Origin of the sequence: Streptomyces sp. CB09001 (genome assembly GCF_003369795.1) — a bacterium.
Lineage (GTDB): Bacteria > Actinomycetota > Actinomycetes > Streptomycetales > Streptomycetaceae > Streptomyces.
Window position 1 is genome coordinate 6,508,586 of the sequence record NZ_CP026730.1, and the last position, 57,671, is coordinate 6,566,256.

General features: G+C 70.9%; 45 protein-coding genes and 1 pseudogene (2 of these 46 running past the window's edge). 23 read left to right on the forward strand and 23 right to left on the reverse strand.

The annotated features are described in order from the left end of the window. Positions 1–1,031 carry the 3' portion of a GH1 family beta-glucosidase gene (locus C4J65_RS30060; RefSeq protein ID WP_115746698.1) on the forward strand. The gene continues 328 nt to the left of window position 1, outside the view, so 1,031 of the gene's 1,359 nt are visible here — the last part of the coding sequence; its start codon lies off the left edge, out of view; its stop codon occupies positions 1,029–1,031. A gap of 130 nt (positions 1,032–1,161) precedes the next feature. Next, positions 1,162–3,051 (forward strand): discoidin domain-containing protein, encoded by a 1,890-nt coding sequence (locus C4J65_RS30065; RefSeq protein WP_115745241.1) that lies wholly within the window; start codon positions 1,162–1,164, stop codon positions 3,049–3,051. Positions 3,052–3,093: 42 nt separating this feature from the next. On the opposite strand, the gene C4J65_RS30070 is transcribed toward C4J65_RS30065, so the two are convergent. Continuing rightward, positions 3,094–3,912 carry an SAM-dependent methyltransferase gene (locus C4J65_RS30070; RefSeq protein WP_162833414.1) on the reverse strand — a complete coding sequence of 273 codons (819 nt, stop codon included), beginning with the start codon at positions 3,910–3,912 and terminating at the stop codon, positions 3,094–3,096. A gap of 133 nt (positions 3,913–4,045) precedes the next feature. Here C4J65_RS30070 and C4J65_RS30075 point away from each other — a divergent pair, with 133 nt between their 5' ends. The 3 genes from C4J65_RS30075 (at position 4,046) to C4J65_RS30085 (ending at position 7,829) form a co-directional block, all read left to right on the forward strand. Continuing rightward, positions 4,046–4,831: an SAM-dependent methyltransferase gene (locus C4J65_RS30075; RefSeq protein WP_115745243.1), complete on the forward strand. Its 786-nt coding sequence runs from the start codon at positions 4,046–4,048 to the stop codon at positions 4,829–4,831. 129 nt (positions 4,832–4,960) lie between these two features. Next, positions 4,961–6,613 (forward strand): phosphodiester glycosidase family protein, encoded by a 1,653-nt coding sequence (locus C4J65_RS30080; protein WP_115745244.1) that lies wholly within the window; start codon positions 4,961–4,963, stop codon positions 6,611–6,613. 187 nt (positions 6,614–6,800) lie between these two features. Then, positions 6,801–7,829, forward strand: a complete 1,029-nt coding sequence (locus C4J65_RS30085; RefSeq protein WP_115745245.1) for an alpha/beta hydrolase family protein — start codon at positions 6,801–6,803, stop codon at positions 7,827–7,829. A gap of 67 nt (positions 7,830–7,896) precedes the next feature. Here C4J65_RS30085 and C4J65_RS30090 read toward each other — a convergent pair whose 3' ends face one another. Together C4J65_RS30090 and C4J65_RS30095 are read right to left on the reverse strand one after the other, a co-directional pair. Continuing rightward, positions 7,897–8,457 carry a pyridoxamine 5'-phosphate oxidase family protein gene (locus C4J65_RS30090; RefSeq protein WP_115745246.1) on the reverse strand — a complete coding sequence of 187 codons (561 nt, stop codon included), beginning with the start codon at positions 8,455–8,457 and terminating at the stop codon, positions 7,897–7,899. 50 nt (positions 8,458–8,507) lie between these two features. After that, the gene (locus C4J65_RS30095; RefSeq protein WP_115745247.1) at positions 8,508–8,891 is read right to left on the reverse strand and encodes a helix-turn-helix domain-containing protein; all 384 of its coding nucleotides are present in this window, start codon (positions 8,889–8,891) and stop codon (positions 8,508–8,510) included. 83 nt (positions 8,892–8,974) lie between these two features. On the opposite strand from C4J65_RS30095, the gene C4J65_RS30100 reads away from it, so the two are divergent. The 3 genes from C4J65_RS30100 (at position 8,975) to C4J65_RS30110 (ending at position 12,397) form a co-directional block, all read left to right on the forward strand. Then, the gene (locus tag C4J65_RS30100) at positions 8,975–9,883 is read left to right on the forward strand and encodes an NAD(P)-binding domain-containing protein (protein WP_115745248.1); all 909 of its coding nucleotides are present in this window, start codon (positions 8,975–8,977) and stop codon (positions 9,881–9,883) included. 187 nt (positions 9,884–10,070) lie between these two features. Next, a complete protein-coding gene (locus C4J65_RS30105; RefSeq protein WP_115745249.1) occupies positions 10,071–11,180 on the forward strand; it encodes a hypothetical protein in 1,110 nt (369 codons plus the stop codon). Then, positions 11,165–12,397, forward strand: a complete 1,233-nt coding sequence (locus C4J65_RS30110) for a hypothetical protein (protein WP_240330551.1) — start codon at positions 11,165–11,167, stop codon at positions 12,395–12,397. Before C4J65_RS30105 ends, C4J65_RS30110 begins: the two co-directional genes overlap by 16 nt. A gap of 50 nt (positions 12,398–12,447) precedes the next feature. Here the strand turns inward: C4J65_RS30110 and C4J65_RS30115 are convergent, their stop codons facing one another. From C4J65_RS30115 to C4J65_RS30135, 5 genes are all read right to left on the reverse strand, one after another. Further along, on the reverse strand, positions 12,448–13,914 hold the full coding sequence (locus C4J65_RS30115) for an FAD-dependent monooxygenase (protein WP_115745250.1): 1,467 nt from the start codon (positions 13,912–13,914) through the stop codon (positions 12,448–12,450). Next, positions 13,907–15,097, reverse strand: coding sequence for an MAB_1171c family putative transporter (locus tag C4J65_RS36215; RefSeq protein WP_162833415.1), 1,191 nt, complete (start codon positions 15,095–15,097; stop codon positions 13,907–13,909). Before C4J65_RS36215 ends, C4J65_RS30115 begins: the two co-directional genes overlap by 8 nt. Continuing rightward, complete coding sequence (locus C4J65_RS30125) at positions 15,094–15,705, reverse strand: toxin (protein WP_115745251.1); 612 nt, start codon at positions 15,703–15,705, stop codon at positions 15,094–15,096. Before C4J65_RS30125 ends, C4J65_RS36215 begins: the two co-directional genes overlap by 4 nt. Continuing rightward, positions 15,702–16,280 (reverse strand): hypothetical protein, encoded by a 579-nt coding sequence (locus C4J65_RS30130; RefSeq protein ID WP_240330552.1) that lies wholly within the window; start codon positions 16,278–16,280, stop codon positions 15,702–15,704. The genes C4J65_RS30125 and C4J65_RS30130 overlap by 4 nt, the downstream gene beginning before the upstream one ends. 122 nt (positions 16,281–16,402) lie before the next feature. Then, on the reverse strand, positions 16,403–17,386 hold the full coding sequence (locus C4J65_RS30135; RefSeq protein WP_240330553.1) for an alpha/beta hydrolase: 984 nt from the start codon (positions 17,384–17,386) through the stop codon (positions 16,403–16,405). A gap of 100 nt (positions 17,387–17,486) precedes the next feature. Here C4J65_RS30135 and C4J65_RS30140 point away from each other — a divergent pair, with 100 nt between their 5' ends. Next, on the forward strand, positions 17,487–17,891 hold the full coding sequence (locus tag C4J65_RS30140) for a helix-turn-helix domain-containing protein (RefSeq protein WP_115745253.1): 405 nt from the start codon (positions 17,487–17,489) through the stop codon (positions 17,889–17,891). Positions 17,892–17,938: 47 nt separating this feature from the next. Here the strand turns inward: C4J65_RS30140 and C4J65_RS30145 are convergent, their stop codons facing one another. Next, entirely contained in the window at positions 17,939–18,769 is an 831-nt protein-coding gene (locus C4J65_RS30145) for an SDR family oxidoreductase (protein WP_115745254.1), read from the reverse strand. Between the two features lie 146 nt (positions 18,770–18,915). Between C4J65_RS30145 and C4J65_RS30150 the strand changes: the two genes are divergently transcribed. The 3 genes from C4J65_RS30150 (at position 18,916) to C4J65_RS30160 (ending at position 22,817) form a co-directional block, all read left to right on the forward strand. Further along, complete coding sequence (locus tag C4J65_RS30150; RefSeq protein WP_115745255.1) at positions 18,916–19,347, forward strand: MarR family winged helix-turn-helix transcriptional regulator; 432 nt, start codon at positions 18,916–18,918, stop codon at positions 19,345–19,347. 255 nt (positions 19,348–19,602) lie between these two features. Continuing rightward, a complete protein-coding gene (locus C4J65_RS30155) occupies positions 19,603–20,904 on the forward strand; it encodes a PQQ-binding-like beta-propeller repeat protein (protein WP_115745256.1) in 1,302 nt (433 codons plus the stop codon). Between the two features lie 254 nt (positions 20,905–21,158). Then, entirely contained in the window at positions 21,159–22,817 is a 1,659-nt protein-coding gene (locus tag C4J65_RS30160) for an N-6 DNA methylase (RefSeq protein ID WP_240330554.1), read from the forward strand. A 7-nt stretch (positions 22,818–22,824) separates the two neighbouring features. On the opposite strand, the gene C4J65_RS30165 is transcribed toward C4J65_RS30160, so the two are convergent. From C4J65_RS30165 to C4J65_RS30210, 9 genes are all read right to left on the reverse strand, one after another. After that, on the reverse strand, positions 22,825–24,960 hold the full coding sequence (locus C4J65_RS30165; protein WP_115745258.1) for a UvrD-helicase domain-containing protein: 2,136 nt from the start codon (positions 24,958–24,960) through the stop codon (positions 22,825–22,827). A gap of 84 nt (positions 24,961–25,044) precedes the next feature. Continuing rightward, positions 25,045–26,301 carry a restriction endonuclease gene (locus tag C4J65_RS30170; RefSeq protein WP_115745259.1) on the reverse strand — a complete coding sequence of 419 codons (1,257 nt, stop codon included), beginning with the start codon at positions 26,299–26,301 and terminating at the stop codon, positions 25,045–25,047. Next, positions 26,298–28,115 carry a DUF4357 domain-containing protein gene (locus C4J65_RS30175; protein ID WP_115745260.1) on the reverse strand — a complete coding sequence of 606 codons (1,818 nt, stop codon included), beginning with the start codon at positions 28,113–28,115 and terminating at the stop codon, positions 26,298–26,300. The genes C4J65_RS30170 and C4J65_RS30175 overlap by 4 nt, the downstream gene beginning before the upstream one ends. A 219-nt stretch (positions 28,116–28,334) precedes the next feature. Beyond that, positions 28,335–28,712, reverse strand: coding sequence for a hypothetical protein (locus C4J65_RS30185; protein ID WP_115745261.1), 378 nt, complete (start codon positions 28,710–28,712; stop codon positions 28,335–28,337). After that, positions 28,709–31,126 carry an ATP-binding protein gene (locus tag C4J65_RS30190; RefSeq protein WP_115745262.1) on the reverse strand — a complete coding sequence of 806 codons (2,418 nt, stop codon included), beginning with the start codon at positions 31,124–31,126 and terminating at the stop codon, positions 28,709–28,711. The genes C4J65_RS30185 and C4J65_RS30190 overlap by 4 nt, the downstream gene beginning before the upstream one ends. A gap of 215 nt (positions 31,127–31,341) precedes the next feature. After that, a complete protein-coding gene (locus C4J65_RS30195; protein WP_115746701.1) occupies positions 31,342–31,749 on the reverse strand; it encodes an ATP-binding protein in 408 nt (135 codons plus the stop codon). 470 nt (positions 31,750–32,219) lie between these two features. Beyond that, positions 32,220–33,986, reverse strand: coding sequence for a GTPase (locus C4J65_RS30200; RefSeq protein WP_115745263.1), 1,767 nt, complete (start codon positions 33,984–33,986; stop codon positions 32,220–32,222). Further along, positions 33,910–36,930, reverse strand: a complete 3,021-nt coding sequence (locus C4J65_RS30205) for a GTPase (protein ID WP_115745264.1) — start codon at positions 36,928–36,930, stop codon at positions 33,910–33,912. The genes C4J65_RS30200 and C4J65_RS30205 overlap by 77 nt, the downstream gene beginning before the upstream one ends. Then, positions 36,927–37,160 carry a hypothetical protein gene (locus tag C4J65_RS30210; protein ID WP_115745265.1) on the reverse strand — a complete coding sequence of 78 codons (234 nt, stop codon included), beginning with the start codon at positions 37,158–37,160 and terminating at the stop codon, positions 36,927–36,929. The genes C4J65_RS30205 and C4J65_RS30210 overlap by 4 nt, the downstream gene beginning before the upstream one ends. A gap of 510 nt (positions 37,161–37,670) precedes the next feature. On the opposite strand from C4J65_RS30210, the gene C4J65_RS30215 reads away from it, so the two are divergent. Together C4J65_RS30215 and C4J65_RS30220 are read left to right on the forward strand one after the other, a co-directional pair. Further along, positions 37,671–38,222, forward strand: coding sequence for an RICIN domain-containing protein (locus tag C4J65_RS30215; RefSeq protein ID WP_162833417.1), 552 nt, complete (start codon positions 37,671–37,673; stop codon positions 38,220–38,222). A gap of 20 nt (positions 38,223–38,242) precedes the next feature. Beyond that, positions 38,243–38,504: pseudogene (locus C4J65_RS30220) on the forward strand (helix-turn-helix transcriptional regulator); the annotation flags it as partial. Positions 38,505–38,621: 117 nt separating this feature from the next. Here C4J65_RS30220 and C4J65_RS30225 read toward each other — a convergent pair. From C4J65_RS30225 to C4J65_RS30240, 4 genes are read right to left on the reverse strand one after another with little or no spacing between them, the layout of a single operon-like run. After that, on the reverse strand, positions 38,622–39,179 hold the full coding sequence (locus C4J65_RS30225) for a hypothetical protein (protein WP_115745267.1): 558 nt from the start codon (positions 39,177–39,179) through the stop codon (positions 38,622–38,624). Between the two features lie 55 nt (positions 39,180–39,234). Beyond that, entirely contained in the window at positions 39,235–40,677 is a 1,443-nt protein-coding gene (locus C4J65_RS30230) for a hypothetical protein (RefSeq protein ID WP_115745268.1), read from the reverse strand. Positions 40,678–40,687: 10 nt separating this feature from the next. Continuing rightward, positions 40,688–40,981, reverse strand: a complete 294-nt coding sequence (locus C4J65_RS30235; protein WP_346265887.1) for a hypothetical protein — start codon at positions 40,979–40,981, stop codon at positions 40,688–40,690. Between the two features lie 16 nt (positions 40,982–40,997). Next, entirely contained in the window at positions 40,998–41,345 is a 348-nt protein-coding gene (locus C4J65_RS30240; RefSeq protein WP_115745269.1) for a protein kinase, read from the reverse strand. Between the two features lie 217 nt (positions 41,346–41,562). Here C4J65_RS30240 and C4J65_RS36220 point away from each other — a divergent pair, with 217 nt between their 5' ends. From C4J65_RS36220 to C4J65_RS30280, 9 genes are all read left to right on the forward strand, one after another. Then, complete coding sequence (locus tag C4J65_RS36220; RefSeq protein WP_162833418.1) at positions 41,563–42,051, forward strand: hypothetical protein; 489 nt, start codon at positions 41,563–41,565, stop codon at positions 42,049–42,051. Positions 42,052–42,092: 41 nt separating this feature from the next. Next, on the forward strand, positions 42,093–45,239 hold the full coding sequence (locus C4J65_RS30245; RefSeq protein ID WP_162833419.1) for a sigma-70 family RNA polymerase sigma factor: 3,147 nt from the start codon (positions 42,093–42,095) through the stop codon (positions 45,237–45,239). A gap of 99 nt (positions 45,240–45,338) precedes the next feature. Then, positions 45,339–48,476, forward strand: a complete 3,138-nt coding sequence (locus tag C4J65_RS30250) for a helicase-related protein (protein WP_115745271.1) — start codon at positions 45,339–45,341, stop codon at positions 48,474–48,476. Further along, on the forward strand, positions 48,473–50,344 hold the full coding sequence (locus tag C4J65_RS30255; RefSeq protein WP_115745272.1) for a DUF1998 domain-containing protein: 1,872 nt from the start codon (positions 48,473–48,475) through the stop codon (positions 50,342–50,344). The genes C4J65_RS30250 and C4J65_RS30255 overlap by 4 nt, the downstream gene beginning before the upstream one ends. Further along, a complete protein-coding gene (locus C4J65_RS30260; protein WP_115745273.1) occupies positions 50,341–51,426 on the forward strand; it encodes a DNA helicase in 1,086 nt (361 codons plus the stop codon). The genes C4J65_RS30255 and C4J65_RS30260 overlap by 4 nt, the downstream gene beginning before the upstream one ends. Positions 51,427–51,485: 59 nt before the next feature. Further along, the gene (locus tag C4J65_RS30265) at positions 51,486–52,058 is read left to right on the forward strand and encodes a GNAT family N-acetyltransferase (protein ID WP_115746702.1); all 573 of its coding nucleotides are present in this window, start codon (positions 51,486–51,488) and stop codon (positions 52,056–52,058) included. Positions 52,059–52,137: 79 nt separating this feature from the next. Next, complete coding sequence (locus C4J65_RS30270) at positions 52,138–53,652, forward strand: ABC transporter substrate-binding protein (protein ID WP_115745274.1); 1,515 nt, start codon at positions 52,138–52,140, stop codon at positions 53,650–53,652. 3 nt (positions 53,653–53,655) lie between these two features. Further along, entirely contained in the window at positions 53,656–55,461 is a 1,806-nt protein-coding gene (locus C4J65_RS30275) for an ABC transporter permease subunit (RefSeq protein ID WP_115745275.1), read from the forward strand. A gap of 1 nt (position 55,462) precedes the next feature. Continuing rightward, complete coding sequence (locus C4J65_RS30280; protein ID WP_115745276.1) at positions 55,463–56,782, forward strand: MFS transporter; 1,320 nt, start codon at positions 55,463–55,465, stop codon at positions 56,780–56,782. Positions 56,783–57,016: 234 nt separating this feature from the next. Here the strand turns inward: C4J65_RS30280 and C4J65_RS30285 are convergent, their stop codons facing one another. Beyond that, on the reverse strand, positions 57,017–57,671 hold the 3' portion of the coding sequence (locus tag C4J65_RS30285) for a CDP-alcohol phosphatidyltransferase family protein (protein WP_162833643.1). Its footprint extends 122 nt past the window's final position; only the last 655 of its 777 coding nucleotides appear in the window; its start codon lies beyond the right edge, outside the window; it ends in the stop codon at positions 57,017–57,019.

Genomic DNA, 57,671 nt, shown 5'->3' on the forward strand with positions numbered 1-57,671 from the left:
TGCTGGCGGCCGGCATCACCCCGTCCGTCACCCTCTACCACTGGGACCTGCCCCAGGTGCTCCAGGACCGGGGAGGCTGGCCGGAGCGGGCGACCGCCGAACACTTCGCCGCGTACGCCGCCGTCGTCGCCGAACGCCTCGGGGACCGCGTCGGCCACTGGGCCACCCTCAACGAGCCGCTGTGCTCGGCCTGGATCGGCCACCTGGAGGGCAAGATGGCCCCCGGCTGGACCGACCTGACGGCGGCCGTCCGCGCCTCCTACCACCTGCTCCTCGGCCACGGCCTGGCGATGCAGGCCATCCGTGCGGCGGCCCCCGGCGCCCAGGTGGGCATCGTCAACAACCTCTCCACCATCCACGCCGCCACCGACCGGGACGAGGATCTGGCGGCCGCCCGGCGCATGGACGGCCACACCAACCGCTGGTGGCTGGACCCGATCCACGGCCGAGGCTTCCCGGAGGACATGCGCGAGGTCTACGGCGTCGAACTCCCCGAGCAGCCCGGTGACATGAGGCTCATCGGCGCCGAACTGGACTGGCTGGGCCTGAACTACTACTTCCCCCAGACCGTCGCCGCCGACCCCACCGGACCCGCCCCGCAGGTGCGCACCGTCCGCCGCGCCGGCGTCCCGCGCACCGGCATGGACTGGGAGATCGACGCCGGCGGCATCGAGGACCTGCTGCTGCGCCTGACCGAGGAGTACGGACCGCGCAAGCTGTACGTCACCGAGAACGGCTCCTCCTTCCCCGACCTGGTCCGCCCCGACGGCACCGTCGACGACCCCGAGCGCCAGGAGTACCTGACCGCCCACCTCGCCGCCTGCGCCTCCGCCGCCCGCAGGGGAGCCCCGCTGGCCGGCTACTTCGCGTGGTCGCTGCTGGACAACTTCGAGTGGGCGTACGGCTACGACAAGCGCTTCGGCCTGGTCCACGTCGACTACGCGACCCAGGCCCGCACCATCAAGGGCAGCGGACACCACTACGCGGACATCATCGGCCGGGCGCGGGGGAGGGAGCGCAACGCCGCCTGAGACCCCGTGGTGGGTGCGGATGCGGGAGTCCGTGCCCACCACGGTCCGCGCGCACGAACTGTTCTGTTGGCCTGTCAGGTACATGACCATGTTCGAGGCATTGTCCAGTCTTCCCGAGGAGAGGAACCGCATGCCGTCCCCTGCCCCCCGCACCCTTCTCACCGCCCTGACCGCGCTCGCCCTGCTGGCCGCGGTCCCGTCCCTCACCACCGCCACCCCGGCCGCCGCCGAGCCCTCCACCACCGCCGCGGCGGCCTGGGACACCGACCGCGCGGCCACCGCCTACGCCGCCGACCCGGCCGCGGTCACCGCCTCGGCGAGCGAGAACGCCGGAACCGCGCCCGGCCTCGCCTTCGACGGCGACGGCGGCACCCGCTGGTCCAGCGACTTCACCGACGGCGCCTGGATCCGCGTCGACCTCGGCGCGACGATCCGCGTCGACCGGGTGACCCTGGACTGGGAGGCGGCCTACGGCAAGAGATACGTACTGGAGGCCTCCACCAACGGCACCGACTGGACGCCCTTCTACACGGAGACCGCCGGCACCGGCGGATCGGTCACCGCGCACACCTACCCGCAGGAAGTGCGGGCCCGCTACGTCCGCATGCGCGGCGTCGAACGCGCCACCCCCTACGGCTACTCCCTCTACACCTTCAAGGTCTACGGCGGCGAACCGGCCCCCGCCTCCACCACGCGCACCAACCTCGCCCTCAACCACCCCGCGTACTCGAACGTCTACCAGCACGCCGGCAACTCACCGGCGTTCGTCACCGACGGCGGCCGCCCGGCCGACCTCAAGGCCGACGCCACCCGCTGGGCCAGCGACTGGAACGCCGACCGCTGGGTCTCCGTCGACCTCGGTGCCACCTCCACCGTCGACACGGTCGACCTGTACTGGGAGGCGGCCTACGCCGTCGACTACGAACTCCAGGTCTCCGACGACAACCGCACCTGGCGCACCGTGTACCGCCCCTCCGCCGCCGAGGTCGCCGCCCGCCGGGCAGACGTCAGGTCCCCCGGCGAGGCCACCGGCCGCCACGACACCGTGCGCCTGCCCCAGCCCGCCACCGGCCGCTACGTCCGCATGCTCGGCAAGGAACGCCGCTCCTTCTACAACCCGGCGCCAGCCACCGCCCAGTTCGGCTACTCCCTCTACGAGTTCGAGGTCTGGGGCACCGGAGGCAGCGCGGCCGCCGCCTACCCGGCGCTGCCCGGTGAACAGTCCGGCACCTACCGGACCACGTTCTTCGACGACTTCACCTCGGCCGCCCTGGACCGCGGCAAGTGGCGCGTCGTCCGCACCGGCACGGAGATGGGCTCCGTCAACGGCGAGTCGCAGGCCTACGTCGACTCGGCCGACACCATCCGCCTGGAGAACGGCGCCCTGGTCCTGCGTGCCAAGCACTGCAAGGGCTGCACGAAGGCAGGCGGCGGCACCTACGACTTCACGTCCGGCCGCATCGACACCAACACGAAGTTCGACTTCACCTACGGCCGGGTCAGCGCCCGCATGAAACTCCCCGTCGGCGACGGCTTCTGGCCCGCCTTCTGGCTGCTCGGCAGTAACGTCGACGACCCCTCCGTGTCCTGGCCCGCCTCCGGCGAGACCGACATCATGGAGAACATCGGCTACGGCGACTGGACCAGCAGCGCCCTGCACGGCCCGGGCTACTCGGCCGACGGCAACGTCGGCGCGCGCCAGGTGTACCCCGGTGGCGGCCGGGCCGACCAGTGGCACACCTACGCGGTGGAGTGGACGCCGACGGGCATGAAGTTCTCCGTCGACGACCGCGTGGTCCAGGAGACGACCCGCAACAAGCTGGAGTCGACGCGCGGCGCCTGGGTCTTCGACCACGACCAGTACGTCATCCTCAACCTCGCGCTCGGCGGCGCCTACCCGGCGGGCTGGAACCAGGTCACCAGTCCCTACTGGGGCCTGCCGCAGTCCAGCGTGGACCGGATCGCGGCCGGGGGAGTGCAGGCGGAAGTGGACTGGGTGCGGGTCGAACAGAAGGGGTAGCCGCCGGGCCGGGCCGCCGCAGCGCCGGGCCGCCGCCGGGCCTCAGGCGCCCTTCCGCGCCACTCCGCCGTAGATGCCGATGGGCGGGGCGTCGGGGCGCCGTGCCTCCTCGGGGCGCCAGTCGGTGACCCGGACCAGCCCCGGCCCGACCATCGCGAAGTCCCCGAACAGATCGAGGATCTGCGCGTGTGAACGCAGGTTGAGGGACGCGGTGGCCTTGTTGTAGACGGCCGCCGCGTCCTCACGCCGGTCCTCGTGGACGTCGCCCGTCGCGTGCGACAGGACGAGGTAGGACCCGGCGGGCAGCGCGTCGCGCAGCGTGGCGACGATGCCCGCCGGGTCCTGCGCGTCGGCCACGAAGTGCACGACGGCGACCAGCAGCAGCGCCACCGGCAGGTCGAAGTCGATGACCGCGCGCACCTCGGGATGGTCGAGGATCGCGCGGGGGTCGCGCAGGTCGGCCAGGACGACGGCGGTGTCCGGGTCGTCCGCCAGGGCCCTCGAGTGGGTGGCGACGATGGGGTCGTTGTCGACGTACGCGACCCGGGTCCCGGGCGCGACGGACCGCGCGATCTGGTGCACGTTGGGTTCGGTGGGCAGGCCCGTGCCCACGTCGAGTATCTGGCGGACGCCGCCCTCGGCCACCACGTGGCGCACCGCCCGGTGCATGAAGTGCCGGTTGGCGAGGACCCCCTCACGCACCTCGGGCGCCGCCTTCATGAACTGCTCGGCGGCCCTCTGGTCAACCTCGTAGTTGTCCTTGCCGCCGAGGAAGTAGTCGTACATCCGCGCCGGATGGGGCCTGCTCGTGTCGATCCGGTCGGGGTGGGCGGCGCTCTCGCCACTGCTCAGGGACGTCATGCGGCCTGACTCCGTCCTCAACTCGTGGGCCACCCAAGGACGTCGAGCGATGGGCACCTGGGTGAGCGCCGGTCGGAACGTCATCTTAGGCTGACGACCCGACGATGCCGTTCCGCGTACGGAGGAGTGTTCTGTGACCGCCGGTACACCCAGACCCCACATCGACACGAGCAAGCCGCACCCGGCCCGCGTCTACGACTGGCTGCTGGGCGGCAAGGACAACTACCCCGTCGACCAGCGGGTCGGCGAGACCCTCCCCGAGGAGGCGCGCGGCAACGCGGCCCGGAACCGGGCGTTCATGCACCGAGCGGCGGCCTGGCTGGCGAAGAACGGCGTCGACCAGTTCCTGGACATCGGCACCGGCATCCCCACCGAACCCAACCTGCACCAGATCGTGCAGGCGATCAGCCCGGCCGCCCGGGTGGTCTACGCGGACAACGACCCGATCGTCCTCAGGCACGCCCAGGCGCTGCTGACCAGCACCCCGGAGGGGGCAACGGACTTCCTCCACGCGGACGTACGACAGCCCGCGGCGATCCTCGAACGCGTCCGTGAGGTACTGGACTTCGACCGTCCCATCGCCCTCTCCCTGATCGCGCTCCTGCACTTCCTGCCGGACGACGAGGACCCGTACCGTGTCGTGCGCACCCTCGTGGACTCCCTTCCCTCCGGCAGCTACCTGCTCCTCTCGCACGGCACCGCCGACCAGCACCCGGAGCTGAAGCAGGAGACCGAGTCGGCGTACAAGAAGGGCGCCATCCCGCTGCGGATGCGCACCCGGAGCGAGGTCGAACCCTTCTTCTCCGGTCTTGAACTCGTCGCGCCCGGGCTGGTGTTCGCCACCGAGTGGTACCAGGAGGAACCGGCACCGGTGCGGGAACGCAGCGGCTTCCATGTGGGCGTGGCCCGGGTTCCCTGAGCCGGACCGCGTGCGGCCCGGGCGAACCTCCGCCGCCGGAGGCCGCCTTGACGTCGGCGGGAACCGGCCGATACTTGTGCGCAGCATGGGTCGGTCGGTGTCCGTGGTCGGTGCGAGGCGGGACGGCAGATGAAGCAGAGGAAGAAGCGGCTGTGCGCCGCCACGGGTGTCGTCCTCGGTGCCCTCACCGCGCTGGCCGCGCTCCCACCGGCCGCCGTCGCGTCCCCGCACCCCGGTGGGGACCCGCCGTCCGCCCGTCACGCCCTTCCCCTGGGCCCCGCCGACCTCCCCGAGCGCCGCACCACGACCACCCTCCAGCCGGGCGTCACCCTGACCCGCATCGTGCGCGGGAACGCCGACGACCCGGCACTCCACTGGACCGTCGAGGTGTCGATCCCGGGCGGCGACTCCTCCCCGGACCCCGACGCACCGCCGACGGCCCTCAAGGACCGGGCGAGCGCCGACGAACTGGCCGCCGCACTGCGCCGGGACGGCTTCGAGGCGAGGGTGGAGGAGGTGACGACACCCGCGACGGCCGACTACCGGGGCGGCACCCTCGGCTGGCGGGTCCGCATCGGCACCTTCGACGCGCAGACCGCCGCGACGGCCGAACGCACCCGCCTGAGAGCGGCCGGCTACTCGGGCTCCGCCGTCTACACCGGCTGGGACGGCGAGGCGACGGACCGGGGCCCGTGGCACGTCGACGTCCTCACCATCGACCCGCGCACATTCCGCGGCACTCTCGACGCGTCGTACGGCCCCGACCTGGAGAACCGCGAGACGGCCAGCGCGCTCTCGGCCTCGGCCGCCGCGACGGCCGCGGTCAACGCCGGCTTCTTCGTCCTCGACCCCAAGGCGGGCGCCCCGGGCGATCCCGCCGGAGTGGGCGTGTACGACGGCCGCCTGCTGAGCGAACCGGTGGCCGGACGCCCGGCCCTGGTCGTCCACGACAACGGCCGCCGCACCGAGATCGCCCGCCTCACCTGGCGGGGCACGATCGCCACCCGCGCCGCCTCCCTCCCCCTCAACGGTGTCAACCGCGTGCCCGGCCTGATCAGGAACTGCGGCGGCAGCGCGGGCGACACCCCGACGTCGCTCCCGCTCCACGACGTCACCTGCACCAACCCCGACGAGCTGGTCACCTTCACCCCGGACTACGGCGCCCGCACCCCCGAGGGAGCAGGTGCGGAAGCCGTGCTGGACGCCCACGACCGGGTCGTGGAACTGCGCTCACCACGCGGTGGAACGATCCCCCGGGGCGGCAGCTCGGTCCAGGCGACGGGCGAACGCGTCGCCGACCTGACGGCCCTGGCCCACGTGGGCGAACGCCTGCGCGTGAGCACGACCCTGCTGGACGGCCGCGGTCGCCGGATGTCCCCCTCGTCCCGTACCGACATCGTGAACGCGGGTCCCGAGCTGGTCCGCGACGGCCGTATCCACATCACCCCCGCCACCGACGGCATGGTGCACCCCGGCGACCCGAGCTGGTACTACGGCTGGGTGCACAAACGCAACCCGCGCACCCTGGCCGGGGTGGACGCCGCGGGCCGCACCGTCCTCGTCACCGCCGACGGACGCAGCACGGACTCCCTCGGACTCAGCATCGGCGAGGGCGCGGAGGTCGCGAGGTCACTCGGCCTGCGCGCCGCCGTCAACCTGGACGGCGGCGGCTCGACGACGATGGTGGCCGAGGGCTCCGTACTCAACTCCCCTTCGGACGCCGCAGGCGAACGCCCGGTCGGGGAAGCGCTGTTGATCCTGCCGCACCGGCACGACACCTGACCCTGCCCCGGTCCGCCACGACCGCCCGTCGGACGCACCAGGCGCCACGCACCAGGCGCCACGCACCAGGCACCAGGCACCAGGCACCAGGCATCAGGCACCAGGCACCAGGTACGACGCATCAGGCACCACGCACCAGGTACGACGCACCAGGCACCACGCACAGCAACCCACCCAGGGAGCCGCCGTGTTCGCGAACGTGCCCACTGTCCTCACCCCGCTGCGAGCGAGACTCCTCCTGGTCCTCGCCGTCCTGCTGGCCGTCCTGACGCCGACCGCCCCAGGGGCCCTGGCCGCCGGGAGACCGGAGACCGGCGCCACCCGCCCCGGCGCGGAGGTCGTCGCCGTCACCCGGGTCGCGGACCGGCAGGTCGACCTGTCGGTACGGTCGGCGGCCCTGGGCGGCCGCACGGTCGACGTCCGTCTCCTCACCCCCGACGGCTGGAACCCGCACGACCGACGCCACCGGCAGCACTGGCCCACCCTCTGGCTCCTGCACGGCTGCTGCGGCGACTACACGTCGTGGACGAGCATGACGGACGTGGCGGAGACGGACAGTCTGCGCGACGTCCTGGTCGTGATGCCCGAGGCGGGCTGGAACGGCTGGTACAGCGACTGGTGGAACCACGGGCAGGGCGGCGACCCGGCATGGGAGACGTTCCACACCAAGGAACTGCGCCACCTCCTGGAACGCGACTGGGGCGCGGGCAGCGACCGCGTGGTCGCCGGCCTGTCCATGGGCGGCCAGGGCGCCCTGCTGTACGCCGCCCGGCACCCGGGCATGTTCAGGGCGACGGCGGCCTTCTCCGGCTCCGCCCACCCCCTCCTGAACGACGAGTCCGTCGACCGCATCATGGGCTTCTTCGCCGGCCAGGACAACGACCCCCTCCGCGTCTGGGGCGACCCGGTCGCCCAACGCGCCATCTGGCAGGCCCACGACCCCTTCCACCTCGCCAAGCGACTGAGGTCGATCCCGGTCTACCTCTCCTGCGGCGACGGCACCACCGGCCCCCTGGACGCACCGGGCGCCACGAGCGCCCTGGAGGCCGACTTCAACCGGCAGAACCACGCGCTCGCGGCCGAGCTGAAGCGCGTCGGCGCGCGGCACGTGACGACCAACTTCTACGGCCCGGGGACCCACGGCTGGGCCTACTGGGAGCGTGAACTGCACGCCTCCCTGCCGATGCTGCTGGGAGCGCTGGGGGTCGGCGGCTGACCGTCACGACGTCGTGGAACTCCCGCATTCCACGCATCCCTTGCCGGCAGCTCTGGCCCGGCGCCGCTCAGAACCCCCACCGCGTATGGCTGTAGACCCCGTCGTCCCGGCCGAACCCGTACGCGGTGACCGGGGCCACCGCGAACAGCACCGCGTCTCCGCGCCGCATGGCGTCCCCGATGCCGTGGAAGGTGCCTTCGGCCGACGTGATGTGCGATCCGTACTTCGCCTCGTACGCCGCGATCACCTCCTCCAGCAACGCCGGGTCACCGACCGGCTCCGCCTCGCCCTCGACCACGAGGTCGAACCCCTCGGTCAGCGAGTTTCCGCCCGTGATCAGCGCGCAGTGCGCGTCGTGCGCCAGGTTCCGGGCCTTCTGCTCACCCGGCCCGGTGGAGAAATACAGCACACCGGCGTGCCACGCCGCGATCACCGGCGTGACGTGCGGCCCGCCACCGGGCCGCACCGTGGCCACCCAGAAGATCTCGGCGGCCTCCAGACGGCGCCGGGCCTCGTCCCACTCGGTGGCGGTGACGTCCGCGGCGCCGGGCCGAGGATTGAGTGCGGAGCTGTAGCGGGCGTCGAGCCCGGTTGTGGGCTGCTCGGCCCTGGGTCGTTGCACGGACATGGCGGACTCCTTGCTCTCTTGTCCGTAACGACTGCCGGCCGGCCAGGAAATCATCGGTGCTCCCGATGGAGTACGGACGGCTGCGCACCTCGCACCTCGCACCCCTCGCGCCGTATCCGCTCGGTACCCCAGGCGCCCAGGGAACCGAGTGCCCGGTTGAGCGTGCGCCCGTGGTCCGTCAGGGAGTACTCCACTCGCGGCGGTACCTCCGCGAACACCTTCCGGTGGACGAGACCGTCCTCCTCCATCTCCCGCAGGTGCTGCGTCAGCATCTTCTCGCTCACCCCCGGCAGGGCGCGGCGCAGCTCGGCGAAGCGACGTACGCGATGGGCGTCCAGCTCCCAGAGGATCAGCCCCTTCCACTTGCCGCTCACCACGTCGAGCGCGGCATCGATGCCGCAGACGTAGGGTCCGGACCTCGGTGCCCTGGCCATCGCTGATCCCCTTACAAAAAGGTAAGTACCGCAGAAAATAGTGGGTACTTCCGAGGCTACCCGCGCTCTTCGAGGATGGCGGAGTGAACGCATACCGGAACCGCACCAGCAGTCAGGACACCGCCGTCACCGTGATCGGACTGGGCCCCATGGGCCAGGCGATCGCCAACACCCTGCTCACCGCCGGCCACGCGGTCACCGTATGGAACCGCACCGCCGGCCGGGCCGACGGCGTGGTCGCCGCGGGTGCGAAGCGCGCGAAGACACCCCGCGAGGCCGTCGGAGTGAGCGGCCTCGTCCTCCTCAGCCTCACGGACTACGAGGCGATGTACGACATCCTCGACGGCACGGCGGACGCCCTCGCCGGCCGCACACTGGTCAACCTCAGCTCCGACACCCCCGAACGCACACGCGAGGCCGCGGCATGGGCCACGCGCCACGGCGCCACCTTCCTCACCGGAGGTGTCATGACCCCCGCGCCGATGGTCGGGACCGAGGCGGCGTACGTCTACTACAGCGGCCCCGGCGAGGTGCTGAAACGCCACCTGCCGACACTGACACTGCTCGGCACACCCAAGCACCTGGGGGAGGACCCGGGCCTGGCCCAACTCATGTACCAGGCCCAGCTGGTCGTGTTCCTCAGCACCCTGTCCGCCTTGATGCACGCCACCGCGATGCTGGGCACCGCGGGCATGAGAGCCGAGCAGGCGCTCCCCGAACTCCTCTCCGCCGCCGACTCCATCGGCGACATCTTCAGGGCGGGCGAAGAGCGCCCCGGCGCAGCGCTCGACGCCGGAGAGCATCCCGGCCACCTCAGCACCGTGACCATGATGGGCGCGACGTCGGACCACATCGTCGACACCAGCACAGCACTCGGCCTCGACCTCGGGCTCCCCTTGGCCGTTCAGGCCCACTATCGGCACGCGATCGAGAACGGCCACGGCAGGGACAACTGGACACGCATCATCGACGGCATCCGGGCACCGCGCTGACGAGACGCGGACCGGAGCCCCGATGGTGACCGGTGTGTCACCAAGGGTGAGGCTGGTGCGGCAGACTGCTGTACATGACGGGCGAACCGGTACGTGACAAGGGATCAGGGCGGCTTCGAGCGGCCCGGTCGACGCGGGCGTCGTCGGCCGCCGGAGACGGGATGCGACGCGTCGCAGGGGGGCGAGCATGACGACGACCGCTTCACCGGACGGGACTCCGGAGCCGCAGCCGGACGACGACGGCGCCCCCGCCGAGCCCACCCGGCAGCATGCGGGCGCGGACGGGGACACGCCAACACCGCCCGCCGACCCCGCGTCGGCCTCTCCGCAGCCGTCCGCCAACGGGGGAGCCCGCCCCGACGAGAGCTTCGAGACGCTCGTCTCCGACGTGCTCGGCGTGGACCCCGAGGCGTCCCGGCGCAAGAAGCTGCGCTGGCTGTTGGTGAAGGCGACCGTCGGTCTCCTGGGCGTCGTGGGCGCGCTGTTGGTGGCTTACCTCATGATCAAGCCGAGCGCGATCAGGGAGAACGACACCAACACCGGCATCGACGCCGCCAAGACCCCGTTCACGGTGTCGGTGCGGCCGGAGGAGGGCGAACCCCCGACGTGGGCGATGGTCCTCGACCGGGAGCTGACCGCCGACGAGGCGCGGCAACTGACGACCGGCGACCCCGGTTCCGCCTTCTCCTACCTGAGGGAACTGGGCGGCCGCCCGCTCGTCTACGCGTCCGTGATGGAACACGCCCCCGAGCGGTACACGCGGTACAGACGGGACGGCCGCCTCGAACTCACCGACTCCTTCAAGATGACCGTGCTGAGCACCCGGTCCTCCGCCGTGGTCATCGACGGCTGGAAAACCACCGACATCACGTGCCGGAAGAGCACCACGCAGACCGTCGTCGCCATGCCACCCCAGGGCGGAGCCACCTATCAGGGCATCCGGCTCCACCTTCCGCCGCGCGCCGACGAGCCCGTGCTCACCGACGACGCCGAGGGGCAGGGCGAGTCCTACTTCGGCACCCACTACATCGAGGTCGGAGGCGGCCAGCCCTCGGGCGGCCTCAGGGTGGAGGCGATCGCGCCACGGGGACAGGTGTGCGAGTGGGGCATCAAGGTCCACTACAACGACTCCTACCAGAAGGGCGAGTGGCTCCAGCTGAAGGACGCCAAGGGCAAGCCGCTGCGCATCCGCACGGAGTCCGTCCCGGCGGACCTCCAGCAGAAGTGGGTCTTCGGTTCCGTCGCCTGGACGCCGTGCCACAAGAATCCCAAGGGGCCGCTGTGCGATCTGGTCTGACCGTCAAGGCCGCGGTGGTCCCCCTCGCCCTGGCCGTCCTGTCCGTCCAGGGGTGCAGCGCGCAGCCCGGTGAGGAGGAGCCTGCCGCGAAATCCTCGGGTCCCGCGGCGCCCTTCCTGGGCAACCGGGGCTACGCACTCCCGGACACTCCTTTCACCCGCGACGACTCGGTCGTCACCGCCACGTGCGGCATGGGCGCGCGCTACGCCGCGGTCACCGTCCGGGCCTGGGACCCCGAGACGTGGCAACCGCGCGCGGAACGGACCTTCCCCATTCCCGGCGACGCCGCGTTCACGAACCACGCGGGCGCGAAGAAGGTCAACAGCCCCCTCGTGGACCTCTGCGGTATGAACGCGGACAACCCGTCCCCCTACAAGGTGGCCACCCTGGAGTACATGGCACCCCGGGTTCGTGCACTCTTCGACCTGGCGTTCACGCGCATGGCCGTGGTCCTCCGCGATCCCGGCAACACGGCGGACTCCCGAGTCGGTTACGTGGTGAGCGGCGCCGACCTCGACGAGGTCGAGCGGTTGAGCGGGGCGCCGGGTGCCGACGAACAGAACGCGGTGATGTCGCCGGACGGGCGCAGCGTGTGGTTCACGTACGCGGCAAAGGACGGCGGGCAGCGGATCGGCTCCCGGTCCACCGAGGGCTCCCACGACCTGTCCGACGAGGGCCCGGCCGCAGGGCACGACCTGCCCCTGACCGTCATGGGCAAGCCCCCACGCGCCGTCCAGGCGGACACGGTCCACCTCGCACCTGGCGGCCGACGGCTCACCGCCAAGGCACCGAAGGTCTTCGGGAACGTCTTCGACACCTGGAAATCCTCAGGAGCGCTCACCTCTCGTTCGGCGCACCGGGCGACCCTGCTCAGCGGGTGTGTGGGTGTCGTCGGCTGGACCGGCGACGACCGGGTGCTGTGCCGCACCTCGACCGGTACCTTTCGGGTCATGGACGCGCGCACCGGCCGGGCCTCGGGCGCCCCGATCAGCGTGGTGGGCCCGCACGACGGGAGGGTCGCGGAGGGGATGCTGGTGTCGCCGGACGGGAAGCGGTTCCTCGTCGCCGTCCACGAGCCCAACGCCCGGCGGAGCGACGACGCCTACGCGTATCGCAAGCCCGACTTCAGGGTGGTGCCAACCACAGGGAGCGGGGAGACGACCGGCGTGGTCAACGACCTCCTGGACACCTACACGGTTTTCCTGACCTGGTCGTAGGGACGGGCGCCGCAACACCCGCCGGGCGGCGCCCGCCAGGAAGCACGGCACTACGGCATGGCGGCCTTTCGCTCCGCATCGGTGAGGGGTGGTCCTTGCAGGTGCGGTCTCCTGGGACCGATGAACATGGGGATGAGCATGTCGGGCGAGAACAGCCGGGTCGCTGGTCGCTCCAGGCTCATGACGTCCAGCAGGGCAGCCATGGCGCGCGGATTGCGTGCGCCGGTCTCCACGGCTCTGTCCACGAAGCGGGCGAGGAGACGTTCGACGCCGTTGGGCCGGGTGTCGGTGGCTCCGGGATACAGGGCGTCCTGGCCGACGGCCAAGTCCCAGGCGGCGGCCACCGGTCGGGCGGCGGCACGCTGAAGGCGCCGCGCGAGGCCCGGATGTCCCGGCCCGGCCGCGCCGAGCGTGTCGCGGACGGCGAGGGCACACTGGGCGGCGACGGTCAGACCATGCCCGTAGACGGGGTTGTAGCCGGCGATGGCGTCGCCGAGGACGAGGAAGCCGTCCGGCCAGTGTCTGACCTGCTCGTAGTAGCGACGGCGGTTGGCCGTTGCTCGGGTGGTGATGACGTCCCCGAGTGGCTCGAGGCCCTTGACGAGTTCGCCGATGACGGGATCGTCGAGACTGAGTGCGAACTCGACGAAGGCGTCGGGATCGTCGGTGGGTTCACCGCCGCGGGTGCCGGCCAGCGTGACGATCCAGCGGTTTCCCTCGATGGGCAGGATGATGCCTCCCCGCCCGGGTGCCTTGGCCGGGTTGGCCTGCACGTTCACGAGGGGGAAGTCGATGTGCCGGGCCGCCTCGGGGGCGCGGTAGAGACGGGTGGCGTAGGCGACGCCGGCGTTGACCTCTCGCTCCGTGACGCTCGGCGCTCCCAGCTCGGTGAGCCATCGCGGAGCGCGGGACCCGCGGCCCGACGCGTCGACGACCAGGTCCGCGCGCAGGGTGCTTTCCTCGGCTCCGGCACCGGCACTGGCACCGGTATCCGCACTGGCACTGGCGTCGGCGTCGGCGTCGGCGTCTGAGCCTGCGCGTATGTGCACGCCGGTGACCGCCCTGGCGTCGCCTTCGAGGCCGAGTGCGATGGTCTCCTGGCAGAGTGTGATGCGTTCGTCGGCCAGGACGCGGCTTCGCAGGACGGAGTCGAGGAGGTCGCGGGAGCAGACCAGGTTGCGGTGATGGGTGGAGGTGAAACGGCGGAACCACACTTCGTTGGGGGCCCGGGAGACCATCTCGCCCATGATGTGCACCAAACGGCCCCCGCGGGCGACGATCTCACCGGTGAGACCGGGGAGGAGCTCGTCGAAGGCCTTGACTCCTCCGCTCCACACCAGGTGTGCGTGGCGGGCCTGGGGAACGCCCCTGCGCGGTTCGGGCCCGTCGGGGAGGCGGTCGCGTTCGACGACGGTGACGTCGGCGAAGTCCGCGAGGGCCGCCGCGGCGAGCAGACCGGTGGCACTGGCGCCGATGACCACTGCGGTGGGCCGGCGGGTGACGGTTCCTTCAGCCATGGTGATGCGCGCTTTCTGTGCTGGTCATGCGTCGGCGGACGTCTTGGAGAATGCGGGGCCGGTGCAGGGCGGACGCGATGCCTTCGATGTGGCCGCCCACGACCGCGCCTCCCCGCGGCCCCTGGAGGTGGGCGACGGGGGGCCCGCCCTGCTGGTAGGTACTGACAGCGGCACTGATCGTGATGGCTCCGGCGACTCCGTCCGCGTCCGGGTCGCCGGACCCGGCCTGTGCGGCTTCGCGGGCCTGCTGGTGGAGGACCGGGTCGAGGTAGGGACCGAGCACGCGCAGGGCGTCGTGGATGCGCTGCCGTCGTTGCAACAGGCGCAGGTCGAGTGGAGCCCACGGTCCGAAGCGTGCTTCCGCTGCCGCCGGGGTGAGGCTGCGCAGGGCGTGCCACAGCGGGGCGAGCCGACGGTACTCGCGCCGGTCCCGTATCCATTTCTGCAGGAAGGGCCCGGCCTGGGGGACGATGAAGCCGAGTGCGACGAGGGCGGCTTCCATGAGCGCGAACGGGGGCGCGGTCCGGGTGCTCAGTACGTCCCAGTCGTGTCCCGACCAACGGGCTCCGATCGCGGCCAACTTCGCTCCGTCGAAGACGAGTCCCGACGCGAACCCCAGTTGCAGGAACACCACTCCGGCCTTCAGCCAGCGGTTGACCACTTCGGGGAACCACTTCCACAGCATGGAGACCGCCACGAGGGACGACACCATGTGCGCGGCGATGTAGAGCAGGATGTGCTCGCGCATCCAGGGGGTGCCGGCGTAGTAGGTGTCCAGGTCGTAGACGCGTGCCGTGGGGACGTCGGCCAGGACGAACGTCAGCCACAGGACGGCGACGATCCCCGCGTAGATCCAGTAGATGCGGCGGATTCTGCGCCGGCGTCTCACCGACGGTGCCTCCCGCCAGCGCATGATCATGGTCAGGCCGGTGGCGCAGAAGGCGGTGAGGAAGGAGTAGGCCCAGGGGGAGGCGATGTTCGGTATTCCCGTGAGGACGTTGAGCCGTTCTATGTTGACCGGGGTGATCACGACCAGGACGGCGGTGGCCCAGACCAGCAGCAGGGTGGTCGCCCTGACGTCCGGGTCGCGCGAGGCCCGCAGGAACGTGGGGAGCTTCAGCACGAGGGCCAGCGCCAGCAGCGCGGTGGGCAGGATGTAGGGAACGTGGAAGGACGGGCTCATGACAGCAGGTGCCCGCCGCGGTTGCTCAGGGACAGATTGATGCGGCCTTCCACGGTGTCCGCGCTGACCGGGCCCTGCGCGTAGCGGCCCTTCATCCAGGTGCGGACCTCCCGGCCGAACAGCAGCCCGAACGTCTCGGCATCCGCCTCGTGGTCCTCGCGCGATTCGGCACGGGCCGCGACGGCGAGGAGCGCGTCCGGGGGTACCTCGTGCGCTGCGAGGATCTGTTCGACGGCCCGCTCGATCACTTCCCCGGCCTGCTCGGTGGGCAGCGCTCGGGCGGCGGTGGGCATCCCCGCCACGTGGTGTCCGCAGTCCCCCTGCTCCTCGTGCCACAGCTCATGGCCCAGAATGACCAACTGAGCCTCGGGAACCGTGTGTTCCTCCACCACGATGATGGAGTGGTCCCCGCAGTCCAGGCGCATGCCGGAGACGGGAATGTCCGGCGGGAACCCCCGGAACACGAGGCGGATCGGCCGACCGGAGCGTGCGCTCATGGCCTCGCAGAAGGCTTCCATGACCCCCCTGGGCTCGGCCGGCCGCCGAATGGCCCCTGCCGTGTGCCGGCCCAGGACGGAGAGTAAGGACTTCATCGCCTTGGTGCTCACTGCTCGCGACCTCCGTCCGGGGGTACGACGGACCGCAGGACGCCTTCAAGAAGGCGCTCCAACTGCTCGCGGGTCAGGGAACCGTGCGCGCGCAGGTCGGCGGACCTCACGCCGTACCGATCCATCAGGGCGAGCACGGGATCGTTCTCGGGGTGTTCCAGACTGTGCAGGACGGGGAGCAGGACGCGGTTGAGCGCGTCGGTGGCCGACGCGGTGAAGAACGCTTCCCCCTCCTCGACCCCGAAGTACTCGACGAGCCCGTGCAGAAGCTCGACGCTGGGCACCTTCTTGCCGTCGCAGACCTGCCGGGCCCAGTACCCGGAGACACCGAGCCGCCCGGAGATGTCCGAGGCCAGCTCGGACATGCGTTTGCCGGTCGCGGCCATCTCGGCCTCGGCGAGCGCGGCGATCCGCGTCCGGACCCGGTCGTTGACCGGGTCGTCCGGTGGTACGCCACCCTGGAGCAGGATGCGGACGGTGTACACCGGCAGGGCCGTCCTGGCGGCGAGTTGCGCTGCGTCCAGCAGCTTCGAACGGGCTTCCTTCCCCTGGACGACCTTGTCGAGACGCCGCAAGGTTTCGGAGAGAGGAGAAGGTGATGCCACCGTTGCACTCCCGGTCGGGGGCTGACGCCTGGTGTCGCTGACGGGACCCTATGTGATGAACACGGCGAGGGGCAACGGTCGTTGAGTGCGGATCACCGATGCTTGTCCGGATCGGACACCGGCGGTGTCTTCGCCGAGCCGGGCTCCGAGCCGGGCTGGGGGGCGGGCTGCGAGCCGGGCTGCGAGCCGGGTTCCGAGCCGGGCTGCGGGGCGAGGAACGGTTCGAGGAGGCGAAGCAGCCCTTCGGGACGATGCAGCGGGATGATGTGCCCGCAGTCCTCGATCACATGGCCGACCAGGTGATCGGCGACCGGCCGCAGCTGCCGTTCCAGGGCCCGGCCCACCGGATGGGCGCCGACGGCCATGGTGGGGACGGTCAACCGTCCACCGTCGACGGCCTCCGCGATCTGCTCGCCGCTCGTGGGCAGCGCTCGGTAGTACGAGAAGGCGCACCGCAAGGCATCGGTCCCGGTGTACGCCCGCACGAAGGCGTCCCGAACCGCATGATCCACGCCCTCCCCGAGGGAACCGGCGCCCAGAAACCAGTCGACGTACTGCGCCTCGTGCCCGGTCAGCACCGTCTCCGCGAGACCGGGCACCGCATGGAAGCCGAACCACCAGGGCGCCCCCTGCGCGAGAAACTCCTCGCCCCCCGGCAGCCCGCCCAGCAGCGACTCCATGACGACGAGCCGCCTGACGAGGTCCGGCCGACGCATGGCGAGAAGGAACGCGGGCGGCGTTCCGGCATCGATTCCCACGACGTCCGCCGAGCGCACTCCGAGGGCCTCCAGCAGCGCTTCGGCATCGCCCGCGAGTGTGCCGGCGTCGTAGCCGTCCGCCGCGCGCGTACTCGCCCCCGCGCCTCGCATGTCCGGTGCGATCACTCGGTGGTGTTCGGCGAGGGGGCCCATGACACGGGTCCACAGTCGCCAGGTGTGCGGAAAGCCGTGCAGCAGCAGCAAGGCGGGGCCCTCGCCGAGGAGGGCCACGTTGAGTTCGACGCCGTTGACTGCGACGCGCCGGAGTTCGACGCCTTGGGGCTGGAGAGGGGAGGGGAGGGGCGAGACGACGGCCACAGGTACTCCTGCGTGTAGTTACCAATGGTGACAACAGAACGATAGGTAACTAAGCTGAGCGATCCCAGACCGCACTTCCGCGACAGGTGGTGAGCTCCAGGTGACCTCCTCGACGTCACGCCCTCCGAACGCCCCCCGGGGAGACCTGTTCGACCCGCAGTGCCCCACCCGCCGCCTCCTCGACCGGATCGGCACCAAGTGGACGTCCATGGCCGTCAAGGTGCTGGCGGAGGCCTCCCCGGAGGAGGTGCGCTTCGCGGAACTGCAGCGCCGGATGACCGGCATCTCGCAGAAGATGCTGTCGGCCACCCTCCAGGGCCTCACCCGCGACGGCCTGGTCGGCCGCCGGGTCGAGGCGACGGTCCCGCCACGCGTGTACTACCGGCTCACCCCGCTCGGCCGGACGCTGGAGGAACCGCTGGCCGCACTCCGTGAGTGGGCCGAGGCGCACATGAGTGAAGTGGACCGGGCCAACCAGCGCAGTCGGGAAGACACGGCCGACTGAGGCTCGCGCCTCGGGAGGGACCGTTGAGGCCGGATGCTGGGTGGCCGTCACCGCCCCGGCGCGGCGGCGGGCTCGAGGTCACTGACGTCGCGAAATCCCATCCGGCGGTTGAGGGCGCCCGTGAGGCGCGTGACCGTGGTGCGGGGAAGCACCCGCGACGCCCAGACCCCGACGCGCTGGGACGCCCGTCCGGGGAAGGAGACGGCCCGGCCCCGGGCGAAGGCGTCGAGCGTCCTGGCGGCCACGTCGGCCGGGGCATCAGTGAACCTGGGATTCATGGACGCGGTCGTACCTTCGAAGAACCCCGTGGCGGTCGCTCCCGGGTGCGCCGCCATCACGCGTACGCCGGTGCCACGCACCTCCTCGGCGAGCGCCTCGGTGAACGACAGTACGAACGCCTTGGTCGCGGCGTAGCTCGCCTGGTACGGCATGGGCTGGAAGGCGGCGGTGGAGGCGATGTTGACGATGCCGCCACGGCCGCGTTCGACCATGCGGGCACCCAGGAGGTGGACCAGCCCGACCAGCGCGGTGACGTTCACGTCGACGGACTGGAGGTTGGGCGCGAGAGGCCGGCCGAGGAAGGGCCCCACGGCCCCCATCCCCGCGTTGTTGACCAGGAGATCCACGTCAAGACCGAGTCCGTCGACGGCATCGAGGACCCGCTGCGGCGACCGCCGGTCGGACAGGTCCGCGGCGATCACGTCGACCCGGACGGAATGCGTGGCCCGGATCTCGTCGGCGAGGGCGCGAAGCGCGTCGGCCGAGCGAGCGACGAGGACCAAGTGCGCGCCCCGTGCGGCGAGTTCGCGTGCGTAGGCCTCGCCCAGCCCCTTGGACGCGCCGGTGACCAGGGCGGTGGTGTTCGTGTAGTCGTGCATGGGTGAGTGCTTTCTGTGCGGGGGATGAAGTGCGGCTCGAAGAAGGCATGGAGCGGCCCGCAGGCAGATGCTTCGAGCCTCGAACCAATTGCCTGAGCCTCAACATACACTTCGAGCCTCGAAGTAAATAGGCGTACGATGGGTCCATGACGCGAAGCACCCTCGAGGCGGCGGTGGCGGCGAACCACGAGCTCTTCATGCAGACCGGCGACCGGATCGAGGCCGTCCTGGCGGAGCACGGCCTGACCCCCGCGACCGCGCAGGCCCTCTGGGCCATCGACCCGGACCAGGCGCCGCCCTCGATGAAGACCTTGGCCGGCCGCCTGTACTGCAACGCGCCCAACCTCAGCTTCGTCATGAACCAGCTCACCGACCGCGGCCTGGTCGCACGCTCCGCCGACCCCGCCGACCGCCGCTCCCGCATCGTGGCCCTGACGGAGGACGGGCGCCGCGTGCGGGCGGCGGTCATCGAGGCGACGCTGGCGCTGACGCCCTTCGCCCGGCTGGGGGACGAGGAGCTGCGCCGGCTGGTGGATCTCCTGGGAAAGGCCCTCGACCCGGCCGCGGAGGAGACCTGAGATCAGGCGGGACGGCCGCCCGCGGCACCCTGGTGAGGTGCGTGAGGTGCGTGAGGTGCGTGAGGTGCGTGAGGTGATCGGCGACGAGTTGTCTCGATTGCTTCACGGTGCTGTCGCGGTTGGGATCTGGCGGTGTGAGCGTCACGGAAGCCCGGCTAACGTTCCTGGTCGCAGAGGCGTACGCCCGTGTGTTTCGGTACGGCGTGGGCCTTTCTGTTCGGGTTCCTGCACTGACGAATCACGGGGGTACAGAACATGGCGAGGCGAGACAGCACGCCGGACGACAGAACACGGGATGTCAGAACACCCGGGGTGTTCGCTTCTTCCTCCCGGAGGCGTGTCCTGCGGCTGGCCGGCGGCGGTCTCGCCCTGGTGGCGCTGACCGCCGGTACGGCCGGCTGCGAGGAGGACGCCACGGACGTCAAGGATCCGGGAAGCGCCGGCGGCGACGAGCCGAAGGGCGGAGGCAAGGGCGCCGGCGACGGTGGCGGCGAGGGCGCCGGCGCCGACAAGAAGGGCCAGGCTCCCCAACCGCTGTGGACGAAGCCGACCTCGGCGGAGACCTACGGGGACAACGACGAGCTGGTGTCCGCGGGTGGCGTCGTGATCGCCAGCGGCAGTCCGCTGGCCGCCCTCGACGCCGCCACCGGCGGACAGAAGTGGACCCTGCCGGGCGGTGCCGTCCCCGGCGCACCCCTGCTGCTCAGCGAGGACACCCTGTACCTGGCCAGCAGCGAGTACGACGGTTCCGTCATCGGATACGCCCCGGCCTCCGGCAAGGAGACCTGGCGCAGCCGGCTGGGCCAGGAGTACCGGCAGCCGCGACCGATCGCGGTGGATGAGGCGCAGGTGTACGTCGTCGCCGAGATCCTCGAGGAGGACGGCTCGTCCAAGACCAACGTCATAGCCGCCCTCAACAGCACCACGGGCAGGGTCGCCTGGAAGGAACAGCGCGACGTCGGCACCGAGCAGAACGGCATCCACGCCGCAGTCCGGGGCCGCCACCTCGTCTACACCGACTTCAAGAAGAACCTCACCGTGCGCGACACCGCGAGCGGCGGGCAGGTGTGGACACACAAGACGACCAAGACGAACTACGGCTTCTTCACCGTCCACCAGGACCTGGTCATCGTCCCCCTGGGGAACGTGCTCCAGGCATTCAACCTGGCCGACGGCAAGGAGAAATGGTCCCTCGAAGCGTCGGACGGGTCCCTCTTCAGGGAACCGGCGGTACTGGACGACGTCCTCTACATCGCCGACAGCGCCAGGACCCTGTGGGCCGTGGACCCGCGGAGCGGCAAACAGCTCTGGAAGTCCCAGGCCCTCGCGGACGCGGGACTCCAGGTGCCGCGGCAGTACGTGAAGGCGGGCGACACCCTCTACGGCGCCACGGACCTGGACAAGCAGGGCGGCATCATCGCCATGGACGCGAGGACCGGCGCGGTGCGCTGGACGTTCAACGACAACACGGGCGACTACCACGCCTGGCTGGTGGCAACCGACGGCAAGCGCGTCTTCGCCCTGCACGGCAAGAAGCTGCACGCGCTGGGGGTGTGACGCGGGTCGAGCGGCGACGGACGGGTGACGGACGCCAGGCCCCAGCCGTAACGGGCCACCGTGCGCTGAGGGGATGCATCGACTGCATCGACTCGATGCCCGAGTCTCGAAGCGAACGGGCCGGCATCCCAATCGTTCCGCCGGCTGTGCAGTCCGGCACGTGTTTTACGAGCGGATCGCCCCAATGTGTCGTTAGCGTAGTCAACGAAAGGGTTCATTGAACTGACCGTAGGCGGTGTGTACGGTTACGGACTATGGTAGACACTCCCGCGGCCCCGGACGCCCCCATGGTCACCGGCTCTGAGATCGCCCGGCTCGCAGGCGTCACCCGTGCCGCGGTCTCCAACTGGAGGCGTCGGTACGACGACTTCCCCGCGCCCGCCGGTGGAAGTGTGAACAGCCCGCTCTTCGCTCTGGCTGATGTGCAGACATGGTTGAGCAAGCAGCGGAAGGGCCAGGACGTCTCCGAGGAGGTACAGCTCTGGCAGGCATTGCGGGCGACGTACGGTGAGGACATGGTCCGGGGGCTCGCGGCAGTTGCGCAGCGTCTCTCCGAAGGGGAGTCGCCGGTATCCCGCGAGCTGCCGGCAGAGGCCGTTCGTCTGGTACGTGTCCTCGCCGAGCGGGGGCCGGCCAGCGAAGCGGTGGAGGCCCTGGCGGAGCGCTTCACGGACTCCGTACGCAGGGCCGGGTCCGACCAGGTCACCTCGCCGCGCATCGTTCGAGCGCTGCGCCACTTCACGGCCGAGGTGGCGTCCGACGCCACCGTCTTCGATCCCGCCTGCGGAATCGGTTCTCTGCTGCTCGCCGTCGGCCCGGACCGCGGGCCGCGACGGCGGGGCCAGGAGAGCGAGCCCCACAGCGCCCGGTTCGCCCAGCTGCGCGCGGATCTCGCGGGCCGTACCGACGTGGATGTCGTCGCCGGAGACTCCTTGCGTGATGACAAGTGGCCGGGCCTCAAAGCGGACCTCGTCGTGTGCGACCCTCCAGTGGGAGACGCCGACTGGGGACGGGAGGAACTGCTTCTCGACTCCCGTTGGGAGCTCGGAACACCCTCACGCGCCGAAGGCGAGCTCGCCTGGCTCCAGCACGCGTACGCGCACACCGCCGCGGGTGGTCAGGTCATCATGGTCATGCCTGCTTCGGTGGCATACCGCAAGGCGGGCCGGCGCATCCGTGCCGAGCTGGTGCGCCGCGGCGTCCTCACCCAGGTCGTCTCCCTGCCGGCGGGCAGCGCGGCCTCGCACGCCCTCCCCGTGCACCTGTGGCACCTGCGCCGCCCCGAGACCGTGAGCGACGCCGCGACGAGCGTGCGCATGATCGACCTGACCGCCAACGATCCGGACGGAGAGCTGGAGCCGGCGCCCGAGCAGATCGCCGACGTCCCGCTCATCGATCTCCTCGACGATACGGTCGACCTCACGCCCGGCCGCCACGTGGAGGGATCGCACCGGGACTACGCGACCGAGTACGCGGCGGTCCGGCAGGAGTTGAGCGAACAGGTACGGATACTGGCCGAGTCGCTGCCGGAGCTGGTCTCCGGCGAAGGCTCCGGCGCCCTGGACGGTTCCTCGGTGAGCGTGTCCGACCTCGCGCGCGCGGGTCTGGTGGCCTACGGAGACCTGGAACCCGTGTCGACCAGCGATCAGCTCGACACGGACTTCCTGCAGGGTTTCCTGCGCAGCGCGTCCAACACCCGGCGTTCCACGAGCGCCAGCGGTACCTTCCGGCTGGACGGCAAGGGCGCCCGCATCCCGCAGATGGACATCGCCGAACAGCGCCGTTACGGAGACGCCTTCCGCAGGCTGCAGGCGTTTCAGGAACTGGCGCGCCGAGTTGCCGAACTGAGCAGACAGGCATCCGAGCTGGCCCGCGACGGCATCGGGAACGGTGCGCTGCGACCGCCCGAGTGACGACCGGTCACAAGGCTTCCGGTATGAACGGGCTGCCCGCCCCGCTCCACGTGACGGCCAGAGCCTCGCGTGCCCGGGTGCAGGCAACGAACAAGAGGCAGCGTTCCCGCATCAGGTCGGAGTCGTGCTGCAAGGAGTCGACCGAGGCCGGTGTCACTTCGCGCGCGAACGGCACCGCGCCCGCCGTCACACCGAGGACCGCGACACAACGGAACTCCAGCCCCTTCATGGCATGCATCGTCGCGAGACGTACGCCGTCAACACCGGAGCCCTGACCGTCCTTGACCCGGACAACAGGTACCCCGGCCGCGGTCAACCGGTCGTACACCTTGTCCAACAGCACGTTGAACCGGGTGCACACGCCGATCTCGGACGGAGCGATGCCCTGAGCGATCCAGCCCCGGACCCGCTCCACCAGCGCCGCGACCTCCGTCTGCTCCGAGCCGTGCCCCGCCACCTGCGGCCGTCGGCCGTGCAGCAGCGAACGGTACCCGGCCAGCGTGTCACTGCCCTCACCTCCCAGGTCGTCGACGGACACCGTTGCCAGGATGCCGGTCGACCAGGCAAGGATCTCCTCCGTGCTGCGGTAGTTGATGCGCAGCCGCTGGGTGCGCCCCGCCACGGAGACGCCGAGTGAACCGAGCGATACCCGGGAGTCGTAGATACGCTGGTGCGGATCGCCGGTGAGGAACAGATCGTCGCTGCCCGGCGCCACCGCGCCGCGCAGCACCCGCCACTGGGCCGGGTGCAGGTCCTGCGCCTCGTCGACCACGACGTGATCGTGCGTGGGCGCGGAAGCGGCCAAGAGCTCCGCTGCCCTGGCACACACCTTCAGATGCGTCGTCGCCCGCTGGTCGCGCAGCATCGACTCGAACAGCTCGACCGCAGGCCACAGCTGCTCCCTCCGGGCCGGTCCCAACGCGCTGCCGCGTCCCCGTCGTGCGACCGAGCGATATCCCTCCAGCGTGCGCACGTCCTGGGCCAGCACCACATGCCGGTACTCCTGGGCGAGGAACTGCTCCGTCCACGGCAGCCCCAGCTTCTTGACGACCCGTTGCCACAACTGCCGCTCCTCCCGGTCACCGACGGGGGAGGGCACGCTGCCGTCGATACGGGCCACGACACCGCGCGCGTACGCGTTGACCGTGGTCACCTCCACCCGGTTGAGCAGCGACTCCTCACCGTCCAGCAGCAGACCGAGGTTCTCGCGCAACGAGGCGGCCAGCGCGTTGGTGTACGTGGTGAGGAGAATCCGGGTGTCGGGCGATCTGGTCAGAAGATGCTTGACCCGGTGCAGCGCAGCCACCGTCTTGCCCGTCCCCGGCCCGCCGGTCACCTGCACCGGGCCCCCGTACGACACCCGGTAGGCGACCCGGCGCTGCGAGGGATGCAGGAACACCCGCCAGGCGGCGAACGGCTTCTCGAGGATCTCGGCGAGCTCCTCGGGCCCGCTGACGAGGGTGATCCGGCTCGACGTGTTGGCGATGGCCGCGGCGAGCGTCTCGTCGGGATCGGGGCCGGCGTGCACGGGGCGGCGTACGGCGACCACGTCCCGGTAGACCTCCTCGGGAGGAAATCCCTCGGCGAGGTACTGCAGCACCTCGAACTGGTCCTCCGGCAGCAACGTCCCGAAGGCCTCCAGCTGCGCCTTGTCGATGACGGTGCGTACGGCCCTCAGCACCTGGTCGTCGAGACCCAGTTCGCGCAGCACCGTGTCCGAGTACGCGGCGAACAGTAGGGAAGGAGCGGTGGCGGCCGCCTTCTCGAGCTGCGGCGTCAGCTGCTCGATCGCCCGTACGTTGCGCACCTCGAGGGCCCGGGTGGCGGAGTTGGTGGTGTACAGCCGCTTGGCGGCCCAGGTGTAGGCGTCGTCGTGCCGGACCACGTTGACCAGGAGGAACACATCACTGCCGTCGTCCGGGGCCAGCACGACACCCCGCCAGAAGTCGTTGATGCGGATGGTCCGCATACGACGGTCGGCTGCCTTCTCGACCGATTCGAGATGCAGCCCCTTGTCCTGCTGCAGCTCCGGCACGGTGAGCTGCTGAAACTTCTGCATCGCCTTGCGCACGCCGTTCCTGACCGGCTTCTCGAGAGCGTCGTAGCTCTCCCAGAAACTGTTGGCGAACGCAAGCTGTGGCACGGTGCCCACTCCTCACCCCGGACTTGACCCTGAACAGTCGATCATACGGGTGGCAGGCCGCCGTTCCACGGGGGTGCGGCAGCGTCAGGCGGTGTACATCCGCCGTGCCACCCGGCCGATGTCGGCCAACAGACCGGCAGGGTCCTGGTCCAGGTCGAGAGCGTGCTGGTGGATCAGGATGCCGGCGTGCCGCACGTGATGGGACACGTGCGGGGCGTTGCCCTTCGCATAGACCAGGTGCCCTTCCCGCAGGCCCAGAGCGGTGCAGTAGGCGAGCATCTGATACAGGTCGGCGTCCGGATAGCCGCCCCGTCTCTCGGCCTTGTACTTGGCGTCCACGACCGCGCACGGAATGCCGTCGGCGCCGTACAGCACGAAGTCCGGCCGCATACGGATCGCCGATGCCTCGTCCAGGTGATGCGAGTCCTGCAGCCGGGACGTGCGGCCCCCGCCACGTACCGCCTCACGCAGGGCGACGGTCACGAAGTCCTCGAAGAGCTGGTTCATGTCGAACAGGAACCCGTCGATGCGCAGACCGCCGGGTGAGTGCTCGGCCGATGCTCCGCGCAGACAGACCTCGGCGAGGCGCAGCGCATGGTGGTAGCGGGAGTTGAGACGAGTGGGCCGCCATCCTGGCAGCTCCTGCCCCCGAACGACCGGCGTCACATCGGCGAGCCGCGCCCGCTGATGCAGCAGCCTGCGCCGCACGTCACGCGGAACACCGGGCAGGCGCAGCAGCCGCTCGACGGCCGTGCGGAGCACTCGGTTCTCCGCGATGTCGGTGGTGAACTCGTCATAGGCCACCTCCACCGGCAGCGTCGCCCCGAACCGCCGCCGGATCTGCTCGGCCTCCCTGATCCGTCCACGGAAGACCAGAGAACTCTCCTCCACGGACCGATACCCCTGCAGCAGCCCCTGACGCAGTGCGCGGTCGATCTGCCGCTCCACGGCATGGGCGAGGGCGGGCATCAGCCCGTCGTACTCATTCACACCCACCTCCCCGTCGCGCCAGCCGCCAGCGGGGTCGAGGCTGTACCCAAGGAGGAAGAAGAGCCGGGCGATGGGCACTTTGGGAGCCACCCGCACAGTGAACGGTTCCCGCGCACCCGGCACTGAGAGAGCAACTGCCCCGACCTTTGAGCCGGCCCGCAGCGACCAGCGACCGGACGTGTACGGGTCGGGCGCCGCGTCGACGACGTCTCCCGCCGCCAGCGCACGCCCCACTTCGTCCGGCAGCGCCAGTCCGTTGACGGCCGCGTACTCGGTGAGGTCGACACCGGACAGGACGCCTGCCGGTGTCGTCCCCTCCGCCATTTCGTCTCCGGCGGACGTGAGCGTCATCCCAGCGTCTCTCGCAATGCGGCCACACCGTATCGGGCCTCGACGTCCACACCCTCCCCGTAGTGGTGTTCCTCCAGCAACGGCAGGATCTTCGTCCGCCAGGTCCGCTCGAGACCGCCCTCCCGGAAGACGCCCTTCTTCATCAGGTAGGAGGGCCCGACACGGAAGTCGGCGTCGTCGATACGGGAGTTGAGCGCGTCGAGCAGATCAGCCGGTTCCCGATCTCTGCCCTCCCGCTCCAGCCAGCGCCGCAGCAGCCCGCTCGTCGGCTCGGTGCGCGGCGACAACTCCACGAAGGCGAACCGCCGCCGCATGGCAGCGTCGACCAGCGCGATCGACCGGTCCGCGGTGTTCATGGTGCCGATGACGAACAGGTTGGGCGGCAGCGCGAAGTCGTCACCGGAGTAGGTGAGACGCACCGACTTGTTCCGGTACTCCAACAGGAAGTACAGCTCACCGAAGACCTTCGCCAGGTTGGCACGGTTGATCTCGTCGATGACCAGGAAGTGCGGGATGTGCCGGTTGCCCTCCCGGGCGGCGAGGTCGGCGAGCTCGCGCAGCGGACCCGCGGTGAGCCTGAAGTCGACCTTCCGGGTCTCCACGTCCTCCTGGGGCCGGAACCCTTCAAAGAAGTCCTCGTAGGCGTACGACGGATGGAACTGCACCAGCTTGACCTGCTCGGGACCACCGCCGAGGAACTCGGCGAGCTTCAGTGCCAGGTAGGTCTTGCCGGTGCCCGGAGGGCCGTAGAACACCAGTTGGCGCTCGTCGGCGAGCAGGTCACGCACCTCGCGCAGCCATGCCGTGTCGTGCACGAGCAGCTCGGCGGCCAGATCGTCCGTGGGATCGGGCAACTCCGGGTCGCGGCGGGCGACGATGGCCGGCACCTCCGTGGTCGGGTCGCCATCCGCCGCCACTGCCTCCTCGGCGAGCTCCGCGTCGCTCCGCCCCAGCCCGTCGATGAGGGGAAGCACGGCGGTGAGGTCGACGACGTCGTGCTGCACGGACAGCTTCTGCTGCAAGGCCTCCGGCAACTGGTCGTACGGCACACCGTCGCGCCGCCACGTGGCCCTGCGGCGCAGGCTGGTGAGCCCGCCCTCGGAGTCGACCCGTTCCGCGCCGCCGTCGACGAGACCGACGTGGAGCAGTCCCCCCGAGATCGTGCAGACGGTGTCTCCGGGGCGCATCTGCGTGAGGAAGTAGTGCAGCTCGTCGACCATCGCCTGCTTCTGGCTGTACGAGGTCGTGGCGTCGTACCCCTCCTGGACGTATCGGCGCAGCGCACTCTTGGTGGGATCGCTCTCGTCGATCAACGGCAGGTGCGTCGCGGGAAGCGTCACCAGCCCGTCGGACAGCCACAGGCGCTTGACCAGGTCGCGTCCCGCCACGTTGGACCCACGCACCAGCCAGGCCTTGCGGGGCGGGCGCCAGGAGTGCCCGAGGTAGTCGACGAGCGGGAAGTCCTCCTTCGTGCGCCACTCGGTCAGGGCGTCCGAGCCGCGCCCGGCCACGATCGAGGCCGCGGCAGAGGGAGAGTTGCACTCGATGTCCCGCGAGGTCTCCAGGTAACCGGGCCAGCGCTCCGACTCCCGGACGGCCCCCTCCTCGATCAACGCCTCCCGTTGCGCCGTCGCATAGGGACCGGCGCCCGGCAACGTCTCCCGCCGTACCGGTGAACCGGCCAGCACCAGGAACTGCGGACTGCCGTTCATCCCTTTCGACGGCAGCACGCGTCCACGCGCGTACGGCCCGCCGTTGGGCAGTCGGAGCCGGAACTCCGGGTACCGCGCCTGTTCATCGCCAGTCGTCGTCATCGTTCCCCCAACAGGAATTTCGGGCACAACACTTTGCGGGACCGGAGCCTCGCAGCCTGATGGGCGTCCGGTCTCGTGCGCCATCGCCCTGCTGACCCCGGGACGGAGGGCGGCGCTGGATCTTCTGCGCGAGGTCCGCCGGTTCATCGCCGGGTTGTTGGTGTCTGATCGGCGACTCTACGGGCCGATCCGAAACACGCTGCGCACAGCGAGGGGTGTTCATGCGTCCTCGGAGGCGAGGGCCGCGAGGAGACCGGTGACTTCGAGCAACCGGGCCCGGATCTCCGCCGGGGCCGGTGGCAGCTCATAGCTGCGGTAGTGGCAGGCGGCGCTCAGCGACGTCCAAGTGGTGCGGCATCTGCGGGCGGTGTCGTGGCCCGCGTACCACTCCAGGCAGAGCATGCGGTGCTTGCCGATCCGCGTCATCGACGGGGTGACTCGCAGCCAGTACGCGTCCAGGGCCATGTCCAGTGCCATGCGCAGCAGCACCGCTGCGGCACGGGCACGCAGGCCCGGAGCCAGCGTGTGGACGGTTCCTGGCTCGGGCAACAGGAGCTTGCCGGCGGCGGTCACGAGGGTTTCGGGGGAGGTGCTCATCGAGCATCTCCGATCTGCCGGGCCCCGGCGCCCCTGCGGATCGCCGTCGCCAGTGCCGTGGTGCGACGCACGAGGTCCGTGCGGTCGTCGACACGCGGAAGAGGCGAGTGCGCCCCGGCGTTGAAGGCCTCCACCAACGCCCAGCCTCCCACGCACAGCCCCTCGACCGCCTCACGAGCAGGCTGCCGCTCGTCGCCGAGCAGGGCCAGGGCCACGTATGACTTCGTGCGGTCCAGGGAGGCGACACGCTCCTCGATCGCCCGCAGGCTCAACCCCCGCTCGTCACGTAGCGTGCGCCGCACGGCCTCCAGGCAGGCGGCTTCCACCGCCACCCGACACATGGCGGGCAGGACGTGTTCCGCAACATCCTGGGGGATTCCACGGTCGTGCGAGACGGCGCGCGCCTCCGCCAGCGCCTGCTCGACCGGATCGGTCAGTGGCTCCACGCCCACCACCGAGTCGGTTTGCCGGGTGACGCGCAGAACGGTCGCCTTGATGCCCAGGTGGACGATGGCTTGCTGAAGTCGGGTGTCGTGGGTGAAGACGACGACCTGGCGGTTCTTGGCGTACGCGTCCAGCACTCGTGCCAGTCCCTCGACCTTTTCGGGGTCCATCGACTGCACCGGGTCATCGATGACGAGGAACCCGAAGGGGCTGGCTTCATGGGTGGCGCGCGGAAGGAACAGCGAGAGCGCCAGAGAGTGAAGCTCTCCCTGGCTCATCACGCTGTAGGCGGGGGCTTGCATGTCGTCCACGGAGACGCCGAGTTCGACCTTGCCACGCCCAGGAGTACCCGCGAGCGTCACGGATCCGAGCACGACGCTACTGTGCTCGCACAGCTTCTGCCACACCTCCTGAGAGCGCTGCGCGAACGGACGCAGCCGCTCGTCGCGCAGTTCGTCGATGATGGGCCGCAACCAGGTCCGCGCCTTGCGGGCATGCCTGCGCCGGTCACGTGCCGTCTCGGCCGCCTCGGCCGCACCGAGCCACTCGGCGAGCCGTACGGCAGCCGGCCGCCAGACGCCGTCGTGCTCCGCGAGCCGCAGCGCGGCTTCCTCCCGCACCTGCCGACAGGCTTCGTCCAGTGCGGCCGCGGCACGCTCGACACGGTCAGCGAGTTCCCTGGGGTGTGTGACGTCCCGGCAACGGGCCCACTCCTGCCACACCGACGCCAACGGCGACGTTGCCCCGCGCAGCCATACCGGGACCGGCTGCACGAGATCATGTACGGCCCGGACCGCCACGGTGGCGGCCTTGCGGGCGGCCTCGGCCGCAACGGCGTCCGTCCGCAGTCGCTCCACCTCGGCCCGTGCCTGTTCGGCCCAGGCCCGGTCGAGCCGCTCCTCCGTGCCGCAGACCGGGCAGTCCGTACTCTGCGAGCGACGCCGGTGCTCCAAGGCCGACTCCAGCAGGCCGGCCAGGCGGCGGGCCTCCTCGGCGTTGCTGTGGCGCACCTCCTCGGCGGCCGCGGCCGCGTCCCGCAGCCGGGCCACCGTGCCGTGGACCTCTCGCAGATCCGGTCCGGCGAGACTCGCGTACTGCCGCAGCCGGGCCAACTCGCCCTCCGCGGCCGGGGTGCGGCTCTCCAGCAGCGCGCGCACCCGGCCGAGGTCCGGCTTGGCCCCCGACAGCGCCTGCGACGCATCACGCGCCCTGGGGTCGTCGAGCGAGGCCAGCTCCTCGAGAAGCCCGCCAGTGAGCGAGTCCGCGTGCTTGATGACCTTGTCGCACTCGCTCGCGGCAGTCATGACCCGGCCGTCGAACTCGGCGAGCAGCTCGAGGCCGAGGAGCTTGAAGAAGGCGTCGTGCAGGTTGCCGAGCGTGCCGTTGATCATCGAACCGAGCTCGCTGTACGGCAGGAACGGCCGGGCGAGGTCCAGCGCATCGGCGTCCAGGACCTCCCCCAGCTTCCGCTCGGAGCCGTCCGCACCCCGGACCTCGGTACGTGCGTCGTCGACCTTGGTGCCGTGCCAGGTCCGCCGCACGGTGACGGCCTCGGACCGCTCGCCGACGACCAACTCCACGCCGACCTCCGGTGTCACATCAGGACTGTGCAGGTTGCGCCAGCCCTTCTGCCAGTCACCGGCCCGACGTCCCTCCCACCGGGAGTTGTGCCCCGTGATCGCGGTCTCGGCGGCTTCGGCGAAGCTCGACTTTCCGGAGCCGTTGGGGCCGGCGACGACGACCAGGCCGGGCCCCGGGGGGAGTTCGAGGGTCGTCCGCGGTCCGATGCCTCGCCAGCCGGCTGCGGTGATGGACCGGAGATGCACCGGCCCGGTCCGTCCGCCGGTGTCCTTGGCCCGGTCCTCGGGGAGCAGGTCGCGGAGCAGTGCCTGCACTTCCGGGGTGAGTCCGGAGTGACTCAGACGATCGAGGAGGAGGGTCCGCAGGGACGTGGGGGACTGGTCGAGCATGGTCGATTTCCCTTGTTCGGTGCGAGGGGAGGGCAAGCTCCTGTGACTGACGCACTGTTCGCACCGTAAGCATGGTGGATGCTTGTTAACACAGTCAACGAATTTAAGGCTATTGATGGCTCGACTTTGTGTACACGAGTCAGACCTGTGTGCGAGTCAGGTTGGGCAACGAAGATCGATCTGCTGGCGCGATCGCGAATTGGCGGGGACGTACCTCAGTCGGCGTGATCAGCGGCTCGGAAGTCGCACTCGGCCCAGACGGTCTTACCGCTGGGCGGATACGGCTCGCTGCCCCACCGGTCGGCGAGGGCGGCGACGATGAGCAGCCCTCGCCCCGACTCGTCGTCCGGCGGCCGGAGGAAGTCCGCCCCAGGAGAGGGCAGCTGGTCCCCGCGGGCGTCAGTTACCGCGACGCGAAGGATGCCGGCGGCCGAGTCATGGGTGAGGGCGAGGCGGAAGTCGCGGCCCTGGACCCGGGCGTGCAGCGCGGCATTGGCGGCCAGCTCCGCGACGATCTGCTCCGCCCGGTCGGCGACGTCGGGTGACACCCGCCAGGTCCGCAGCTGCTCGCAGGTGAGCAGACGGGCGAGACGGGCACCGCGCCGGGTGGACGAGAACTGCAGCGTGAACCGGTTCCCGAACCCCGACAGGGCGACGTACCACCGGGCGATGGTTCGGTTCACCGAGTCGGTCGCCCGCCGCGTGTGAGCCCGTCGGTGGTCGCTGAATCCCGAGGGCGCAGCCTTGTCGCCGGGCACGGTTGGCGAGCCACTGCTGGTCAGTGATCGGACAGTTCGGCTTGTGCGGGCCGCTGTGCGGACGGCATGTCGCTCGAGACGAACTGTCCCATCATGTTGCCGGGCTCAACGCTTACCCCGGTGGCCTCGGTATCCCGGGCGGGCGCCGGAGCGCTGCTCTGCGGGACCTACGGCTACGAGTGTCAGCGGTCGCGGACATCGGAGCCGGGCCACAGACCATTGGCGTCCCTGCCTCGGACACGCCGGTGGCACCCGGAGGTGAGCAGAAGGCGTACGCGGTCACTGACCGCGTACGCCGCCGGGACGTCCGCCTGCCGGGGCCCCGGCCCGCCGGGTCAGCCTGCGGCCTGATCGATGAGCCTGTTGGCCGCGTCGCGCAGACTTCCGATCTCTTTCAGCGCCGCCTCGCGTGTGGCGCCGATCTGTCCGCCCGGGCCGGTGAGATCACCCAGTGCGTGTTCCACGTCGGCGATCCACCCGCGCAAGTGCTCTTCGCCGGCGTCGACCAGGCCGTCCCGCTGCTGGAGCGCCACGTTGGCGAAATGGTCCCGGATTTCCGCACGGTGCTTTTCCACCGCCATCCGATTGCTCTGGTCCTTGATGATGCTGACCGCATCCAGGGCGGGGCCCATGACCACCGGTGCCCACTGGGCCTTTCCGGCCCAGCTGGAGACCTTGTTGGTCGCGTTGACCTTGCCCCACGGCTTGAACTTCTTCGCGCCGTTGGTGACCTTCCCGCCGGAGTCGAGCAGCTTCTGGCCCACTTTGTTCTTGATGAGCCAGTCCACTACGGCAGCTGCCTGCTCTTTGTCGCTCGCGATCTTCCTGAGCCACTCCGACAGCTTTCCGGCCCCCTGCTTCGCGGCCTGCTCCGCAGCCTTCTTGACCGCTTCTTCGAGAGGTGACTTCGCGGGTGTGGCGGGATTCGCCTCGGGCGGGTTGACGTTGTTCACCCACTCCTCGGGCTCCGGTACGACCTCTCCGTACTCGGCGGTCAGCGCGTCGTACGCCGCCCTCGTCGCGGAGGAAAAATTGATGTCGAAGTCGGTGTGGGAATCGATCAGCCTTGCGGTGACGTCGGTCGCGATGCCGGTCGGGACGGTGCCCTTCTTCTCAGAGACGCTGTCGGCGATCCGGCCCCCTTCCGTTCTGATCCTGGCGGCGACGACCTCGCTCTCCCTCTCCAAGGCCTTCAGCACGCCCTCCCGCGCGAGGGAGAGCGACGCCTCGACCTTCTCCGCGGTCCGCACGGCGTCGAGGTCCTCGCCCCGCAGGTGCCACATCCCCTCGGCGTCCGCCAGAACCCGGAGGAGTTCGTACGCTTGCGCCCTGGGACGGAGACCGTTGACCCCGGGAGCGACGAGTCGCCGCAACTCGGTGGTGAGCGCGTCGATGCCGCTCCGGGAAGCCAAAAACTCACGTTCCGTGTCCGTGAGTTCGAGATCATTGGCCGCGTCGAGGAAGTCGCGGGCGTCGGTCGGGACGATCGGGACGCGGTCGGCGAAGGGGCCGAGCCGTTTGCGTATCTCGTCGAGAATGACCTTGCGGTCGCTGTTCTCGGCGTTCATCTTGTTGACGACGACCACGCTCCGGTCGGCGAAACCGTCGGCATCGAGGGCCCGGGCAATGGCCTCCGTCTCGGCCTCGCCGGGCAGTTCGCTCGTCGTCACGATCATCAGCGCGTCTGCCCCGCGCACACCACGTTCGGCCGAGGCCAGGTGCGAGTCGTCGCCCGACAGGGTTCCGGGCAGGTCGACCAGGGTCACGCCGTTCCACGGGTACGGCGTCTCCTCCAGTGTCTTGGGTGCCGCGTCGACGATCTTCTCGACCTCCGCCGCCGGGAGTCGAAGGAGCGCGGCGATGAGTGTCGACTTCCCCGCGCTGTACGGGCCCAGGAGCGCGATCCGCAGAGGGCTCGTGTCCGTGCGGGGCAGGGAGGCTGTCAGGTCCCGGGTGCGCGGGTGGGCGTTGAGAACCCCCTCGGCCCGTGCGCTCAGGGCGAGCACGCGGGTGCTCGGCCCCCCGTCAGCCGTCGTCCGCAGTCCCATCGCCTTCTCCGCTTCTTGAATCCGGGCGGACCTCGATCCGCTCGGTGAGGACATCCACGAGGTGCTTGTGCAGGTGTGCCCGCACGTCCGCGACGTGGGACGTATCGGTCCAGACGCGGAGTTCGACCCCCGGCGTCCGGCGTGCTCGGCGGACGGCCGCCGGATCCCCGCCGGCGAGTGCCAGCAGCCGGCGTGCCAGGGTGAGGTCGATCGTGTCGAGGGCGGACCGCACGGCCGGCTGCAGCCGGCCGAGCTGTTCGAACCGCTCGCGGGTGCTGCCGATGCCCGCGGTGTCTGCCGCGAACTGGGCCTCGACCTGGGCCGTCGCGTCCTCGAGGACCATCGCCAGCCGGGCGTCGACCCAGTCGCACAGATCGTCGAGGCAGTTCTCGGCCACTTCCGTGGCCGTTTTGGTCCATTCCTCCTCCGCCTGCCGTGCGCGGTCGATCTCGTTGCTCACCGCTTTCATCGCCCCGAGCAGGGCATCCGTCGCGTAGAGCGCCGCGGTGACGGGAGCGGAGGCAGCGGTGGTGGCGGCGGAGGTGGCCAGTTTCTTGGAGAACACCTTGGTGAGTCCCTTGGAGAGACCCTGGGCGGAGAACGAGTCCAGGAGGGTGGTGGCCGCCCCCTTGACGGCGGCTGACGCGATCTTCGGGGCGGGGTGCGGTTCCACGCGCGGGTGTTCGTCGTCCTGTCGCTCCGGGGCGTTTGCGGGGGCACGCAGCGTCCGTCCCCGTTCCCGCGCTCGCCGCACGAGTTCGTCCTCAAGAGCGGGGATGAGGCCGTCCCATTCCAGTTCGGTGAGGAAGTCGCTCCACCGCTGTGCGTGGTCCTCGCCGCCCAGGTTCCGGACCGTTTCCGGCAACCGCTCCCGGGCCCGGTGACGTTCTGCTTCGAGGCGTTCATGTGCCTCGCGGCCCGCGGTCCGGAACGCTTCGAGCAGCGCGGCCCGTTCACCCGGCGTCGAGTGTTCCAGTGCGTCGAGTGCGAGACCGATCCGCGGGAGTTCTTCGGCCGCCCGGTCGTGGAAGGCGGCGAGCGGCCGTCGCACGTCCTCGGCCAGCCGTACGGCACGAAGGGGAATCGATCGCTCTGCCAGGAGCTGGGAGAGGGCCAGCTCCAGTTCGAGAAGTCTGCTTGCCCGCATGGCCTTGTCGGCCAGTTCGCGATCCTTCACGGACAGTGACTCGTGCGCGGCACCGGTGTGGACCGCGAGGATGACGGGCGGGGCGGCCCCGGCCGCGCGGGCGACCTGTTCGATGCGAGCGGCGTGCTCCGACGCGGTTTTGAACTGCTTGTCCGGGGAATCGGCGAAGATCGTGAGGAGCACGGGCTCGTCGACCTTCTTCTTCACATTGATGACGGCCAGCAGCGGTTTCCCCGAGAGGAGAAGCCGCTGGAACTCCGCGGCCTCCTCGGCGCGCATCGTGTCGGCGTAGTTCCAGATGACCGCGTCGGCGCTGTCGCACGCCGCCCGCGCCTGCTGCGCGTCGAAGTCGTCGTCCTTCGCGGCGAAGCCGGGTGTGTCCAGGTAGGTCACCGGTCCGACGTCGAAAGCGGAGGTCTTCCGTGTGGTGCGGTGCGCCCCTAGCCCGATCCCGGACCGGTCCGCGTCGCGCGTCAGGGCCTTGCGCAGCGTGGTCTTCCCGGACTTGGTTCTTCCGGCGACGGCCACGAGCAGCCTGCCCCGGACAGCGGGCAGGGGCCGCATGGCATCACGAAGTTCACGCTCGACCGTTCCGACGCGGCCGATGACTCCGACGAGCCCCTCGCTCGCTACGGCGTGCTCGGAGTGCCCCGTTCGCCCCGTTCGCCCCGTTCGCCGCAGGAGGTCCTCGACCTCGGCCCGGAGGACGGCCTGGACGGCGCGGTAGTCCGAGCGGCTCGTGTCCACCGCTCCGGGCGGTAGGGCGAGTTCGTCGACCAGGGGGTCGAGAGCCTCGCGGAGCCCGGGATCGCTTTCTCGCAGGTCCATGGCCGCCGCCACGCGGTCGAACAGCGCGATGTTCTTCGCGTACCAGGACTCGAGAGCACGCAGCCGGCCGGCGTCGTGCCGGGAGCCGACCGCGAGGAGCCCCGAGGTGAGCCGTGCGGCCGAACTTGTGGGCGACGGCGGTACGGCCGGGGACGTGGCGGAGGCGGGAGGGACGGGCATTGCCAGTGCCGACGTCGGACCCGGCGCGTGTGCGAGCACCGTCCGGCAGTCGTCCCTTGCGAGCAGTTCCAGAGTGCTCCCCGACAGGGCACCGGTGTCGCGGGCCGTGTGCGCCCACACCAGGGCGTCACGCCGGTCCGACCTGAACCCGGAGTGCGCGTCCGGCCCGAGCCAGCGCCACCATGCCGGCCGTGCGGAGAGGAACGCGTCGTACGCCTTCCGCGCCGCGACGAAGTCCCGTACCTTCTCGAGCCGCGCCGCCAGCTCCCGGTTCTGCAGATCCTGGGCCGCCGAGACGCTGTGCTGGAGCACGAGCTCCCGCGCGGCTGCCGCCCGACGAGTGGCGCGGGGGCGGTTCAGGTCGGCCAGAGCGCCGTCGAGGTCTATGTCGATGTCGCCGATCGAACGCCAGATCTCCTCGGGCCAGTCCTGATCCGCACGACAGTACGGTTCGAGGGCCTTGGGTATCAGTCGTTCCGCGGTCGTCACCGACGCGCGGTCCGTCCGTAGCGCCTCCACCGGGACACCCTCAAGAGCTCGAAGGTGCGGCCGCGCTTCTTCGGTCCGCGCCAACTCCCGCAGAGCCCTGGCATCTTCGGGGCCTGCCGCCATACCGGCCAGCTCCTGCTCCTCGACGCACGCCGACACGGCGTCCGAGACGCACGAAAGCGTGCTGCCGTACGCGGGCAGAACAGCACACCCGTGCTCCTGCGCCACCGCGTCCACGTTCTCGGCGAGCCGCCGTAGCGCGGCCTGTCCGGCCATGGCGTCGACCCCCAGCGGCTCGAGCAGGAGGGCCAGGATCTCGGTACGGGGACTCGTGCCTCCGGGGACTTCGCTCACTGCTGCTCCTCGTGGGGACAGGGGTGACGGACCACGCTCTTCGCGCGGGCGGCGGCCAGGCCGACGGTACGGTGGTGCGGGGTCGTCGTCATGGCGGCCGCACGGCCGGGGAAGTTGTCGGGGAGGCGCAGGACCGTGGCGCGGTCGGTCTTCCGCGCGCTGCTCCTGCTGGTGGCGCGCCCAATGCGGAGACCACCGTCGACGAGCCCCCGGCTCACTGCCGCCCCCATCTCCGCTTCTCGCGCTCTCGATGCTTGCGCGGCTCTCGCGATTTCGCGGTCCGAAACGGAACGCGCCCCCTGACCTGCTGCCGCACGGCCCGTCGTGCCAGAACAGGTGGTGATGCGGCCCTCACGGTACACGGTTCTGTTCACGAATGGCAGGTGATCACGCGTTGACAGCGTCAATGCACTTCTGATTCCCGCTCTCCGAGGCTCGTCTGCGCTGACTACCGTGTGATCAGGTGCCTGTCGGTTGGGGCGAACTCCTGGTGCCTCGTACTGCACCGGCTTCCTGTCAGCCGGCGTGATGGCGGCTCAACCCTGTGACGCTTCCATCTGCTCGTTGCCCGGCATCGTTCCGTCCCCCAGGTCGGCGCCAGGCCCGTTCCGTTGCCGATCGAGGAACTGTGACCACCATCTGAGGGCTGCGAGGACGGTTCAGAACGCCTGGGAGAACCGGCGGCGTCATCTTTCGGCGACTCACTGCCGACCATGCGTCGGCTCAATAGGATGGCGGGCATGCCTCCGAGGGACCGTCAGGTCAGTGCTGAGATCAGTCTTCCGTTTCTGAAGATCGGTACGAATGACGTAGGAGCCTTCTTCAAGCGCCGTCGACGTGAACCGACCGGCCCGTTCCTGCTCATCTCTGCGAGCAGCGGGCTGGCACTCGACACCGCGTTTCACAGCGGAGACGGCAGTGTGCCGCACCTTTGGGGACCCCACGGGCAGCCGCATCAGTTGTGGTACCTGGAGGCGTCCGGCCACGGACGTGAGGTGCACATCATCTCCGCGAGCAACAACCTGCTGCTGGACGGCCAAGCGGCCGGGCTCGGCGACCACGTCCGCATGCGGGGACGTAACGACAACGGTGCGGCCTGGCAGCGGTGGCACGTCTCCGCTGCTCCTGGGCTCCGGGCCCATCGCATCGTCAACGCGGGAACGGGCCATGCGTTGGACTGCCCTCATGAGGCCGAGGCCAGAACGAAGCCCGTGTTCTGGGAGCCACACGGCGGGGGTAATCAGCAGTGGCTACTGGCCATGCCGTTCGTGGTACCGGAAGACGGTGGCTGATCTTCCCGGCGGGTAGGGGCGTGCCGACAGTGCTCACAGTCGGCGGGGAGTGTGAGCGGGAGCCGGGGCCGTCGGACAGTCTGCGGACTGTCGGAGCCGTCGTCCAGGCGTTGCGTGAGCATGCGGGGCTGAGCCGAGTGCAGTTCGGCGAGATGGTTCCGTTTTCCAAGCACACGGTGGCGTCGGTGGAGTTGGGGCGTCGGATGCCGGACGCGTCCTTCCTTCGTGGAGCGGGCTGAGGAGGTGCTGGGGACCCCGGGGGCGCTGCGGCACTCAGGACGGACGGCGCCCGCCCTTCACCGTGGGACGTGAGGGATGGTCGCGCTTCGTGGGGTTTGTCACCGAGGTGTGACCTGTGTCCCGGTGGCCGCGAAGACCGCCGGGACCTGATGGGTCGGCTCAGTTGGCCAGAGCGAGGCGTTCTACGTGGGCGACCCTCACGGACGCTATGTCGGACAGCTCGCGCTTGTTCGCGAACTCGCTGTACTCGGTGAACTCACCCTTGTCGGCGTCGGTCTTGCCGGCCGCCAGGTGAGTCGAGCTGATGAAGGTCTGGCCGACGAAGTCGCCGTCCTCGTCGAAGGCGTTGACGACCACGGCGTAGTTGGCGGGTCCGTCGCCCTCGTTGCTGATCTTGTAAACGAACTCGTAGGTCTCGTCGGTGTCCGCGTCGCAGTCGTTGAACGAGTAGACGTCGTTGTCGTCGCAGTACTCGTCGTCGCTGTCCTCGACGACGAGTTTGCCGCCCGAGACTTCGACGTGGTCCATCGCGTCGTCGCCGTCGCCCAGGGCCCACCAGGTGACGCCGCCACCGACGAGGAGCACCGCGACGGTTGCGGCGACTATCAGGGTGCGCTTGCCCGGGCGGCGTCCTGTGGTGGTGGGTGCGGGCGGTGCCGTAGGCAGCGGGGGCGGGACGGGCCTGGCGGCCGGTCTCTCGGGCGGGTTGTCGGTCATGCGGCGCTCCGTTCGAGGGTGGTGCGCACTGAGAGTGACGCAGGTCGGTGGTTGGTCAGGGGGATGTGGTGGTGTCCTTGCCGATGCGCAGGCCGGTTCCCGCCAGCAAGCACAATCCGGCGAGGATGGACACGACGCAGGCGGCTCTGAAGACGTCCGAGTGCTCGTCCGCGAACATGCCTGCGGCGGTGAGCCCGAGGAACACTCCGGAGGTCTGCCAGCCGGTTCCGGACGGCATGGGGCTTGCAGTACGCCTGCGGATGCGGGGCACCCACAGGCGCAGGAGCTCCGCGGTGGCTGCGAAAGCCACGAGACGGGAAGTGATCATCAGGGAGAGGGAAGCTGTGTTGCCTCCGAGTTCGCCGACACCGACGACGGTGGTGAGCGTGAAGTAGAGAATCGGGACCAACCAGGAGGGGTGCGCCCGAGTGCCGGGAGTGGGGTGGGGCTCACTGGTCCGGTCGGTGACCTTGGTGAGGCTGACCAGGGCCGGGGCATCCCCCGCAGTGCGGGGGGACGGGATATTGGAGAGCGGCGGTGCCTGGGGGAGCGGCCGCAGGGCACGGTGCTGCGCGCGGCGGAGGCGGCGGCCGATGTCGCCGTACGTGTCCATGTGGGCCGACAGTTGTGCTTGGAGGTCGAGCAGCTTCTCGGCCATGGCGTCGAATTCCGCCCTGCGCACGGCAGCGAGCCGACTGGCCTCTTCTTCGGCGGTGGTGAGTCGGCTGAGGACTTCGGCCTGCAGTTGGGTGGCTTCCTTGCACGCCTTGTCTGCTGCTCGCGGGGCCTCTGCCAGCTCCTTTCGCAAGCGGCTGCGTTCGGCGTCGATGATCTCGGCGATGCGGTGGCGTTCGTCCGGCGGCAACAGGCGTGGTGCGCGGGATTCCGCGCGGGCAAGGACGGACTGACGCCACTCCAGGAGGGGACGGCCGCGGTGCTGACCGATGCCGTTGATGTGGACCTTGCCGCCCTTGGTGCGGTGAATGTAGAGGACGTCGCCGCCCTTGCCGTTCGGTGCCTTCTCCCAAGTGACGCGCTCGAAGTCGGCGGCTGTGCGGATGCCGTGGGCTGCGAGGTCGCGGATGAGTCCCTTGCCGATGCCGTTCACCTCGCTTGAGGTGAGGTATGTGCGGCTGAGCGTGCGCTCGATGGACTCACGGCGCAGGACGGCCAGGGCGCGCGTCTCCTGACTCTCGCGCTTGCCGTCCAGGCCGTTGAGCTGTTGGTTGAGGGAGGCTTCCTGGCGTGCCTGTCGTTTGTGGATGCGCTGAAGGGCGATGCCGTGGACCGCCTCGGCGCGGTTGCGGTCCCGTGCCTCGCGGTTCAGGCGTTGCTGGTCGGAGACCTCGAAGGCAGGTCCCTTGTCGAGGAGGCGGCGGAGGGCGCGGATGGACTCGATGAGTTGGCGGCGCTCTGCGCGGACCGCGGAGGGGGAGGGGACGGTGGCCGGCGGGACGGGGGTGGACCCGTCCCGCCGCGTGGGCGTGCTGTCGATCAAGGGAGTGCTCTCAGCGGGCGGGGTGTCGAGGGCCGTGGCCCGGGGGCGGGGTGAGGGTGGAGGTGTAGTTCTCGCCGTCCACCAACGGGTTCTCCAGACTGACGCCGGCTGCGGCCATGCGGTCGTATTCGGCGAGGATCAGGTCCTTGGTGCGGTAGGTGCCGTACTTGGCCTCGTCCTTCCTCTTGACGATGGGGAAGGTTTCGAAGATGTAGTCCACGTCTTGGCGGGTAATGCCGTAGAGGTGGAAGAAGAGCGCGTCGAGTTCTGCGCGGATTACCTGGCGGCGTTCTGGGACCCACACGAACGGGGCCCTAGTGTCAGCAAGGTCCTGGGCGAAGTGGGCCATGTCGCCAGTTACGCTCCATCACCAGGTACGGCAGTCCGCTGTCCCCGGCTACCCCGCCCGCGATGAGTCGTGTGAGGTTCGGGTGCTCGAGCCGACGCATGATGCGGACCTCGCGCGCGAAGCGCTCCACCGCCTTCGTGTCCGTGGCGGTGTCGATCAGGGCGCCCGTGCGGCTGCGCAGGATCGTCTTCACGGCGACCGAGCGCCCGGAGGTGCCCTCCGGTATCTGAAGATCTTCGGCCCGGTGGACCTCCCCCATATTGCGCTTGCCGATGACCTGGCCGGTGCGGAATCTGCCGTCGATCAGCTCGTGGCCCATGGCCGCCCCCTCATTCTTGGGCCCGCTGTTCCCTTCGGAACCGACGTGCCCCCGAGACTTCGCGCCTTCCTGACGTCGTTTCAGGTGACGCGGCGTGTGAACATTACACGAGGATCGATGCGTTGATACTGTCAACGCATCGAAGTACACTCGCCTGTGTTCGCGGGTTGGGGTGGAGATTGTGAGGCGCCGCATGGTCGAGGGGTCCGACGCGCCCGTGTCGACAGTCGTGCTGGGCGAGCTGCTCAAACGGCTGCGCCTCGTCGCGGTCGGCGGTGTGGTGCCGGAGGCCGAGTTCACCCAGGGTGTGCGCACGCTCGGGCTGAGCGACGACGAACGGGCTCGGCTGCGTGCCGAGCTGGCCCGGGTGGGCCTCCTGGTGCGGGGGTTGCATATGCACGTGAAGGTCGACTCGAGTAACAGTGAAAAGGTTGTAGGCGCCCGTGAAGAAAATGTGACCACACGTGTTCTGCTCGCTCGAGGGCTGCTCTCCCGGTATGAGGACGGCACCGGGTACCTGTCGGCCCAGCGGTCGAGGGCGTGGTGCGACTGGCAGGGCTCGACGCCCGCGAGGCCGAGGAGTTGCGGGCGGGGGTCCCTGTGCGACCTGCTGCGGACGCCGGGACGCCGCAGGGGAATGCGGAGGCGTCCGAAGAGCCCCGGGAGGCCGCAGCAGCGCCTACGGCTGGCACCGCTGCCGTCGTGACGGGGAATGACCTGGCCAGTGCACTGGCGGCCGCTCGGGCTGTGCTGGAATCCGACCGGTTCGAACGCAGTCCGCACAACCGCCTGCTGAGCGCCGAGGCCGAGGTGGGGCTGACCGCACTCCTGCGGGGCGGGGCAGGGACGATCGCCCGGGAACCCGACGAGGACGAACTCAAGGCGCTGCCACGCGGCGACGTTCGAGTCCGGGCACGTGACTGTCTGGTCCTTCACAATCTGCGGCTCGTGCACTCCCTCGTGCGTTCGCATCTGAACCAGGGCCTCGACTACGAGGACCTCGTGCAGCACGGCGTACTCGGGTTGATGCGGGCCACGCGGAAGTTCGACCCGACCATGGGCAACAAGTTCTCCACCTACGCCACCTGGTGGATCCGGCAGGCCGTCACCCGGGCCATCGCGGACGAGGGCGCGTTGATCCGGATCCCCGTGCACATGCACGAACAGATGCGCAAGGTGGCCAGGGCCGAGCGCAGCCTGGCCGCCGAGGGGCGGTACGCGAGCACGGCCGACGTCGCGGTGCGGTGCGACATGACCCTGCAGAAGGTGGAGGAGATCCGCCGCCTGACCCGTCGCACCGACTCCCTGGACCGCGTCATCGGCGACGGCGCGACCCTGGGGGACTTCGTGGCGCGGACGCACCTCCTGCCGTCGGTCGACCGGCAGGTGATCGGTGCCCTGTTCGCCGAGGCCGTCTTGGACGTGGTGGACACGTTCACCGAGCGCGAGGCGCGGATCCTCGTGCGGCGGCTCGGCCTGGACGGGGACGAGCCCACGACGCTGGACGACCTCGGACGCGAGTTCGGCGTCACACGGGAGCGGATCCGGCAGATCGAGGTCAAGACGCGTCCTCTGCTGCGGGAGCGGGTGCGCGCGGCGGGGCTGGTCGGTCTGGACGCCCTGTGCGAGGAGGCCGAGCGCGCCGCGGAGAAGGCGGCCGAGGCCAAGAGGGCGGCACGTTACGTCCGTGCCACCCACGCGGCCCGCACGGCCCGAGCTCGGTTCGCCCTCCGCAGGGCCAGGGCGGAACGCCTGGCCCAGGTCAGGCGGGAGCGGGAACAGCAGCAGGAACAGGTGGCGGATAGCGAGCCCGTGGCGGAGGCCTCGCCGCAGACCTCCGTGGTGGAGGAGAAGGCGGAAGCCGCCGACCTGTCGACCACCGTCGACGAGGCGAGCGGCCGGGACGAGGCTGACGCGGAGGCCGGGGAAGCCGCTGAAGCCGGGGCTTCGATGACCGTCGCCGCCGACTGGGAACGCGCCTGTCGGATGGCGGGAGCACCCGTCGACCAGGTCTCGTGGCTCGCCGACTACGTGCGAACGGCGTTGGGAGACGAGGGCCTGGCCGCGCTGATGGGACAGTCGGCCGCCGACGTGGTGGTGCGGGACGCCCCGGGGAACGGACGACTTCCGCGTGAGGTGCTGACCGCGCTGGAGGTGCTGCGCCGGGTGCTTGACGCCCTGGTGGAAGCCGGGCAGCGACCGGACGACTTCTTCGACCGCCCCGCCGAATCCCTGCGAGGGGCGACGCCTCGCGGCTATCTCGCGGCCAGGCCGCTGGTGAACCGCGAGTCGCGACTGGCCGTGCGTGACAGCCTGCGGGAGCTGCTCGCCGCGGCGCCCTCCGGTGACCGGGCGGTGGAGGAGCCGGAACGGACACGCAATGGCGCCCAGGCTCAGGAATCGGTGAGCGGAGCCGACAAGGCCGAGCTGGCGCCGGTCGTGGGGGAGAGCAACGCCCCGGCTACGCCGCAGACGACCGCCGACTGGGACAAGGCCCTGAGACTGACGCAGCCGCCGCTGGGCGGGGGAGTCTCCTGGCTCGCCGAGTACGCGCTGCTGGCTCTCGGGCATCTGCAGTTGACCGTACTGCTCGGGCCTTCCGTGACGGATGCCGTTGTGCGGTCGGCCCGGCAACGGGGGATGCTCGACCGGCCCGTGGTGGAGGCGCTTGAAGTCCTCAAGGCGGTTCTTGACGCAGTCAAAGACGCAGGTCTGCGACCCGAGCACTTCTTCGAGCGGCCTGTCACCGCGCTGGCCGGGGCGACTCCCCGGTCCTACCTGGCCTCGACGCCGCTGGTGCGGGCCGGGTCGCGAGCCGCCGTCCGTGAGGCCTTGCGGGAGTTCGTCGCCGGACGTCCGGCAACCTTCTCCTCGGCAGGATCCGTTCCGGCCGAACAGCCGCCGGTCGTTGTCGAGTCCTCACCTACCGAAGCCACGGCCGGAGCCGGAGCCGGATCAGAAGCCGAGGCCGGAGCCGGAGCGAAGACCGAAACCAAACCCGACGCCGCCTTCGACGCAAGCCCCGACGCCGACGCCGACGCCCGCGCTCGGCACGAGAGGGCCCTCGCGACGCTCGCGCAGGAACACGAGCGACGGCTGGGCGCGGTTCGCGATGCGGCCGACGAGCGGGTGGCGGCGGTCCGCGCGGAGGTCGAGAGACAGCTCGACGCGCTCGAAGAGGAGCTGCTGCACCGCGCCGACCGGGCACGGGAACGGCATGCGGCCCACGTGCGGCGCCAGGCGGAGGCGCGCGTCGCGGAGCTGGAGGAGCGGCATCGTGAGGCCTGCGCGGCGTTGCTGCGCAGGGCCGAACTCGCGGAGGAGGTCGCCCTTGACGCGTCGGACGGGGAACAGCGGGCGCATGACCTGGAGCGGCGGCTGTACGACTACCGCGAGGGCGCGGAGACCCGGATCAGGGAGCTGGAGTCCCGCCTGAGTGACGCCGAGACGGTCGCCGTCGAGCGGGAGCGCACCGCCGGTGCCTGGGCCGCCGAGCTGGAGACCCGGCTGCAGGCGGCAGAGGGAGCCGCCGAACTGCGGGAGCGGGCCGCGAAGTCGGCACTGGAGGAGTACCGCCAGGACACGCAGTTGCGTGTCGCCGAGACCGAGGCGCGGCTGCGGGACGCCGAGGCGGCGGTCGCTCAGCGGGACCTGTTCGTCCAGGCGGCCCGCCGGCGTGCCGAGGAAGCCGAGCAGGAGGCGGCCCAGCGGATCGCGCAGAGCGAGCACAACGCCTGGCTGCGCGTCACCGACCTGCAGACACAACTCAGCGACCTGCAGACCCGGCTCACCGATGTGCAGACACAACTCGGCGATGCACAGGGGCAGCTGGCCGCGGCGCAGGCAGCAGCTGCGGAACGCACGTCGATCCGGGACCGCTGGCGCCGTACCTGAGTCGTCGCCGCCCGTGCGGCGCCACCTCCGTCCCTGCTTGCCACCCTCACCTTCGCTTCGTCCGATCACCTCATGCACTCGACACACCCCAGGAACGCCATGGACCCCCGACAGGAACTCGTCTCCTACCTCCGGCGGCAGCTGGTCGGCCCGGCCGAAGGCGAACACGAGACACTCGACGCCCCGCCCGACCGGCAGTACCTCATGGGAACCCTCTATCCGCAGGAAGCCGATCTCCAGCGCCAGTTGGAAGCGGCCGCAGAGGAACTGGAAGGTGCCGGTACGGAGACCCGGGCCGAGGACGCCGCGCCTGCCTCCGACCCTGTCCCCGAGTCGAACTCGTGGCTGCCCTCCTCCCTCGGGTTCAGCTTCTACACCGACGCGGACACCGTGGAAGTCGACTGCTCGGCCGCGCGCTACGAGACCCGTGCCGGCACGAGCGAGCGGGGCCGTAGCTGGCAGCGGGTCCCCCTGCCGGCCGAGACGCACCGGCTCACACCCGATCGCGATCAGGTCACGGTCCTGGACGGCCGGGCCGAAATCCGGGTCCGGCACCGGACGTTCGGCACCGGCAAACTCATCACCGTCGCCCTGGTGAACTCCGCCCGCCACGAACCCGGACTGGGCAAGTCCGCCCACTGGGACCGGATGCTGTTCCAGGTGGAGCTGCGGGCCCGGCCCGTGGACGGCAGGGTGCTCCAGTACCCCAGCGTCCGACTGGCGAGCCGCGATCCGGAGGAGCAGGAACTCCGCCTCCAGTACCGCCACGTCCGCACCCATGCCGTCGGCCACGGATGCGCGGTGGCGGAACGGCGCGACGACGCCGGGGAGCAGGTGACCGAGCTGAGCGCGGCCGTCATGCCGGAGGCCGAGGTCACCGGCGTACGCGCCGCGGGGCTCAGTGGCTCGCCCGTGCTGGATCTCCTGCACCTGGCCGACCCGGCCGTACCGGTCGAGCAACTGCGAGAGGAGCTGGCCGAGTTCGCCGCGCACTACCGGGCCTGGTACGTGGGGCAGCTGAACGAGGACGTTCCCGCATGGGGACGCGACGCCGCCGCCCGCATCCTCGACCGAATCGGCGCGGCCGTCACCCGCATCGAGTCGGGGGTCCGCACCCTCTGCGACCCCCGCCGCCCCGAACTGCTGCACGCCTTCCGTGCCGCCAACCGCGCCATGGCCCTGCAGATGCGCCACTCCGCGGCAGATCTCGCGGGTACCCGGCGCTCGCCCGGCGAGGCGGTGCCGCCGGACCCGGAGCCGTACCAGGGGGCCACCTGGCGCCCGTTCCAGCTGGCGTTCTTCCTGCTCGCCGTGGACGGCACGGCCGATCCGCGGCACCCGGACCGGGCCGTGACCGACCTGATCTGGTTCCCGACCGGTGGTGGCAAGACCGAGGCGTACCTGCTGCTGGCCGCCTTCGCCATGGTGCTGCGGCGACGCGAACCGGGCGGCGGAGGCACGGCCGTACTCAGCCGCTACACGCTCAGCCTGCTCACCACCCAGCAGTTCCAGCGCGCCGCCACCACCGTCTGCGCTCTTGAGACGCTGCGCCGTGCCGAACCGGCGGTGTACGGAAGCGAACCGTTCTCCATCGGTCTGTGGGTGGGCGAGACCACCACCCCGAACACGTACGACAAGGCCCGCACCGCCTACGAGAACGCGCGCCAGGCCGCCCAGCCCGACGACGTCTTCATCCTCGACCGCTGCCCCTGGTGCGGCACCCGCATCCTGCCCGCGCACAAGTCACCCGACGCGGGCGACTACGGGGTGCGCGCCACGGCCGACTCCTTCGCCTTCTTCTGCCCGCGGCGTGAGTGCGTCTTCCACGACGAACTGCCCGTCGCCGTCGTGGACGAGCACCTCTACGACCGGCCGCCGACGTTCGTCCTGGGGACCGTGGACAAGTTCGCCCGGCTCGCCTGGGAACCGCGGGCGGGCCGGCTGTTCGGCGCGCGGAGCGGCGCCGGCGTGGGAAACCTGCCTCCCTCGCTCGTCATCCAGGACGAGCTGCACCTGCTCACCGGCCCGTTGGGCACCACCGTCGGACTGTACGAGTCGGCCGTCCTCGGGCTGTGCGTCGGGCCCGACGGCACCGGACCCAAGATCGTCGCCTCCACCGCGACCATCCGCCGCTCCGGGGAGCAGGTCCGCGCCCTGTACGGCGGGAACGTCCAGCTCTTCCCGCCCGCCGGTCTCGACGCCCGCCACTCCTACTTCGCCGAACCCGACACCTCCAGGTCCGGCCGCCGCTACCTCGGCGTCATGGCCCAGGGGCACACGGCCGGCCGTGCCGCCGTGGCCACCGCCGCCGCGTTGCTCCAAGGCGCGTGGGAACTCCCCCTGGAGCACCGGGACGCCTATTGGACGCTGGTCGCCTACCACCACAGCCTGCGGGAGCTCGGCCGTACGGTCACGGCCGCGGCCGACGACATCCCCGCCCAGCTCGCCGGACTCGACACGGGCAACGGCGTTCGGGCTCTGCCGGACCACCAGGTGCAAGAACTGACCAGCAACCTCCCGCGGGCCGAACAGCCCGTGCTGCTGGACCGGTTGGAGAAGGACTGGGACGACCCGCAGTCGGTGTCCTTCCTGCCCTGCACGAACATGCTGTCCGTCGGCGTGGACGTCAAGAGGCTCGCGCTGATGCTGATGCAGGGGCAGCCCAAGACGACCGCCGAGTACATCCAGGCCACCAGCCGGGTGGGTCGGCACACGGTGCCCGGCCTCGTCGTGACGTTCTTCAACGCGACGCGCCCCCGGGACCGTTCGCACTACGAGACGTTCGACGTGTACCACCGGTCCTTGTACCGGCACGTGGAGCCCACCAGCGTCACCCCCTGGTCGGTGCCCTCCCGCCGGCGGGCCCTGCACGCCGCGCTGGTCGTCCTCGTCCGGCACCGGCTGGGGCTCGCCGCCGAGAACCAGGCCGGGCAGGTCCTGGACCGCATCCCCGAGCTGGAAGCGCTCGCCGATGAGCTGACCACGCGTGCCGTGACCGCCGAACCAGGCATCGGCGACGAGGTGCGGGCGGAGCTCGCGGCTCTGATCGCCGACTGGGAGGACGCGGCCCGGCAGGCCCACAAGGACGGCCGCGAGCTGTACTACCGCAGTCAGGGCAAGGGCCAGTCCAACCTGATCAAGAGCTTCGAACAGAACTACGGCCTCTGGGAGACACCGAACTCCATGCGCAACGTGGACCGGGAGTGCCAGGTGACGGTGAAGGGAGCGGACCTGTGAGCCGCACACTGCGGGTACGGCAGTCGCAGACGGTGGTGCCGTTCGGCGTCGGAGCCGTTTTCGACATCCAGGGTGAGTCCTTCGTCGCCACCGGCATCGGAGACTGGTCCCCCAAGGGCAGGCAGCGGGTCGAGTCCGCCCGTCTCGCCTCCCGTCTGGGTGTCACCGGGTTCTACGCCGCCCCGGCGACCGCGAACGACCGCTTCGACGTCCCGGACGCGCCCGGGGCGCCGTACATCCGCTTCCCGTCCTGGCTGTTCTGCGGGTCCTGCCGGCGGATGAAGCGCTGGCGGATCGCCGACGAGAAGCCCGGTCAGCCGCCGCGCTGCCCCTCCTGCTCACCGGCCCGGACGCTGGCGCCCATGCGGTTCGTACAGATCTGCCGGGCCGGACACCTCAGCGACGTCGACTGGTGGTTCTGGGCCCACTCGCGGCGCGACGCCGGTGAACGTCGACGGTGTGAGGAGCGGGACCGGCTGAGGTTCCTGGTCTCGGAACGCGCCTCCGGCCTCGAGGCGCTGTCCGTGACCTGCTCCGCCAAGGGCTGCGGTGCGTCCCGCGACCTGCTCGACATCCTCGGCACTCACGGCATGCGCTGCTCCGGACGCAACCCGTGGCAGCGGGCGAACGAACGGGTGGAATGCCTCAGGCCGGTGCAGATCGTGCAGCGCACGGCCGGCAACCTGTACTACCCGATCGTGCACTCGGCCCTCGACATCCCCGAGAGCGACGCACCGGCGGTTCACGGCGACGAGGCCGTCGTGGCCAAGGTGCGAGAGCACGACCTGTGGGTCCCCCTGTGTCGGGTGGCCGCGACACCGCGGGCCGCGGCGTTCCGCACGATGATCCAGGAGGACACCGGAGCCGACGACGCCCTCCTGGACGCACTGATCGCGGAGGAGACGGGGGAGGCCCAGCCTTCCCCGGAGGCGCCGTCGTCCGATCCGCAGACCGGTCCGGCCGCTCCGGCCCGCCCCGACCTCAGCCGTGAGGAGTGGGCCGCCTTCACCGCCCCGACGCCGCCCGCCACCCGGGACTTCGCGTTGCGCGAGACCACCCTCGGCCTGGCGGGGGAGAGCGCCGACCCCTGGGCCGCGCTCGACCGCCGCTTCGGCAGGATCGTCCTCGCCGACCGGCTCCGCGAGGTGCGCGTCCTGTCCGGCTTCACGAGGGTCTCCCCCGACGCGACGGTGGTGCCGGCCGACACCGCCCGTCGCCTCAAGTGGATGCCGGCCGTCGAGGTGTTCGGCGAGGGAATCTTCCTCAGCCTGAATCCGGCCGAACTCACCGGCTGGGAGGCGGACGGGGAGGTACGCAAGCGCGTCAGCGGTATGCGGGCCGACCTGGACCGCTCCTTCCAGCGGGACCGCCTGGAAGCCCTCACGGGACCCGAACTCGCCCCCCGGTTCGTCCTCCTGCACACGCTCGCGCACCTGCTCATCCGCCAGCTCTCCTTCGAGTCCGGCTACACCACCGCGAGCCTGCGCGAGCGCGTCTACGGCCGCCCCGAGCAGGACCAGTACGGCATCCTCGTCTACACCGCCGCAGGGGACGCCGAGGGGACCCTCGGCGGACTCGTGCGCCAGGGCGAGTCCCCACGGCTCGCGGAGACACTGCTGCGGATGACGGAGGCCGCCGCCTGGTGTTCCGCCGACCCCCTGTGCTCCGAACACACGGGCCAGGGCTTCGGCAACCTCAACCGCGCGGCCTGCCACGCCTGTGCCCTCCTGCCGGAGACCAGTTGCGAGACCGGCAACACCCTCCTGGACCGGACTCTCGTCGTCGGCGGCGAGCACGTACCCGGATACCTGGAGCCGATCGTCACCGCCGCACGGGCCGCCGCGGCAGACGCGCTGGAGGAGTCGTGACCGTCACCTACCTCGACCTCACCCCCGACCAGCGGGCCGGTCTCGACGCCCTGCCCTTCGACGGCAACCATCTGGTCAGCGGGCCGCCGGGCAGCGGCAAGAGCCTCTTGGCCGCTCAACGGGCCGTCATGCTCAGCCTCACCGGTACCCCGGTCGCCCTGCTCACCCGCTCCAACCTGCTCCGGCAGTCGCTGGCCGCGACGGTCCACGCACTGGCCCCGGCCGACCGGAGTGTGCGGGTCACGACGGCACACGCCTGGCTCGCTGAGTGGTACGGCGGCAAGGCTCCGAGCACCGCGGACGGTTGGTACGACTGGAGTGCGCTGTTTGAACGGGCAGCCGACACCGATCCGGTGCCGGGGCTCACCCTGGTCGTCGACGAGGGCCAGGACCTGCCGCCCGAGTTCTACCGGCTCTGCCGGATGCTGGGCGCCCGCCTCACGGTCTTCGCGGACGAGTGCCAGCGTCTCACCGAAACGCACTCCACCCTCGCCGAGATCGCCGGAAGGCTCGGCCGCTGCGCCCGCCACGACCTGGACGGGAACCATCGCAACACGGCGCAGATCGCGTCCTTCGCGGCTCATTTCCGCACAGGGGCAGCTACGCCGCTCCTGCCCGACCGGCAGGGCCCACCGCCGCGGCTGCACCGGTTCCCCGAGCGGGGCGCGGCCGATCTGCTGGCGCTGCTCGCCGAGCGGCACCCCGGGGACACCATCGGTGTGATCGTCAATTCCAAGCACACTCAGTTTTCCTTGCTGGGCAGCCTGTCACGCCGGGCACCACGGCTGAAGCCCCAGCTGTACACGTCGGACGCCAAAGGGGGCCAGTACCGCAATCTCGACCTCGGCCGTCCCGGCATCGTCATCGTCCACCGGGCCAGCGCCAAGGGCCTGGGCTTCGACACCGTCGTCATCCCGGACACCCACACGGACGCGGCCGCCGACCCGACCTCGGCGGCTCTGCGCATGACGTACTACGTCCTCGCGACCCGCGCCCGGCGTGAACTCCATCTCGGTTACGAAGGGACTGCGGAACCCCCGCTGCTTGCCCAGGTGGGAAGAGGACACCTGATGCGGGGCTGACGGTCGCCCGGCCGTGGGAGGGTGATCGCGCGCTTATGGTTAATGCGTACGATGTGCAGGTGCGCAACACCGACTACACCATCAGGACCGCCACCCTTGCCGACCTGGACGCGGCCCGTGCCGTCATGCTCGACACCGTCTACCGCGACTTCGGGACCGGATACGTGCCCCGGTGGCACCGGGACGTCGTCGATCTCGAGGGTGCGTATCTGAGGTCGGAGCGGCACACCCTCCTCGTTGCCGTCGCCGCCGACGGCGAGGTCGTCGCCACCGGTGCGCTCGACTCCCGCGGCCCCGCGCACCCCCCGAATCCCGCGCATGTCGCCGAGCGTTACCCCTCCGCAGTCACCGCGCAGCTGCGGCGGGTGTACGTCCGGCCCGAGCATCGGCGGCGTGGGCTCGCTCGTCGACTTGTCGATGAGTTGCTGGCGTTCGCCGTGGCCGACGGGGGATACCGGGCCGTCTATCTGCACACCGACCCCGCGGTCACCGGGGCCGAGCCCTTCTGGCGGTCGTTGGCCAAGGTGGTGCACGACGAGCGGGAGGATGCCGGGGGCGGGCAGGGGATCGTGCACTTCGATGTGCCCCTGGCGGGACTGGCGGGACTGGCCGGATTGCCCGAGGCCAGGTAGGCGTGAAAATCATTTTCATGTAATCTCCGGTTGCTGTCGCTCGCCCGCCTGCCCGCCCTCCCTGATCGATCCGAGGACCATGCGCTCCCACCGCCGCCCCCGGCTGCTCGCCCCGTTCCTGCTCGTCCCGTTGATGGCCGGCTGCTTCGCCTCAGGAGGCGGCGGCGACTCCGCGTCCGGTGACGGGAAGGACGGCGACGGCGCCCGTCTCCGCGTCGCCCTCACCTTCCCGCCCGCCGAGAAGCTGTCGCCCTACGGCGCCGACGCCACCCTGCTCAGCCGCCTCGGCGTCACCGAGGGACTCACCGCCCTCGACGCCAACGGGTCCGCCGCCCCCGCGCTCGCCGAGTCCTGGCGCAGGGACGGGGAGAAGTCCTGGGAGTTCACCCTCCGCGACGCCACCTTCCAGGACGGGAGCGACGTCACCCCTGCCGCGGTCGCCGACTCCCTCGCCCACGCCACCGACGCCGAGCCCGCCCCGGCCGCCCTCGCCGGCGTCGCCCTGAGTGCCGAGGCCAGCGGTGACCGGGTCGTCCGGATCACCACCGCCGAGCCCGACCCGGTGCTGCCCCTGCGGCTCTCCAGCCCGAGCCTCGGCATCCTCTCCGCCAAGGCCTATGAGAAGGGGAACGGCCGCGTCGACCCCGTCGGTCACGCCACCGGCCCCTTCGAGCTGACCGAGGTCAACGGCGCCACCTCCGCCTCCCTCGACCGGTTCGACGACTACTGGGGCGGACGCGCCCAGGCCTCCGGCATCGACGCCCGCTTCATCGCCGACGGCACCGCCCGCGCCAACGCCCTGCGGACCGGCGAAATCGACATCGCCGAGGCCGTTCCCGTCGCCCAGGCGGCCTCGCTCGACGAGAAGACCCGGCGCGACACCGCCACCACCCGGACCACCAGCCTGCTCCTCAACGCCTCGGCGGGAACTTTCAAGGACGCCGGGCTGCGGGCCGCCGCCCGAGGCGCGCTCGACACCTCCGTGTTCGCCAAGGATGTCTACGAGGGGTACGGCGATCCCGGTGCCGGTGTCTACGGGCCCGCCGTCACCTGGGCGGAAGGCAAGCGGACCGCGCCCGTCGGGCGGGCGGCCGCCAAGAAGCCCGGGGACGGGGACACCATCACCCTCGCCACCTACGACAACCGGCCCGAGCTGCCCGAGGTCGCCCAGGTCGTCAAGCAGCAGTTGGAGAAGGCCGGGTTCACCGTCAAGCTCACCGTGCGGGAGTACTCGCGGCTCGAAGGCGACGCCCTGGACGGGAAGTTCGACGCCTTCGTGCTTGCCCGGAACACCCTCCTCGACACCGGTGACCCCGTAGCCGTCCTGGCCAGCGACTACACCTGCGGCGGCGGCTTCAACATCGCCCAGCTCTGCGACAAGGGTGTCGACCGTGCCGTCGCCGACGCCGAGAAGATCGACGACACCGCGAAGCGCCAGGACGCCGCGATGGCCGCCGAGGCACGCATCCTCGGCAGCGACGCCGTCGTGCCGCTCGTGCACCAGCGCATCATCACCGGCGTCGCCGATTCCGTGCAGGGCGTGATCCTCGATCCGTACGAGCGCACGCTCGTCGGCACCGGCACCCGGCGCTGAACCGTGCTGCAGCGGGTGGCCGCCCTGGCCTGGCGGGTCGTGCTCGCGGGTGGGCTCGTGTGCGGGGTCGGGCTGTTGCCCTGGCTCACCCGCACCGACCCCGCGTACACCGTCCTCAAGGCGCGGTCCGCCGAACGTGAGCCCACGCCCGAGGTGCTCGCCGACATCCGGCGACAGCTCGGGACCGACGGCGGGCCCCTGCACATGCTCACCGGCTGGCTGGGCGGGCTCGTGCGCGGGGACGCCGGGCGGTCGTGGATCTCCGGCGCGGACGTCCTGCCCGACGTGACGCGGGCGCTCGGTGCCTCGCTGCTGCTCATGGGTGTCGCGTTGTTCGTCGCCGTGCTGACCGCCGGGGCGATCTGCGCGCGCACCCTGCGGCTCGGGGCCCGGCGGCGGCTCGGTGGGCGGCGCGGGGGCGGGAGCCTGTCCGCCGTGCTCGCCTCGCTGCCCGAGTTCCTCGTCGCCTCCGTGCTCGCCACCGTCGTCGGGGTGCAGCTGGGGTGGCTGCCCGCGCTGGGGTGGTACGGGCCCCAGTGGACCGTGCTGCCCGCGCTCGCCCTCGGGCTGCCCGCGGGTGCCGTGCTGGGGCGGCTGCTCGACGATCTGCTGCCCGGTGCCTTCGGCGAGCCGTGGGCGCTGGCCGCCGCGGCGCGTGGACTGACGGGCCGGTCCATCGCCCGTCAGGCCCTGCGGCGGTGCGTGCCCGCGCTCTTGCCCAACCTCGGACTGTTCGTCGTCGGGTTGACCGGTGGGGCCGTTGCCGTCGAGCAGGTCTTCGACATTCCCGGACTCGGGCGCACCACACTTCAAGCCGCCCTCGCCCAGGATCTTCCCGTCCTCCAGGCCGGGACCCTCGCCCTCGTCCTGCTCGCCGCGCTCGCCACCGGCGCCACCCGCGTCGCCGCACGGCTGCTCACCGGGCCCGCGCTGCGCGACGGCGCCCTGTCCTCGCTGCACCGGCCCACCCCGCCCGGCGGGGGAGTGCTGCCGCTGGTCTACGGTGCCCTCCTGCTCGCCGTCGTCGGGTTCGGGCTCGCCCGTGATCCGCTCGCCCTCGACACCACGGAGCGGCTGCGGGCGCCCTCCCTCGACCATCCCTTCGGCACCGACGCCCTCGGGCGCGACCTGCTCGCCCGCGTCGGCCACGGGGCGCTGGACACGCTGTTCCTGGCCGCCGCCATCAGCGCCGCCGCCCTGCTGGTGGGTGTACTGCTCGGGCTGGTGCCCCGGATCTCCGCGCCCCTCGTCGACACCGTCAACGCCGTACCGCCCGTGCTCGTCGCGCTGCTCGTCACCGCCGTCGCCGGGAACGGGACGGCCACCCCCGCGCTCGCCGTGGGCGCCGTCGCCTGGGCGCCGCTCGCCGCGCACACCTCCTCCCTGCTGCGGCAGGAGCGCGCCACGCTGCACATCACCGCCAGCAAGGGGCTGGGCGCCGGGCGGGGCCATCTGCTGCGGCACGAGTTGCTGCCCGCCGTGGCGCCGCCGGTCCTCCGGCACGCCCTGCTGCGGCTGCCCGGGATCGCCCTCGCGCTCGCCTCGCTCGGGTTCCTCGGACTCGGCGCCCAGCCGCCGTCCCCCGAGTGGGGGCTGCTCCTCGCCGAGAACCAGCCCTACGCCGAGCGCGCCCCCTGGGCCGTCCTCGCCCCCGCCGCCGTACTCGCCCTGCTCGGCGCGCTGGCCGTCAGCGCGGCGGGTGGGCTGCGCCGACGGCCCACAGCAACGTCCCCTCGTGAGACCGAGGCGGCCGAGCGGCGGTCCGCGGTGGAGACGGAGCAGGAACCGACCGGAGTCGGAGTCCGGTGACATGACCTCCACGTCCGCCGCCGCCACCGGTGGGCGGTCCGGGCAGGTGCCCGGCCGTCGTACCGCCCCGTTCGCCACGCTCTCCCCGCTGCTCCGGCTACTCATCCTCACCCAGCTCGCCTTCAACGTCGGCTTCTTCGCCGTGCTGCCCTTCCTCGCCGAGCATCTGGGGCAGTCCGTCGGCATGGCGGGGTGGCTGGTCGGATTCGTGCTCGGGCTGCGGACCTTCAGCCAGCAGGGGCTGTTCGTGGTCGGCGGGGCGCTCGCCGACCGGTACGGCATCCGGCCCGTCGTGCTCGCCGGATGCGTGCTGCGGATCGCCGGGTTCGCCTGGCTCGGATTCGCCGAGCGGACCTGGGCCGTCGTCGGTGCCGTCCTGCTGATCGGGTTCGCCGCCGCGCTCTTCTCGCCGGCCGTCGAGTCCGAGGTGGCCCGGCAGGCCGTCGTCCGGGAGGAGGAAGGGGGCGGGGACCGGACGCGGGTGCTCGCGCTGTTCACCGTCGCCGGGCAGGCCGGTGCATTCGTCGGGCCGCTGCTGGGGGCGCTGTTGCTCGCCGTCGACTTCCGTACCGCTTGCCTCGCCGGGGCCGGGGTCTTCGTGCTGGTCCTCGTCGGGCACGCGTGGCTGCTGCCGCAGCGCGTTCCCGGGCGGGCCCGGGTCCGGATGAGGGGCGGGGCCCGGCTCGTGCTGCGCAACCGGCGCTTCCTCGCGCTGTGCTGCGCCTACGGTGCCTACCTCCTCGCCTACAACCAGCTCTACCTGGCCCTGCCCGCCGAGGTGGAACGGGCCGCCGGTTCGCAGGCGCCGCTGGCCTGGCTGTTCGCGCTGTCGTCGCTGCTGGTGGTGACCGCGCAGTTGCCGGTGACCCGGTGGGCGGGGGAGCGGCTGGCGCGGCGCCGGTCGATGGTGGCGGGGCTGGTGCTGATCGCCGTGGGGTTCGCCGTCGTCGGCCTTGCACGGCCCGCGGGGTGGACGGGGGCGGGTGGGCTGCTGCCCGCCGCCGGGTTCGTCGTCCTGCTCACTTTCGGGCAGATGCTCGTCGCGCCCGTCGCCCGCGCCTGGGTGCCGGACCTCGCCGAGGACGGGCGGCTCGGGCTGTACACCGGGGCGCTGTCCTCGCTCTCCGGGATCGTCGTGCTGGCCGGCAGCTCCGCGACCGGACTGCTGCTGGACACCGGGCTGCCGGTCGCCGTGCCGTGGCTGGTGCTGGCCGCCGTACCGCTGGTGGCGGCGGGGACGCTGCCCCGGTGGGCGCACCGGGGCGCCGGGGCCGCCGCACCGACCTCCTCCACGGCCGGGTCGGGCCGGCCCCAGGTGTAGTGACCCGCAGGGTCGTTCACGCGGCGCGCACGGAGGGCTCCGCGCGGTTGATACGGGCGAGGGTGAGCTGCGTGCCGGACGTGCCGTTCGTGCCGGCTGACCGCCTCGCGCGCCGTGCCGGTGAGCCCGCTCAGACCGTCGCGCCCACCGACCCCGAGGGGCGCGCCGAGATCCGCCCGACCCGGAGGAGTCCGGCACGTCCGGCACGCCCGGCACGAGCGGCGTCGGGCAGGCTCACTGCGCGACGAGTTCCCGCATCGCCGTGGCAGGTGCCGCGGGAATCCGCGACCGCCGCCACAGCCACCGTACGTCCCGCCCGAACGACCACACCAACAGGCCCAGCGCCACCGCCACCACTCCGGCGTTCCCCGCGCGCGGCAGCAGTTCCGCACCCGCGAGGAGCAGCAGGACGCCCTGGAGCGCGGCCACCGTCTTGCGGGCCGTGCTCGCCGGCAGCGGGGCGGTCAGCCACGGCCACACCCGGGCCGCGGCCACGAACACGTACCGCATGCCGCCGATCAGCAGCACCCACGGGCCCAGGTCCAGCGCGACGTACACGCTCAGCACCAGGATGAGGAACGCGTCGACCTCCATGTCGAAGCGCGCGCCCAGCGGTGTCGACGTGCCCGTGCGGCGGGCGACCTTGCCGTCCACGCCGTCCAGGATCAGGGCCACGGCCGTCAGTCCGACGAGGAGGGAGACGGGCGGCGCGCCGCGGAAGGAGTCCGCGACCAGGGCGGTGACCCCGCCGACCAGGGTGGCCCGGCCGAGGGTGACCCGGTTGGCCGGGCCGAACGACGGCAGCCGGGAGCGGTGCAGGGCCCGGGAGAGCACCGCCCAGCTCGCGAACGCGAACGCCAGGCCGGTCAGCCAGCCCGCCGTGCCCATG

Coding starts and splice junctions, on each gene's coding strand:
- C4J65_RS30270 (WP_115745274.1), top strand. CDS start 52,138: ATGCGCTCCCACCGCCGCCCCCGGCTGCTCGCCCCGTTCCTGCTCGTC.
- C4J65_RS30215 (WP_162833417.1), top strand. CDS start 37,671: ATGCCTCCGAGGGACCGTCAGGTCAGTGCTGAGATCAGTCTTCCGTTT.
- C4J65_RS30210 (WP_115745265.1), bottom strand. CDS start 37,160: ATGGGGGCGGCAGTGAGCCGGGGGCTCGTCGACGGTGGTCTCCGCATT.
- C4J65_RS30240 (WP_115745269.1), bottom strand. CDS start 41,345: ATGGGCCACGAGCTGATCGACGGCAGATTCCGCACCGGCCAGGTCATC.
- C4J65_RS30150 (WP_115745255.1), top strand. CDS start 18,916: ATGACGCGAAGCACCCTCGAGGCGGCGGTGGCGGCGAACCACGAGCTC.
- C4J65_RS30090 (WP_115745246.1), bottom strand. CDS start 8,457: ATGTCCGTGCAACGACCCAGGGCCGAGCAGCCCACAACCGGGCTCGAC.
- C4J65_RS36215 (WP_162833415.1), bottom strand. CDS start 15,097: ATGAGCCCGTCCTTCCACGTTCCCTACATCCTGCCCACCGCGCTGCTG.
- C4J65_RS30185 (WP_115745261.1), bottom strand. CDS start 28,712: ATGAGCACCTCCCCCGAAACCCTCGTGACCGCCGCCGGCAAGCTCCTG.
- C4J65_RS30190 (WP_115745262.1), bottom strand. CDS start 31,126: ATGCTCGACCAGTCCCCCACGTCCCTGCGGACCCTCCTCCTCGATCGT.
- C4J65_RS30155 (WP_115745256.1), top strand. CDS start 19,603: ATGGCGAGGCGAGACAGCACGCCGGACGACAGAACACGGGATGTCAGA.
- C4J65_RS30080 (WP_115745244.1), top strand. CDS start 4,961: ATGAAGCAGAGGAAGAAGCGGCTGTGCGCCGCCACGGGTGTCGTCCTC.
- C4J65_RS30175 (WP_115745260.1), bottom strand. CDS start 28,115: ATGACGACGACTGGCGATGAACAGGCGCGGTACCCGGAGTTCCGGCTC.
- C4J65_RS30225 (WP_115745267.1), bottom strand. CDS start 39,179: ATGACCGACAACCCGCCCGAGAGACCGGCCGCCAGGCCCGTCCCGCCC.
- C4J65_RS30145 (WP_115745254.1), bottom strand. CDS start 18,769: ATGCACGACTACACGAACACCACCGCCCTGGTCACCGGCGCGTCCAAG.
- C4J65_RS30160 (WP_240330554.1), top strand. CDS start 21,159: ATGGTAGACACTCCCGCGGCCCCGGACGCCCCCATGGTCACCGGCTCT.
- C4J65_RS30200 (WP_115745263.1), bottom strand. CDS start 33,986: ATGTCCTCACCGAGCGGATCGAGGTCCGCCCGGATTCAAGAAGCGGAG.
- C4J65_RS30070 (WP_162833414.1), bottom strand. CDS start 3,912: ATGACGTCCCTGAGCAGTGGCGAGAGCGCCGCCCACCCCGACCGGATC.
- C4J65_RS30170 (WP_115745259.1), bottom strand. CDS start 26,301: ATGACGCTCACGTCCGCCGGAGACGAAATGGCGGAGGGGACGACACCG.
- C4J65_RS30065 (WP_115745241.1), top strand. CDS start 1,162: ATGCCGTCCCCTGCCCCCCGCACCCTTCTCACCGCCCTGACCGCGCTC.
- C4J65_RS30280 (WP_115745276.1), top strand. CDS start 55,463: ATGACCTCCACGTCCGCCGCCGCCACCGGTGGGCGGTCCGGGCAGGTG.
- C4J65_RS30115 (WP_115745250.1), bottom strand. CDS start 13,914: ATGGCTGAAGGAACCGTCACCCGCCGGCCCACCGCAGTGGTCATCGGC.
- C4J65_RS30250 (WP_115745271.1), top strand. CDS start 45,339: ATGGACCCCCGACAGGAACTCGTCTCCTACCTCCGGCGGCAGCTGGTC.
- C4J65_RS30095 (WP_115745247.1), bottom strand. CDS start 8,891: ATGGCCAGGGCACCGAGGTCCGGACCCTACGTCTGCGGCATCGATGCC.
- C4J65_RS30105 (WP_115745249.1), top strand. CDS start 10,071: ATGACGACGACCGCTTCACCGGACGGGACTCCGGAGCCGCAGCCGGAC.